At 64.1% G+C, this 57,671-nt stretch carries 44 protein-coding genes and 1 pseudogene (1 of these 45 running past the window's edge); 21 read left to right on the top strand and 24 right to left on the bottom strand.

Annotated features, from left to right (window positions below):
- From DFO50_RS10105 to DFO50_RS10080, 7 genes are all read right to left on the bottom strand, one after another.
- Window positions 1–796 carry the 5' portion of an HlyD family secretion protein gene (locus DFO50_RS10105; protein ID WP_107890070.1) on the bottom strand. It extends 134 nt beyond the left edge of the window, so only the first 796 of its 930 coding nucleotides appear in the window; its start codon is at window positions 794–796; its stop codon lies off the left edge, out of view.
- On the bottom strand, window positions 789–983 hold the full coding sequence (locus DFO50_RS10100) for a DUF1656 domain-containing protein (RefSeq protein ID WP_028498969.1): 195 nt from the start codon (window positions 981–983) through the stop codon (window positions 789–791). Before DFO50_RS10100 ends, DFO50_RS10105 begins: the two co-directional genes overlap by 8 nt.
- Entirely contained in the window at window positions 973–2,985 is a 2,013-nt protein-coding gene (locus DFO50_RS10095; protein WP_112692444.1) for an FUSC family protein, read from the bottom strand. The genes DFO50_RS10100 and DFO50_RS10095 overlap by 11 nt, the downstream gene beginning before the upstream one ends.
- Window positions 2,986–3,224: 239 nt before the next feature.
- Entirely contained in the window at window positions 3,225–4,163 is a 939-nt protein-coding gene (locus tag DFO50_RS10090) for a LysR family transcriptional regulator (RefSeq protein ID WP_112692443.1), read from the bottom strand.
- 16 nt (window positions 4,164–4,179) lie between these two features.
- Window positions 4,180–4,332 carry a hypothetical protein gene (locus tag DFO50_RS19160; protein WP_156952499.1) on the bottom strand — a complete coding sequence of 51 codons (153 nt, stop codon included), beginning with the start codon at window positions 4,330–4,332 and terminating at the stop codon, window positions 4,180–4,182.
- Between the two features lie 54 nt (window positions 4,333–4,386).
- Entirely contained in the window at window positions 4,387–4,743 is a 357-nt protein-coding gene (locus DFO50_RS10085; protein ID WP_233495234.1) for a YciI family protein, read from the bottom strand.
- 115 nt (window positions 4,744–4,858) lie between these two features.
- Entirely contained in the window at window positions 4,859–5,377 is a 519-nt protein-coding gene (locus tag DFO50_RS10080) for a DcrB-related protein (RefSeq protein WP_028498973.1), read from the bottom strand.
- Between the two features lie 193 nt (window positions 5,378–5,570).
- Here DFO50_RS10080 and DFO50_RS10075 point away from each other — a divergent pair, with 193 nt between their 5' ends.
- Window positions 5,571–6,620 (top strand): hypothetical protein, encoded by a 1,050-nt coding sequence (locus DFO50_RS10075; protein ID WP_146745045.1) that lies wholly within the window; start codon window positions 5,571–5,573, stop codon window positions 6,618–6,620.
- Window positions 6,621–6,693: 73 nt separating this feature from the next.
- Here the strand turns inward: DFO50_RS10075 and DFO50_RS10070 are convergent, their stop codons facing one another.
- The 5 genes from DFO50_RS10070 to DFO50_RS10050 all read right to left on the bottom strand — a co-directional run bounded on the left by DFO50_RS10070 (window position 6,694) and on the right by DFO50_RS10050 (window position 13,954).
- A complete protein-coding gene (locus DFO50_RS10070; protein WP_051528786.1) occupies window positions 6,694–8,307 on the bottom strand; it encodes a methyl-accepting chemotaxis protein in 1,614 nt (537 codons plus the stop codon).
- 217 nt (window positions 8,308–8,524) lie between these two features.
- Window positions 8,525–8,848: a hypothetical protein gene (locus DFO50_RS10065; protein ID WP_112692442.1), complete on the bottom strand. Its 324-nt coding sequence runs from the start codon at window positions 8,846–8,848 to the stop codon at window positions 8,525–8,527.
- A 234-nt stretch (window positions 8,849–9,082) separates the two neighbouring features.
- Complete coding sequence (locus DFO50_RS10060; RefSeq protein ID WP_051528787.1) at window positions 9,083–10,723, bottom strand: methyl-accepting chemotaxis protein; 1,641 nt, start codon at window positions 10,721–10,723, stop codon at window positions 9,083–9,085.
- Between the two features lie 29 nt (window positions 10,724–10,752).
- A complete protein-coding gene (locus tag DFO50_RS10055; protein ID WP_107890068.1) occupies window positions 10,753–11,628 on the bottom strand; it encodes a LysR family transcriptional regulator in 876 nt (291 codons plus the stop codon).
- Window positions 11,629–12,343: 715 nt separating this feature from the next.
- Window positions 12,344–13,954, bottom strand: coding sequence for a methyl-accepting chemotaxis protein (locus tag DFO50_RS10050; RefSeq protein ID WP_107890067.1), 1,611 nt, complete (start codon window positions 13,952–13,954; stop codon window positions 12,344–12,346).
- Window positions 13,955–14,186: 232 nt separating this feature from the next.
- Here DFO50_RS10050 and DFO50_RS10045 point away from each other — a divergent pair, with 232 nt between their 5' ends.
- The gene (locus DFO50_RS10045; RefSeq protein ID WP_084299981.1) at window positions 14,187–15,134 is read left to right on the top strand and encodes a GlxA family transcriptional regulator; all 948 of its coding nucleotides are present in this window, start codon (window positions 14,187–14,189) and stop codon (window positions 15,132–15,134) included.
- Window positions 15,135–15,225: 91 nt separating this feature from the next.
- On the opposite strand, the gene DFO50_RS10040 is transcribed toward DFO50_RS10045, so the two are convergent.
- Window positions 15,226–15,858, bottom strand: coding sequence for a TetR family transcriptional regulator (locus tag DFO50_RS10040; RefSeq protein WP_028498977.1), 633 nt, complete (start codon window positions 15,856–15,858; stop codon window positions 15,226–15,228).
- Between the two features lie 233 nt (window positions 15,859–16,091).
- Between DFO50_RS10040 and DFO50_RS10035 the strand changes: the two genes are divergently transcribed.
- Window positions 16,092–17,315, top strand: a complete 1,224-nt coding sequence (locus DFO50_RS10035; protein WP_051528788.1) for an arabinose transporter — start codon at window positions 16,092–16,094, stop codon at window positions 17,313–17,315.
- A gap of 62 nt (window positions 17,316–17,377) precedes the next feature.
- Here the strand turns inward: DFO50_RS10035 and DFO50_RS10030 are convergent, their stop codons facing one another.
- From DFO50_RS10030 to DFO50_RS10015, 4 genes are read right to left on the bottom strand one after another with little or no spacing between them, the layout of a single operon-like run.
- Window positions 17,378–18,799, bottom strand: a complete 1,422-nt coding sequence (locus tag DFO50_RS10030) for an isochorismate synthase (RefSeq protein ID WP_112692441.1) — start codon at window positions 18,797–18,799, stop codon at window positions 17,378–17,380.
- Window positions 18,796–19,101 (bottom strand): isochorismate lyase, encoded by a 306-nt coding sequence (locus tag DFO50_RS10025; RefSeq protein ID WP_107890063.1) that lies wholly within the window; start codon window positions 19,099–19,101, stop codon window positions 18,796–18,798. Before DFO50_RS10025 ends, DFO50_RS10030 begins: the two co-directional genes overlap by 4 nt.
- Window positions 19,101–19,865 carry a thioesterase II family protein gene (locus tag DFO50_RS10020; RefSeq protein WP_112692440.1) on the bottom strand — a complete coding sequence of 255 codons (765 nt, stop codon included), beginning with the start codon at window positions 19,863–19,865 and terminating at the stop codon, window positions 19,101–19,103. The genes DFO50_RS10025 and DFO50_RS10020 overlap by 1 nt, the downstream gene beginning before the upstream one ends.
- On the bottom strand, window positions 19,862–21,514 hold the full coding sequence (locus tag DFO50_RS10015) for a (2,3-dihydroxybenzoyl)adenylate synthase (RefSeq protein ID WP_112692439.1): 1,653 nt from the start codon (window positions 21,512–21,514) through the stop codon (window positions 19,862–19,864). The genes DFO50_RS10020 and DFO50_RS10015 overlap by 4 nt, the downstream gene beginning before the upstream one ends.
- 226 nt (window positions 21,515–21,740) lie before the next feature.
- Here DFO50_RS10015 and DFO50_RS10010 point away from each other — a divergent pair, with 226 nt between their 5' ends.
- The 12 genes from DFO50_RS10010 (at window position 21,741) to DFO50_RS09955 (ending at window position 45,141) form a co-directional block, all read left to right on the top strand.
- Window positions 21,741–22,628, top strand: a complete 888-nt coding sequence (locus DFO50_RS10010; protein ID WP_028498983.1) for an AraC family transcriptional regulator — start codon at window positions 21,741–21,743, stop codon at window positions 22,626–22,628.
- A 220-nt stretch (window positions 22,629–22,848) separates the two neighbouring features.
- Window positions 22,849–27,153: a non-ribosomal peptide synthetase gene (locus tag DFO50_RS10005; RefSeq protein ID WP_112692438.1), complete on the top strand. Its 4,305-nt coding sequence runs from the start codon at window positions 22,849–22,851 to the stop codon at window positions 27,151–27,153.
- Complete coding sequence (locus DFO50_RS10000) at window positions 27,150–32,594, top strand: non-ribosomal peptide synthetase (protein WP_112692437.1); 5,445 nt, start codon at window positions 27,150–27,152, stop codon at window positions 32,592–32,594. The genes DFO50_RS10005 and DFO50_RS10000 overlap by 4 nt, the downstream gene beginning before the upstream one ends.
- On the top strand, window positions 32,591–33,628 hold the full coding sequence (locus tag DFO50_RS09995; protein WP_112692436.1) for a Gfo/Idh/MocA family oxidoreductase: 1,038 nt from the start codon (window positions 32,591–32,593) through the stop codon (window positions 33,626–33,628). The genes DFO50_RS10000 and DFO50_RS09995 overlap by 4 nt, the downstream gene beginning before the upstream one ends.
- Window positions 33,625–35,337 carry an ABC transporter ATP-binding protein gene (locus DFO50_RS09990; RefSeq protein ID WP_028498987.1) on the top strand — a complete coding sequence of 571 codons (1,713 nt, stop codon included), beginning with the start codon at window positions 33,625–33,627 and terminating at the stop codon, window positions 35,335–35,337. The genes DFO50_RS09995 and DFO50_RS09990 overlap by 4 nt, the downstream gene beginning before the upstream one ends.
- A complete protein-coding gene (locus tag DFO50_RS09985) occupies window positions 35,334–37,073 on the top strand; it encodes an ABC transporter ATP-binding protein (protein WP_304598478.1) in 1,740 nt (579 codons plus the stop codon). The genes DFO50_RS09990 and DFO50_RS09985 overlap by 4 nt, the downstream gene beginning before the upstream one ends.
- A gap of 91 nt (window positions 37,074–37,164) precedes the next feature.
- Window positions 37,165–39,324: a TonB-dependent siderophore receptor gene (locus DFO50_RS09980; protein WP_276324989.1), complete on the top strand. Its 2,160-nt coding sequence runs from the start codon at window positions 37,165–37,167 to the stop codon at window positions 39,322–39,324.
- The gene (locus DFO50_RS09975; RefSeq protein WP_199489795.1) at window positions 39,324–39,590 is read left to right on the top strand and encodes a hypothetical protein; all 267 of its coding nucleotides are present in this window, start codon (window positions 39,324–39,326) and stop codon (window positions 39,588–39,590) included. Before DFO50_RS09980 ends, DFO50_RS09975 begins: the two co-directional genes overlap by 1 nt.
- Before the next feature lie 7 nt (window positions 39,591–39,597).
- Complete coding sequence (locus DFO50_RS09970; protein WP_112692478.1) at window positions 39,598–41,094, top strand: PepSY domain-containing protein; 1,497 nt, start codon at window positions 39,598–39,600, stop codon at window positions 41,092–41,094.
- Window positions 41,087–42,346 (top strand): RhtX/FptX family siderophore transporter, encoded by a 1,260-nt coding sequence (locus tag DFO50_RS09965; protein WP_036385756.1) that lies wholly within the window; start codon window positions 41,087–41,089, stop codon window positions 42,344–42,346. Before DFO50_RS09970 ends, DFO50_RS09965 begins: the two co-directional genes overlap by 8 nt.
- Window positions 42,339–43,004 (top strand): 4'-phosphopantetheinyl transferase superfamily protein, encoded by a 666-nt coding sequence (locus DFO50_RS09960; protein ID WP_051528790.1) that lies wholly within the window; start codon window positions 42,339–42,341, stop codon window positions 43,002–43,004. The genes DFO50_RS09965 and DFO50_RS09960 overlap by 8 nt, the downstream gene beginning before the upstream one ends.
- A 514-nt stretch (window positions 43,005–43,518) precedes the next feature.
- On the top strand, window positions 43,519–45,141 hold the full coding sequence (locus DFO50_RS09955) for a methyl-accepting chemotaxis protein (protein ID WP_028498992.1): 1,623 nt from the start codon (window positions 43,519–43,521) through the stop codon (window positions 45,139–45,141).
- Between the two features lie 93 nt (window positions 45,142–45,234).
- On the opposite strand, the gene DFO50_RS09950 is transcribed toward DFO50_RS09955, so the two are convergent.
- Window positions 45,235–45,801 (bottom strand): TetR/AcrR family transcriptional regulator, encoded by a 567-nt coding sequence (locus DFO50_RS09950; RefSeq protein WP_112692435.1) that lies wholly within the window; start codon window positions 45,799–45,801, stop codon window positions 45,235–45,237.
- Window positions 45,802–45,877: 76 nt separating this feature from the next.
- On the opposite strand from DFO50_RS09950, the gene DFO50_RS09945 reads away from it, so the two are divergent.
- Together DFO50_RS09945 and DFO50_RS09940 are read left to right on the top strand one after the other, a co-directional pair.
- Window positions 45,878–47,257, top strand: coding sequence for an MFS transporter (locus tag DFO50_RS09945; RefSeq protein ID WP_084299983.1), 1,380 nt, complete (start codon window positions 45,878–45,880; stop codon window positions 47,255–47,257).
- Between the two features lie 311 nt (window positions 47,258–47,568).
- On the top strand, window positions 47,569–47,841 hold the full coding sequence (locus DFO50_RS09940; RefSeq protein ID WP_028498994.1) for a phage minor head protein: 273 nt from the start codon (window positions 47,569–47,571) through the stop codon (window positions 47,839–47,841).
- Window positions 47,842–48,049: 208 nt separating this feature from the next.
- Here the strand turns inward: DFO50_RS09940 and DFO50_RS09935 are convergent.
- The 3 genes and pseudogenes from DFO50_RS09935 to DFO50_RS09925 all read right to left on the bottom strand — a co-directional run.
- Window positions 48,050–48,865 (bottom strand): annotated as a pseudogene (locus DFO50_RS09935) (autotransporter outer membrane beta-barrel domain-containing protein); the annotation flags it as partial.
- A 73-nt stretch (window positions 48,866–48,938) separates the two neighbouring features.
- On the bottom strand, window positions 48,939–49,412 hold the full coding sequence (locus DFO50_RS09930) for a hypothetical protein (RefSeq protein ID WP_146745044.1): 474 nt from the start codon (window positions 49,410–49,412) through the stop codon (window positions 48,939–48,941).
- 600 nt (window positions 49,413–50,012) lie between these two features.
- The gene (locus DFO50_RS09925; protein WP_107890054.1) at window positions 50,013–50,630 is read right to left on the bottom strand and encodes a helix-turn-helix domain-containing protein; all 618 of its coding nucleotides are present in this window, start codon (window positions 50,628–50,630) and stop codon (window positions 50,013–50,015) included.
- Window positions 50,631–50,673: 43 nt separating this feature from the next.
- On the opposite strand from DFO50_RS09925, the gene DFO50_RS09920 reads away from it, so the two are divergent.
- The 4 genes from DFO50_RS09920 (at window position 50,674) to DFO50_RS09910 (ending at window position 54,467) form a co-directional block, all read left to right on the top strand.
- A complete protein-coding gene (locus DFO50_RS09920) occupies window positions 50,674–51,369 on the top strand; it encodes a B3/4 domain-containing protein (protein WP_112692432.1) in 696 nt (231 codons plus the stop codon).
- A gap of 23 nt (window positions 51,370–51,392) precedes the next feature.
- Window positions 51,393–51,572 carry an FMN-binding negative transcriptional regulator gene (locus tag DFO50_RS19795; protein ID WP_255420210.1) on the top strand — a complete coding sequence of 60 codons (180 nt, stop codon included), beginning with the start codon at window positions 51,393–51,395 and terminating at the stop codon, window positions 51,570–51,572.
- The gene (locus DFO50_RS09915) at window positions 51,538–51,891 is read left to right on the top strand and encodes an FMN-binding negative transcriptional regulator (protein ID WP_255420209.1); all 354 of its coding nucleotides are present in this window, start codon (window positions 51,538–51,540) and stop codon (window positions 51,889–51,891) included. The genes DFO50_RS19795 and DFO50_RS09915 overlap by 35 nt, the downstream gene beginning before the upstream one ends.
- Before the next feature lie 392 nt (window positions 51,892–52,283).
- Entirely contained in the window at window positions 52,284–54,467 is a 2,184-nt protein-coding gene (locus tag DFO50_RS09910) for a methyl-accepting chemotaxis protein (RefSeq protein ID WP_107890053.1), read from the top strand.
- Between the two features lie 89 nt (window positions 54,468–54,556).
- On the opposite strand, the gene DFO50_RS09905 is transcribed toward DFO50_RS09910, so the two are convergent.
- The 3 genes from DFO50_RS09905 to DFO50_RS09895 form a co-directional block, all read right to left on the bottom strand.
- Window positions 54,557–55,192, bottom strand: coding sequence for a LysE family translocator (locus DFO50_RS09905; RefSeq protein WP_107890052.1), 636 nt, complete (start codon window positions 55,190–55,192; stop codon window positions 54,557–54,559).
- Window positions 55,193–55,350: 158 nt separating this feature from the next.
- The gene (locus DFO50_RS09900; protein ID WP_028499001.1) at window positions 55,351–56,406 is read right to left on the bottom strand and encodes an NAD(P)-dependent alcohol dehydrogenase; all 1,056 of its coding nucleotides are present in this window, start codon (window positions 56,404–56,406) and stop codon (window positions 55,351–55,353) included.
- 287 nt (window positions 56,407–56,693) lie between these two features.
- Window positions 56,694–57,671: methyl-accepting chemotaxis protein (locus DFO50_RS09895; protein WP_146745043.1), on the bottom strand; the 978-nt coding region annotated here is incomplete at its 5' end.

Raw genomic sequence — 57,671 nt, 5'->3', positions numbered from 1 at the left:
GTACAGGGATGCGTTGCGCCAGGCGGACCCAGCTGAAAACAGGTTCCACGCTCGGCAAGCCCTGGGCATCGGCCTGCTGGTTGGTGTCGGCGATGCCCCGTCCGATGCTGGCAACCCGGCCCGGAATGACCTGGTCAAACCCCATCAACCGGATCTGTGCAGCGGCACCGGGCTGGATGCCGCGCAATTTGGTTTCTTCGAAATAGCCCGTGATCCAGAAGCTGTTTGCATCCAGCAAGGCGATATTGGGTTGGCCGGTCACCGCATAGTCACCTTTGTTCAATCGCAGGCGCGTGACATATCCATCCACCGGGGCGTGTACAACGGTGCGCGCCAGGTCAAGTTTGGCCCGGTCCACCGCGACCTGCGCACTGCGCCGTTCCGCCCGGGCCATGACTGCCGCCTGGTTTGCGCGCTGGATTTCTTCGGCCGGCACGAGGCTCTCCATGCCTCGGCGTCGCCTGGCATCCCCGGTTTTCTGGTACAGCGAGGCTGTCGCCGCAGCCAATTGAGCTTCAGCCTGTGCCAATGCCAGCGCGAAGTTGGTCGATTCGATCCGGTACAGCACTTCGCCCCGCTTCACGTACTGATCGTCTGACACCGGGACTTCCGCTACCTTGCCGGACACCTCCGGTGCCATGCGCACGATCTGCGCACTGACGCGGCCATCGCGTGTCCAGGGGGCCAGGACATAGGCGTGCCAAAGCGCGCTTACAAGCCATCCTGCGGCGATAACGACAAATAATGTAAGTCCCGCCCGAATGAGCGGCTTTACCGGGAATGAAAGTTTAGACATAGAGTATCAACACCGAAACGAGGCAGAGGGAGATCGCGAATTCGAACAGGCCGGGGTGCCAGACCCACCGCAATACGCCGCTGCGCGCAAGCATGGAGCGAACCCCCAGATAGATCGGCAGCGCGATACACGCGTAGACGAAGAATGGCGGCAGGTAAATGCCGGCCAGCGAGAACTCACTGAGCATCGGTGTGGCCTCCAGACCTGTTTGAAAAGTAATCCGCGTGGTTTTCGAGCAGCGCGGCAATGTCGAGCAGCACGACAGTCAATCGCTGTGTTTCCGCCATCGCGGCACCGTCTGTGGCGGGTAACCGCGACAAGGATTTCGCTGCGCGACGCGCATGGCGCGCGGCCAGACGAGGCTCGGCCGCGCGGCGGCTCATGTTGCGAAAGGCCGCTGCGAGCACGCGATGCAACCCGGAGCCCTTGGGGGCCTGGCGCAACCCCTTGCGCACGCGCAGGACTTCTCGCCCCAGGTGAATGCTGGCCGAGGCGTCGGATATGGATCGGTCCATCAACTCCGGCTGCGTTTTAAGCAAAGCACCGAGTTGCGCCGTGCGATGCTGCTGGCGCCATTGCCATGCATTCGCCGCCGTTTGCCTGCCTCTCAGGGCGCCCAGTGCTTCGTCGCGGATGACCTGGCGCAGGCGTGCCACGTCACGTGGCAGATTGCGCGGCAGCACAATCCTGAATCCCAGCAGCGTAAAAATTGTCGCCAGTACCCAGGCCACGGAGCTGTTGAGGAACTGCGCAAAGTCGTAGTGCATCGGATTGCCTGGCGCCGCCAGCGTCGTGAAAGCCACGAGATAGGCAACGCCGGCCAATGCGTAACGCGGCATCGTGGTCGCATAAACAGCAGGCAACCAGAACAGGCCCAGAACCACCAGCAGCAGTGGCAGTCCAGAGACCTGGGGCAGAACGACGAAGGTGCAGAGGAAGGCCATCACGACGGCAACCACTGTGCCCTTGATGAATTCGACGGCGCCGAGTGCGGGGTTGGGCGCGGTGGACAGCAGTGCGCAAGCCGCCGCCAGCCCCGCCAGCATCATGGCTCCGTACGACCATCCTGTTGTTATCCAGAACGTGCCGCCCAGCACGACGGTCAACAGTGCCCGCAGTCCGTTCTGGATCGCTGCCGTGGTGTCGCGGTAGAACGGGACCTGGATTTGTGCCGCCGTGGGCCGCAGGTGATGGAAGCGCGCCATGCCCTTGAGGGCTTCAAGGTAATCGTCGAGCTGTTCGATCAGGCGGTCGCCTGCAATCATCAGCGCGGCATGTTCCAGTGCTTCATCCAGCGATGTCCTCGCGAGCATGTCTGTCAACTGCGCACGCATGTCAGCCAGTGTCCGGATTGCAATATCCAGCCCGACGGGGCCCTGTTCGTCGGTCAATGCCTGGCAGGCCTGCTGCCAGGCCTGTTCCCAGGCCGGTTGAAGCGATCGAAGGACATTCAGGCTGGCACTTCCCGCACGCATGGGCGGTGCGCCGCCTGTCAGCGCGGAAAACAAGGACACCATCGTTTGTCGAACCGTGCCGGCACGCTGGGCCAGGTCAGCGGACTCGGCTTTCCCTGACGCCAGCAGGTCGTCCACCCCGTACACGTCGGTAATGAGGTTGCGTCTGCCAGCACCCAGGGGTTTGCCGCCAGGTGTGCCATCACCGTGAATCGCCTGGTGATTCGTCGAGAGAATGCCTGCGGTCGCGGCTGCCAGCCGGTTGAGCTGCATCGCCAGGCGGCTGTGCACGCTGCGGGTGCTGAAGAGGGCCGACACTACCGCCAGGCACACTACGCCGATCAGCACGGACGCGCCGCGCCCCATGACTTGATCGAACGTGAGTTCCGGATGCTGCATGGCGCCATAGGCCGCCAAGCCCACGGTGTATCCCGCCAGGGTTGCGCCATAGGCCCGAAAATGACGCAGGAGCGTCATCCCCACCACGCAAACGCCCAGCCACAGGCCAAAGCCCAGCAGGAACAGCCAGGGCATCTGCCCGAATGCGCTCATCAGAACGAAGGCCGCCAGCATGCCCGCCAGGGTACCCAGTACCCGCCAGACCCCTTTGCCGATCACGGTGCCCTGTACCGGGCTGATGACAAGCAGCACGCTGGAGGCCGCCGAATACGGTGCGTGCAGATCCAGCAAGCAGGCGACCACGAGCGCCAGCCAGGCGGCCAGAATCGAACGCATTACGCAGGTTGCGCGCGGTGTCGTCAGGTCGAGGTACGGCAGCCCGTGAGCGAGCCAGTCCCGGAGCGGGAAAAGGTGGCGGGGACAAATGCCTGGAGATGCCGAAGGCACGTTTGCAGAACGCACGATAGCGCCCTTCTGCAGTGAGTAACGAGCATCACTGTAGAGATGGCCAATCATTCCAGAAAGTGAATTTATTGCACTTTAATGGATGCGTTGAACGCACTCATCAGGGCATGCTATCTCTCCGGTTGTGTCCGTCTGGCCGCCTCCGCCTCCTCCTTGTTGCAGAGGGCATGGATCGTATGTCGCAGCCACTGATGGGCAGGATCACTATCCAGACGAGGGTGCCACGCCTGCGTCAGCAGCACTGTCTCAAGGGGCGTCGGCAGTTCGAACAGGCGAATGCTGAGGCCTGCCGCAAGCGCGCTGCTGGCAAGATGCCTGGGCAACGGCAGCAGCAGATCCGAATCCTGCAGCGCAAACAACGCCGTATAAGGACTCTGTACGACCAGGGCGACATGCCGGCGCAGTCCTTGCGCTTCCAGAGCGGCATCTATCGGTCCGATGGCCTTTCCGCGCCGCGACACGTTAATGTGCTCCCAGTGCGTGAGGCGTTCCGGCGTGATTTCATCGTCAAAAACCGGATGATGCGCTCGGGCAACACCCACGAACGTCGTGGTGAACAGTGACTGCACACGAATCTCTGGTCCCAGCTTGCGCGAAGCACTGATAAACAAGTCAATGCGGCCACTGCGCAGCGCCTCCTCGTCCACGTCATCTTCTTCCGGCGAGAAACGCAGCATCGCGCGCGGCATCTCCGTGGCCATCGCCCCCAGCAGATGACCCAGGTGGATGCTCACGAACTCATCCGTGGCGCGGACGCTGAAACGCCTGTCCAGCGATTTCAGGTCGATGCCGGTGTCGGGTTCAAACACCTGCGTGGCCTGCTCGACCGCCAGGCGCACCTGCTCGCGCAATGCGAGCGCCCTGGGCGTGGGCATGAGCTTGCGGCCGACCTGGACGAAGACCGGATCCGCCAGCGCTTCCCGGATGCGGCTCAGGGTGCGGCTCATCGCAGGCGGACTCAAATTCATGCGACGTGCCGCACCGATGACGCTTCCTTCATCCAGCAACGCATCCAGCGCCAGGAGCAAGTTGAGATCGGGGCGCGCCATGATGCTCCTCAGGCCATTAACTAAAATGCAATCTTATTTCAGGTTGGATAACACAGAAAGCATTGATCGAAAAATGCGCCTTCATCATCTGCTCCGGCCGTTTCGGCGTGCCCGCGATGAGGCGCTGCAGAAGCTGCTGCAGGAAGCGGGTCCGGGTGATTCGTGTCATTGCCAGGAAGCTCATGCAGCGGCGGCAGGAGACCGCCCTGAACGTGAAAATTTTCTACAGCACGTCTTTCAGCACAGGAAGGCATTTCACTGGTGAAAATTCGGTAATGCGGTAGAGGGCCAGATCATGTTGCCGGAAGGGGTCCTTTGTGAGGATCTCCTCCAGCGCTTGCCGGTTGACACTGCTGCTGGCCAGGATAACGCCCCCATCCCGCGGGTTCTTCGGGCCTGATGCCAGGAAGATCCCTTTCTCATAATGAACGTCGAGAAAATGGCGATGCGCCTCCAGATGGGCCTCAATGTCGGCAAGGGGCTTTTGATAGGTGAGCTCTATTACATACATGGTTTGATTTCCGGTTTCATATGGATGTCCATCGGTACGGATTGCGCGAGTAATCAATAGCGCAATCATGGTACTCCTTGAAACTGGGCTTGCTCCATACCTCGTGAGTGTGCTCCGAACCTCCCCACGCTGAAGGCATTGCCTGCTGCCGGATTAAGGGTAATAGCGCCACCATCCGGAGCCGTTACTGCAGCGAAATCGTCTGCATGCTCTGCCGCAGCGCGGCCTCCAGTTTGCCAAACTCTTCCCGGGTCGAATTGAAATTGAAGATCAGCATCCGTCCACGAAATGAAGTAATCAGCAGGATGCTGTGAATTCTGGTATCGATGGCCTGTGATACCAGTTCCAGCTGGATCCACTGCCGGCCTTGCAGGCTGACCATTTTGCGCTGCTGCCATTGCAGGCCCGGCATCGCGCGTTCAAATGCGGCTTCCAGTGAGGACTTGACCTCCTGAAGCGATTCGGCCGGCAGCAGGGTTGTTTTCAGGTCATAGGCAATGGTCGTGGTCCGCTCCGCATTGCCTGCGGCAAATGCCGGCGGGCGCCCGGGAGGATATTTGAGGGCTATTTCCATGCTGGAAAGTTCAGTGAATCCGTCCGGCGCATCGAACGATACGCCAAGATCCGGGATGGAGAAGGTGGCAGCATGTACCCGGGTCACAAGACCAAGGACAAATAATCCCTTGAGAAGCAGCAATTTCATGGAGTGGTATCAGTCTGGCAATCAGGCACCGTCATGCCTGTTACTCGGTGGTGGGGCTGGTTGCCGGCATGGCTCCCGCTTGGGCTGGGCAGCGTCTTTTTGTCTGCCCGATTTCGTGTATCGTGGCCACATATAACGGGTAAACCCTCGCATGACAAGTCTCAAACCGGAGCAATGCTTTATGGAAATCGGCGTGCAGTCAATTCTGCTTTCATGGTTTTGCCACCCCAGCCTTCGGCGCTGGCTGCCCCTGCTGGCCGGGGGATTGCTGTGCGGGCTGGCGACCGTTTCACAAGCCGCCCAGCCGGCTCCGCGCTGTGGTGTCTACAGCAACAGCCAGCTGGGCGAGATCCATGTGCTCAGCCCCGATCTGATGCAGCGACGGGTGAAAGACAGCACGCCTGAACTGCTGCATTACCAGCGTGTCGACGGTCAGCTCAAGGTGTTCAATCTGGACCTGGGAATCGGTGATGCCTACACGCTGCTGGACGATGGCCGCGCCATCGACACCGGGATGGATTTTGTCTACACCCTGACCCGGCCCTTGTTCTGCCAGCCGCCGATGCCTGCCGCGACGAGCGTGGCCGGGCAGGCCTGCTGGCAGGATCTTGAGGCATGCGGCCAGAACAGCATTCAGGCCAGCGACAAGGATCTGCGGGACATGTGTGCAGACCGGCTGTGGTTTGCCTGCACCCGACTGTTCGCGGGCGAGCCGGCTGCCTGGCTGCAGTCTGCGCTTGCTGCCGGGCCGCTGCCCAAACCCCTGCCGGCCGACCGGCTGGAGGAGGCCGCGCAGATATGCCTGAAGGGCATGTCTGGCGCCGTATGCAAGGAAGCAGCGAACGTGAACTGGGATGCCGGTCGTTACCTTCAGGCCCGGGCGTTGCTGCGCCATGCCTGTGCCGCTCCGCTTGCCGACCCGACCGCCTGCCTGGCAGCCGAAGGCATGGCATCACTGACCGGGACCGCACTGGCTGCGCCTGCCCCGGCCGGGCTGCCCCGGGGCCGCTTCAGATCGGATACCGGACTTGCCAGAGACATCACTTTTGGTGACAGCGGGCAGGTGACCGGTTTTGCGGGCCTGGTGATGCAGGCCCGGCTGGAGCATGGACTCATCCACATGCGTCACAACCAGGGCGGGGATTTCATCCTGCGCCGGGTGGGCGAGGGCACGCTGATCGGTCTGGACATGTGGAACCGTCTGTCTGTTTACGAGGCACAGCCCGACAGCCCGGCGCACTAGTGCGCAGCCGGCAATGCCTGCCACCTTCACTGTCACGCGTGCTTCCGCGCATTCGGCATGAGCTGGCGCAGTGTCAGACCCTGAATTGCGCCAGCGTGTCCATCTGCTGCCTGACCAGCGTGTCCAGCAGTTCTGCACTGCTTGCGGTGTTTCGTGCTGCGGCACTCGACTCTTCAGACATCTGTGCCGTCTTTTCGACCTGCTGGGCAATGTTGTTGCTTGCCACGCCCTGCTGCTGGATGGCTGCAGAGATGCCGCTGATGCTGGTTGCGGCGTTGTCTGCATTTGCTCCGATCTCGCTTATTGCATGACTGGCTTTGTCTGCCCGGGCCACACCGCTTTCCACCAGCTGGTCGGCAGACTCCATGGCGGTGACGGTCTCCCTGGCCATGCCGAGCATGGCCTCGATCATCGAAGCGATTTCCTGCGTTGAATTTGCAGTCCGTTCGGCCAGCTTGCGTACCTCGTCGGCCACGACGGCAAAGCCGCGCCCCTGTTCGCCGGCACGCGCGGCTTCGATGGCCGCGTTCAGTGCCAGCAGGTTGGTCTGGTCGGCAATGTCCCGGATGACATTGACCACCGTCCCCACCTGAGCACTTCGTGCTTCCAGCTGCTGGATATGGACTACGGACGATTTGACGACCCGGGAGATTTCGTGAATGTCCGTAATGGTATTGCGGATGATTTCCGAACCGGACTCCACCAGTGCCCGCGCTTCCAGTGCGCCGCTGCGGGTGTCCAGTGCCTGCCCGGCAACGTGGTTGATACTGACCGTCATCTGTTCCACCGTTGCAGCCATGTCCGAGGCTGATTCACTCTGCACCGAGGAGGCGGCGGCCACCTGCCGGGCCGTCTCGCTCAGCGCCAGTGATGCCCCCTGAACCTCATGGGCGATATGGCGCAGTGCCTGGAAGCTGGTTTGCAATTTCTCCATCAACAGGTTGAGTGCCATGCTGGCATCGCCGATTTCGTCATGATGCAGAACGGTTGTGCGCCGGGTGAAATCCATGGTTTCGCTGACACTGGCAAGATCGCTGCGAATTTGAGTCAGTCCTGTCCGTATTGTGCGAAACAGGTGGAGGGACAGCCCGCCGGTCAGTGCCAGAGCCACGGCAATACAGGCAAGGGACAGGTTGCGTGTGTACTCATAGTCTGCGCGGCTGATTGCTACGTCCTGCATGGTGAGCGCCTTGTTGAGCGCGTAATGTTCATCGAGTGCTTTCTCGGCAGCACGGGACAGGGGCGAGGCCTGTTTGATCAGGACCATTCTCTGCGCAGGTTCGAGCTGGACAGACCGGGTGAGGGCAGGCTGAATGGCTGCCCAGTATTGCTTTACCGAATCCCGCACCGCATTCAATTTTTCCTGGTCCTGATCGTTGTAGATATTCTTTGCCTGGTAGTCGGCCACTGCCATGTCCAGATTCTGCTTTGCAGCCAGGATTTTGTTTCGCGCCACATTGCGTTGCGCATCATCATCTGCATGCAGAAAATCCCGTAGTCCAACACGAATATTTGACAGGCCGTGCTGCGCACGGTTGATGTCGTCCAGACTGGGGAAAATATTGTTCATCATGGCTTCGTGGCTGTCTTGTGCATGACCTTGCTGCCAGACACTGTAACCACCCACGGAAAGAAGGGCAAAAATGGCGACACTGAGCGTCAGGAAAAGCTTTCTGGAGATATTCATTTTTCCGGTTTCAATTATATAGATCGTCTTCAGTTGAAATATTCGTCTGAAAATCAATCTGATAAAAAGTTAAGCACGAGTTTCCCGGATTTTCGATGTCAGCTTGCAGATAGAATTTTGTGTGGCTAATGTTGTTTTTATATAAAGCAGCGTGTGCGGCTCTTGCCTGCTTTTTTGTAAGGCAGGGTAAATGTCAGGCAGGGAAAAATTAACCAGATCAGCTGTTCATTGATGGCCGGGATGGCCGGTCATGATGGAAGGGCTGGTCCTGCTCTTTTCTTAGAATCAATGTCAGCGCTCTTTCCATTGTTTCCGTCGTTTCTTCCATATCACTCAGGCAGGCTTCAACCAGCACCCAATACGGATGCGATTTCTCCTTGGTGATCGGAAGCATTTCTGTGGTCGTCTCTTTCAGGACACAGGTAAGCAAATTCAAGGATGCAGACATGCGATGAATGACCATCTGCAAGGCTTTTTCTCTGTCGAGAAAGGATTGCTGGTATCTCCTGATTTCTTCTTCCTGATTTGTTTTTTCTGTCATTGCAGGTTCCTTTTTAATGGCTTCATGTAGAAGGGGTGTTGGAAAAATTGTTGATAACAGGCGGGCGCAAGATATTTATGAGATTTGCCAGGCAGGTGACACGATAAGAAGTTGAATCGTCCTGTTGAGTGCATGATGAATTTCATGAAATTGGCATGCCGTTTCTTGAGAGAGGTGTCACCTGTGCAGGAAAATTGTCTGGCCGGTTTCCTTGGCTGGAAGCCGGCCAGTTGCTCAGATCCGGAACCGGCCGATAGTGCTTAACATCTGCTGCGCCTGCTCGTTAAGATCGGCTGCCGTTGCCGAATTGCTTTGAGAGCTGGAATGGCTTTCCTCCGCCATCTGTGCCACGCGCTCAATTTGTTGGGCAATATTGGTGCTTGCAGTCGATTGCTCTCGCATCGAGTTTGAAATCTCGGCAATCTGTTCAACCGTACCGTGGGTGCGCTCCAGTATGCGGTTAATTGCTTCCGTGGCCTGACTGGCTGTCTCCACGCCTGCCTCGACCTGGCTTACCACGGTTTGCATGGAGGCCACCGTCTGGTTGGCATCGCTTTGCATCGAGGCGACGGTGCCGGTGATTTCCTGGGTTGATGCCGCGGTGCGTTCCGCCAGTTTTCGCACCTCGTCGGCCACCACGGCAAAACCACGACCACTTTCACCGGCCCGGGCGGCTTCGATGGCGGCATTCAGTGCCAGAAGATTGGTTTGTTCCGCGATGTCCTTGATGACACTGACTACCGTGCCGATTGAGGTGGTTTTTTCTTCCAGTTGGGTAATTTGTAGTGCGGCAAGTTTGATGCTGTCCGAAATGCTGCGAATCATGTCGATGGTTTCATTGATGATGGTCGCTCCCCGCCCGGCTTCATTTCCCGCCTCATGCGCCCGTTGATCTGCCTGAGCGGAACGATCTGCAACATGGCTGATACTGACCGTCATCTGCTCGACGGCTGCCGACATGCTGGAAGTAGACTCGCTGACCTGCTCGACGGCTTGTGACATCTGAGCGGACGAACCTGCCACTTCGGTGGCATGACCCCCTACCGTGCTTCCGATCTGGCTGAGTTCGGCAAAGCTGGTCTGCAGCATCTGTAACAACTGATTGAAGCAAGTGGCAATGCGAGCAATTTCATCTTTGCCGTTGTCGCTGACACGCAGGGTCAAATCGCGGTCAGAAGTAATGGCTGTGATTTTTTCTTCAAGCTGATTAATAGAATGCTTGATGCTTGATGCTACCCACAGACTGGAGGAAAAAATGGCAGCCAGCAGAATAAAGCCAATCGTCATCAATACCCGTTTTGCTTCATTCTGGGTCTGTACGGCTTTATTTCCCAGCTGATAGGCCAGGTCTTTATTGAACTGAACAATTTTTTTCAGCAAGTTGGCTGTTTGTATGGCGGCAGGGGTAAAGGTGGTTGCAATATATTTCAGTTCGGCCTCGTCTTGCGCTGCCTTGTCGTGGGGGTTGGCCGCTTGTGCTCTTATTGCTGTAAATGCAGGAATAAGTGCCTCCCATTTTTTTACGGAGGCAATCGCTGCATCGATATTGGTGCGATCTTCCTCGTTGGTGACCATCGTGCTTTTGTATTGCTCCAGTTGCCCAAGCAGTGAAGTAATGTTTTCGCTTGCGGTCGTCAGCGCTTTTTTATTGCTCGTCTCGTCTATGGAGGCAACGGAAAGAAGTATCTGGCGTCTGGCCTCCTGAAATTCCCCACGGATATTCTCAGCCGCAACCAGCGATGGCAATGCGTCTTCATTTATCGCTACGACCCGGCTTTCAACTTCAGCCATTTGTGAGTGAAGTACCCACAACATGGCCGCGAGGCCTATGAAGCTGATCAGTGCTAATCCGTAAAGCTTCGTGGATATTTTCATTGTTACTTTCCTTGGCTGTTCTGGCTTGCTTACCCAATTGTGGTCATTCTTGCTATGGCATAATTAAATACCGCTTTTTCTCCGGCTGACAATTTTTTATTGTTTGAATATGCAGCATAAAGTTCTTCGTCACAGGTTTGATATTGTGAAAGAATCCGCGTTATTTTCCTGGACGCAAGATTGGCGCTTTGCTCGTTGATGATGGCAATGCCAAGACCTTGCTCTGCTGCGTCAATGATTCCAGAGGTGGAGTTGGTGGTGAAGCGGCTTTTTATTCTGACCGGAAGAGAAATGCCGCTATATGGCAAAAGCACGTTGATTGGCTTTTCGCCACCCCTGTAAATGCAGTGATGATTTGCCAGTTCTTCCGGTGTTGCTGGTGTGCCATGCTGCTCCAGATAAGCTTCGCTGGCATAAAAACCTGATGCAAGATTACAGACTTTATGGGTCGTGCAATTGTTCATTCCTGGCTTTTGGGTCGAGAGGAGGAGCTTGATTGGCGAATGATCAAAATCAGGCTCATCATCAGAAACATGGATGTCAAGTTCCAGCTCAGGGTAAAATTTCAGCAGTTCAAAGAAAAAGCTGTTTTGAAATATTTCAAAAAAATTTGTAGGAACCTGAATGTGAACTTTTTCGTTTTCGCCTTGCTTGCCTGAGCGGATAAAATTTACAGCCGTATCAAGGCTGTCGATATTGACGCCGCTCCATTTGTAAAGACGCTCGCCATCAGGTGTGCAAGATAATGACCGGGTTGAGCGGGAGAAAAGCAACGTGCCCAGCTTGTTTTCCAGTCCACTTAATCGCCGGCTTAGCGTGTTGGCGGGCATGCCAAGCTGTTTGCTGGCCTTGGAGAAGTTTCCAGCACGAACGATTTGAACAAAGAGCGAGATATCGTCAAACATGGCGCTTGTACCGAGTGGTCAATTTTGGTTAGGGATAGTTCGCGGCGAAAGAGGGTTCTTTGTTATGCTCAAATATCAGTTTGTCATGATGGTACCTCATCAAATTTTGGTTGAGAATTGTTGAAAATGGACGCCAGTTATCCATTGTCATGAGGAATTGTGAGAATGGCATTGAGCACCATGCCGGCGTCAGGGGTCTTTATTGAAAAAAGTCAATGGGCAAATGTTGAAATATTCGACATGAAATGTGACCTGGCAGATTCAGCATCCACTGAGCCGGGAAATCAGGCTGATTAAAATGCCGTCAGCCATGAATGCGGCAGGCCATCCCGCCCCTGTTATTCGTGTACTGGTGTCGGTACACTCATCCATTCATGGCACATGACAGCCGAAATCACCGGGCCCACAGGCATGAACAAGTGAAATATTTTCAGGCGGGGAAGGCTTCCGGGACTGCAAAAGCCGATGACACAGGACGTTATCCATGACTGCCGGATAACTGCCTTTCATGGATGAATTCACCTTCCCGTTTTGATATGAATCAAATCGGCTGGCCGGTACGGGGTTGGTTCATTCGCGTAATGGCGTGCGGTCGTGCTCCTGAAACGATGCCGAACGGATGCCTTGTGAATCGACGTGTCCCTTTGCCCGGGGCCCGTGCGCAGTCAGGCCTGTCACCAGGGGGGCTGCTGACCTGCGTGCTTGGGGCAGGGGGTCAGATCCTGAAGCGCGCCACCTCCTGCTGCAGGCCGAGCGCCAGCGATTCGAGCTGTCGCGCCGCCGTGCGGGAGAATTGCACTGTTGACTGGGTTTCCTCCACCACGCCCACCACCCGTTCGACATCTCCGGCCAGGTTGGTGCCGGCCTGGCTCTGCTCGGTCACGGCTTCGGCCACGTTGCGGAAACGCTCCAGCGTCCGTCCCATGCTGTCGTCAATATCGCCCAGCGATGCTGCCAGCCGGTTTACCTGGGCGACCCCGGCCTCGACCATCGGGTTCACGTGATCCATGACCCCGGAGACGGTTGCCGTTTCCTTGACCACGGTCTGGATAATGCTGGAGATCTCGCTGGTGGCCTGTGCGGTGCGCTCGGCCAGCTTGCGGACTTCGTCCGCCACCACGGCAAAACCTCGTCCCGCCTCGCCGGCGCGAGCGGCTTCGATCGCCGCATTCAGTGCCAGCAGATTGGTCTGGTCGGCAATGTCGCGGATGGTGTCGGCAATGCCGCTGATATTGCGCGTGCGTTCTGCCAGCGATACCACCTGGGTCGATGCGGTGCTGATTTCTCCGGCAATGGACAGAATGCTGGTGGATACCTCGTGCGCCGTGGACCGGCCCTGTTGCGCCAGTTTGGCCACACCACGCGAATCCACTTCGGTTTCGCGAGCGTTCGCGGACACGTGGTCGATGCTGACCGACAGTTGTTCGATTGCGGCGGCGGCCGACGAAGTCGACTCGTTGGCCACGGTGGAAGCCTGCTCCAGCCGCTCCATCTGTTCGGTCATGCCGTGTGCGGTGTGTGCCAGCTGTCCGGCCGACTGCGAGATCTGTTCGATCATGGCCCGCAGGCTGATCTGCATGCTGCGCATGACCACCAGCAGGCTGTGGGGCTTGCCGCTGCTGTGAATTTCATCGGCCAGATTGCCGGCGGCAATGGCTTCGACCACCTGTACGGCGTAGGCCGGTTCGCCACCCAGGGCCCCGATGATCTGCCGCGACATGGTCATGGCCAGTCCGGCGACGACGACCAGTACGGTGAAACCGATACCCAGCAGCACCCAGGCGTTGTTCCAGAATGTCCTGTCGATGCTGTCTGTGAAAATACCCGTGCCCACCACCCAGCCCCAGGGTTCGAAGCGGTAAACGCCGTTGAGTTTCGGCAGTTCTTCCGTGCTGCCCTTGCGTGAGGTCATGATGACGGTCAGGCCATAGATGCCGGTTTTCAATGCATCGTTATAGGCGTCGACCGTAGTCCGTCCATCGGGCAGCTTGCTGCCGGTGTCGACCTTGCCCACTCGGTCAGATTTGGTATGAGCAACAAGGATATTGTCCTTTGTCCGGGCGAAGTAATAAAAATCGTCATGCTTCATCATGGTCAGCGTCAGGGCCGCCCTGGCCTGGGCCTCTGCCATGGTGAGTTTTCCCTGTTTCTCCTGACCCTGGTAGTACTTGAGAATGCTTTCCGCTGCTTTCAACTGGCTGACAATAAAGGCCTCTTTCTCCTTGTTCAGCGACGTGCGGATGCTGTAGAGCGAAAAGCCTGCCAGCAGCAGCAGACCAAAGAAACTGGTAAAAATGATGATTGCAAGCCGGGTGGAAACACGCATGATATGCCCTGATTATGGTTGTATATACAATAAAATTTCAAGAAATCATGGAGTAATGGCACTAATTAAAAATCTGGACGAATGTGAGTGGAAAATTGATTGCAGAGACGCAAACAGGGCTGTGGCAGCGCATGGCGAGTATGGAAAAGGCTAATGAAATTCTTTCTTGACGCTGGCAAGGATATGTCAGCATCCTGCCGCCTGGAAGGACGTTTACCCCTCAAAAACAGACATGATTCGTGAAATTGGCTTCTTTATTTATCCAGGGCACCAGATGCTGGATCTGGCCGGCCCGCTTTGTGCCTTTGAAATTGCCAATCACTTGCACACAAGTGACACCTATCGCTTCCATCTGTTGTCAACAGGAGGGGGGGCGGTACTCAATAGTCTGGGATTGCCGCAGGCCACGGTGCCATCGGCAGCCATTCAGCCACAGCGGCTGGACACGCTGATCGTGGTGGGGGCACCCAGCCCGTTCTCTCCAGCCGATCTGGATACAGAGGTATTCCGTTCGCTGGTGACGGCCTCGCGTCGCGTCGCCAGTGTGTGTACGGGCGTGTTTCTGCTGGCGGCACTTGGCGTGCTTGATCGGCGCAAGGTAACGACCCACTGGCGTTACGTGGATCGTTTGCGACAGGACTATCCATCAGTGCGAGTGGATGGCGAGCAGGTATTTGTTCAGGATGGCGATATCTGGACTTCTGCCGGCATAACGGCAGGCATTGATCTGGCCATTGCACTGATCGAGGTTGACCATGGCATCGATCTGGCTCGTGCTGTCGCACGTGAAATGGTGGTTTATCACCGCCGGGCGGGCGGTCAATCGCAATTTTCCACACTCGGCGATCTGGCCCCGGCATCAGACCGGATTCGCAATGTACTGGCCTATGTTCGTGAAAATGTCATGCGACCTATCCGTGTCGATGACATGGCCAGAGTGGCCTGCATCAGTTCCCGACAATTTGCCCGTGTCTTCAAGCGGGAAACCGGGGAATCTCCAGCCAGGGCCATTGAACGGATCAGAGTGGAAATTGCGCGTGACCGGATTGAAAGCGGATCTGAATCACTGGAAAAAATCGCCGGACTTTCAGGATTTGTCGATCCGGAACGGATGCGCAGGGCATTTATACGCATAATAGGGCGCCCTCCGTGTGCCATTCGTCAGGCCGGGCGAAATTGATTTCCTTCCAGTCTGGCATGTGTCCGCCGTTCGCCAGGTGCGGCGCACCGACTGAATCGGGATCTGGCGAAATGAATACAGGGTGCAAACCTCAATCCTGCTGAATCGATCGAACATAGGCACAGAACATATCGGCCAAGGCATCGGAGTAGGCAACCATTTCCGCTTTTGTCCGCCGGGTGCGGGAAAAACTGCTGCCGACGGTGCCAAGCGTGGTGGAGATCATGTCGCTGGCCAGCTCGCGAGAGGCGGGGGCCGCATCGGGTAGCAGCTGTTCCATGAATGCGCCGAACATCCGGTCGCTCTCCGCCCGTATGGCTTTTGCCTCCGGGCTGTCCCGGTAGAACGGTGCCGCGTCATTGAGCGCTCCGCGAACCTCTGCTTCCTCGCACTCGGAACGGATGAATGCGTGAACCAGCGTGCGCAGCCGCGTCAGCGGCGGTGTCGCCGTGTCATCGAGGATGCGGCGCAGCATGTCCAGCGTTTGCTGCCATTCGTCGCTTTGCAGCCTGAACAGGATTGCGGCCTTGTTGGGGAAGTACTGGTACAGGGAGCCAATGCTGATTCCGGCCTTCTCGGCCACGCGTGCGGTAGTGAACCGGGTGGCGCCTTCCCGGGCCAGAACCTGAGTCGCTGCCTGCAGCACTGCACTCACCAGCTCGTTCGAACGCGCCTGCTGTGGCTGCTTTCGTGAGGAAACATCGGGGTTTTTGCTCTTCGGCATGGTGTGGTTCCGGCAAGTCGGCAAATGCGAATAGAGAATGCGACTGATTGATCGCATAATTTGAACGCGATGAATTATTCGCATTGTTCCACGGAACCTGAACGCCCTCAACAACGGCACACCCATGTCCGCCTTCTCCTGTTCTGGTCGACCTTGTTCCGTCGGGCCACTCACAACCTGACACCAGGCCGGCCGTTCTGAATGCTGGCCGGTCACTGCACGAAATATTCAACATGGAAAAAAACACTTCGCACCATGCGGCGGCGGCGCTGACCCCGCCGGCCCCCCGCGTTCTGATGAAACTGCTGCCGCTCACGATGACCGTGTTCATCGCTTTCCTCACCCTCGGCATGCAGCTCCCGGTGCTGCCGCTGTACCTTCATGATTCACTCGGGATGGGCACGCTGGTGGTCGGTCTGGTTATCGGTTCGGAATTTGCTGCAGCTTTGCTTACCCGTGCCTGGGCGGGCAATTTCGCCGATATGCGCGGTCCGAAGAAGGCGGTCGTGGCGGGAACCGTTGCGGCTGCCTCATCGGGGCTGGCCTACCTGGTGTCGCTGGCATTTGCTGATGCGCCAGAAGTGGCCGTCTGGATCCTGCTGGCCGGGCGCATCCTGCTGGCCTTCGGGCAAAGCCTGATCGTGACCGGTTCCATGGGCTGGGGTATCGGCCTGGTCGGGCCGCAGAACGCCGGCAAAGTCATGGCCTGGAATGGTATCGCCATCTATGCCGCGTATGCGTTCGGTGCGCCGCTGGGGGTGGCCGTGAGCGCGCAGTGGGGTTTTCACGGCATCGCCGTCTCCGCCGTATTCATCCCGCTGCTGGCGCTTGGCATTGTCGCCGGCGTCAAAGGCGTCGCGCCTGCCGCACAGCGCCGTACGCCGTTCTACAAGGTGCTCGGCGCGGTGTGGGTGCCGGGGACAGGGCTGGCCCTGTCGAGCGTTGGTTTTGGCCTCATCACCGCTTTTATCGCCTTGCTGTTCGCAGCCCGGGGCTGGGACAACGCATCGGCAGCCTTTACCGCTTTCGGGGTGGCTTTCATCGCCGCACGATTGCTGTTCGGGCATCTGCCCGACCGGGTCGGCGGGGCGAAGGTGGCGCTCGTCAGCGTGATCATCGAGGCCGTCGGTCAGTTGCTGATCTGGGGAAGCGATGCCGCCGCCGGCGCATGGCTCGGTGCCGCGCTGACCGGCTTCGGCTATTCGCTGGCTTTCCCGGGCTTTGGCGTGGAAGCACTGCGCCGCGCACCGCCGCAGACCCGCAGCCTGGCGATGGGGGCTTATGCGGCGTTCCTTGACCTGGCTCTTGGTCTCACCAGTCCGCTGGCCGGTGCGCTGGCCGGCGCCTGGGGCATCGGCTCGGTCTATCTTGCCGGGGCGGTGACCGTGGGGTTGTCGGTGTTCGTCGCCTGGCGGTTGCTGGTGACAGAACCGGCCAGGACAGCCGTGCATGCCTGATTTCCTGAAGCTCAGGCATTGACGCGCCGTTCCCCGCCGGCGGGTGGCGGGGAACGGCGCATTCAGGCAATAGCAGTGTCCTGGCTTGCCGTGGCAAGCAGGGCTTCCTGCATGGCGGCGAGTTTCAGGCAGGTTTCCCGGTATTCGAGCTGCGGGTCCGAGTCCCCCACCAGCCCGCAGCCGGCGAACAGGACGCCGCCTTGCCCGGGAGAGAGCAGGGCGGAGCGCAGCGCGACCAGAAAGTCGCCGTTGCCCTCGCCATCCACCCAGCCCAGAGGGGCGGCATACCAGCCGCGGTCCATGCCCTCGTGCCGGCGGATATAGTCCAGTGCCGCCGCGCGCGGGTAGCCGCCCACCGCCGGTGTCGGGTGCAGCGCCTGGACCAGTCGCAGGATGCCCGCGCCATGGGCCAGCCGGGCCCGGATGGGGGTGTTCAGGTGCTGCACACTGGCCAGTTGCTTCAGTACCGGCGTTCCGGGTATCTCCAGGGTTTCGCTGCAGGGTGCCAGCGCGGCGCGGATCGCGTCGACCACCAGCTGGTGCTCGTGGCGGTCCTTGGCACTGTCCAGCAATGCCTTGCCGAGGCGGGCGTCTTCCCTGGCGTTGGTGCTGCGGGCGGCGGTTCCGGCGAGCGCGTGGGTCTGCGCTTCCCCCCCGCGTACCTGCACCAGACGCTCCGGCGAGGCGCCAAGGAAGCAGCTGTCGCCGCGTCTGCAGGCGAACAGCTGGGTGTTGCCGTGCTGCCGGCGCAGGTATTCGATGACGTGCCAGGCTTCGATCCCGCCCAGCGGCTGGTTCTGCGAGCGCGCCAGAACAACCTTGCCAAGCTGCCCCTGACGGATGTTGCGGACGGCTTCGGCCACCTTGCTTTCCCAGTCCCTGCGTTCCTGTGCCGAAGCCCCGGTGTGCGGACTGCCCGCCGCGGGCTGTCCTCGCCTCCGGGCCGGCTGGCGCAGTCGCCGCAGTATCGAGTCGTGGCGGATGGCCAGGGTCAGGGCATCGTTCCCGGCCTCCGCCAGTTGCTGGCAGAGCACCCGGCAGGTGTCGCCCTCGCGCAGCACGGTCAGACGGGCGAGATCCAGGCTGGCGTCGCCGAATGCCTGCCAGTGTTTCTGGCGGGGACCGGCCGGGTCGAAACGGAAGCCGCCGCACAGGCGTGGCGCCAGCGGGCCCTCGACGACGGCATGCCGGCACAGGGCCTGCCAGTTTTCCTCGATCCGGACAAAACGCCGCTCACCATGACCATCGAGTTCCAGGGCGCGGTCCCAGGCAAAGAATGCGAGGTCGGGCTGCCGGCCCTCCCAGTAGAAAAATGGCGTCTGACCGTCATCCATGGTGCCGAACACCTGCAGCGGGTCGAGTGGATCGATCCCGAACGAGACCGCTGCCAGCACCGGATGACCAAGTGCCTCGGCCCGGCGGATGGCGCGCTCGAAAGTGTGATGCAGGAGCGGCAGATGCTGGCTTGCGACCGGGGAACTCATGCGATCCCCCGGGTCTGCCGCCAGTACTTGACCTGCTCGTCGATGTACCAGTGGATGAGCTGCGAGAACAGGGTCTCGGCAAAGGCCGGATCGAGGCCGTTCTCCTCCGCCCAGCGGGCGCGTGCCGGGAGCATCGCGGCCACGCGCTCCGGCGCCGGTATGGCGGCCTCGGAGGCCTTGAAGCGCGATGCGGCCCTGACGTATTCCATGCGTCGGCCAAGGGCCTGGATGATCTCATGGTCGATCCGGTCGATTGCGTCGCGGACCTCGAGCAGGCTGCTGCAGTTTTCAGGCGTTGTCATCAGGCAATTTCCCGGAAAAGGGTTTCGGCGTGGCCGAGGCGGCACAGCAGGTGTTCGATCACGGCGGCGCGTTGTCCGACCAGATAGAAATGGCCGCCGGGAAAACGCTTCAGCGTTGCCCGCTGCCGGCCGGCAAGGTCCCAGCCCTGCGCTTCGTCGCTGCTGGCTTCTTCGTCGCGATCGCCGAGCAGGACATCGACGGGGCAGGCCAGGGCGACCGGCCGGGCGCGGCGATAGGTCTCGATCACCTGGTAATCGGCACGCAGGATGGGCAGAAACAGGGCGCGCAGGTCCGCATCCTCCAGCAGTTCGCTGGCGCCTCCCTGGCGGCGGATGTCGTCCAGCAGCGCGGCCTCGTCACCGCGGTGCAGCTCGCCACCACGCTGCAGGTGCGGTGCCGGCAGGGCGGAGACGAACAGGTGGTGCGGCGGCAGGCCGGCGTGTTCCAGCTGCAGGGCCGTTTCGTAAGCCAGCGCTGCGCCGAGGCTGTGGCCGAACAGCACCAGCGGCGCGTCGGCGAACTCCCGCAGGGCCAGGGCGGCGCCTTCGGCGAGGGGGGCCATGCCGGTCGACGGCGTCTCGTTGAAACGGTCCTCCCGGCCCGGATACTGCATCGCCAGCAGGTCGATGTCGGCGGGCAGCCGTTCCTTCCAGGCGGCAAAGAAACTGGCGCTGCCGCCGGCGTGGGGGAAGCAGACCAGACGCAGGCGCGGCATGGGCGTCAGGCGGAAGGGGCGAACCCAGGTTTCGGCGGGATGGCTCATGCGCGCGCCTCCAGTTCCTGGCGCAGGCATTCGCGCAGCGTCTTCTTGCTGATTTTGCCGATGCCGGTCTGCGGAAAGGCCGCCACCAGCTCGATGCGGTCCGGCACCTTGAATGCGGCCAGGCCCTGGCTGTGCAGGTATTGCCTGAGTTTCAGTGCCGAGGGGGCAGGCTGACGCGGAATGACAAAAGCGCAGGTACGCTCTCCGAGCAGGCTGTCCGGCATGGCTACCACCGCAGCGTCGTGGACCTGGGGATGGGCGATCAGCAGGTTTTCCACTTCCTCGGCCGCGATTTTTTCGCCGCCGCGGTTGATCTGGTCCTTGTCGCGCCCCTCGACTACCAGATAGCCGTCGGCCCGCCGGCGCACGCGGTCGCCGGTATGGTAGAAACCGTTTTCATCGAAGGCCCGGGCGTTGTGTCCGGGCAGCCGGTAGTAGCCCCGGATGGTATACGGGCCGCGAACCCGCAGTTCGCCCACTTCCCCATCGGCGACATCATGGCCTTCCGCGTCGACCACCCGTATTTCGTCGGCCGGTGACAGGGGACGGCCCTGGGTTTCAATGAGGCGCTCGGGCGGATCATCCAGCCGGGTGTAGCAGACCAGCCCTTCTGCCATGCCCAGGACCTGCTGCAGCTGGCAGCCGAGGACTGGGGCAATGCGCCGTGCCGCATGGCTGCCCAGCTTCGAACCGCCAACCTGGAGCAGGCGCAGGCTGGAGAGATCAGCCTGGCGGCTGGCCTGGGCATCGAGCCACAGCATCGCCAGCGGCGGGACCAGGGCAACATGGGTGACCCGCTCGCGGGCGACAAGCGGAAAGCAGTGCTCGGGGTCGGCGCGCTGGCTGACCACCACGCGTCCGCCGGCCAGCAGGGTGCCGATCACACCGGGGCAGCAGAGCGTGAAATTGTGTGCCATCGGCAGACCGGTCAGGTACACCGTGCTTTCGTCGAAGCCGCAGAGTGCGGCGCTGGCGCGCACGTTGTAGAGGTATTCACGATGGCGCCGGGGGATCAGCTTCGGTGTGCCGGTGGTGCCGCCGGAGAGCTGGAAGCAGGCGATATCTTCCGCACGGGCCGCGCATTCTTCCCGCGGAGAAGCCTGATACAGCGGTGCCATCGACTGCAGCGGCGCATCGGCCATGCCGTGGATCAGCGCCATGGAGCAGGCGCCTTCGTCCAGCAGCGCACGGGCCATGGGGCGCGGGTCGAAGCCGTCTGCCTGCCCGGCTCCGATATAGGCTGCCGCCCGGGCGAAACGGCAGAAGCCGGCGATTTCATGCTGGCGATGGGCCGGGAGGGCGAGCACCGGGCGCACGCCGAGCTGGAACAGGGCGAAGCAGGTCTCGACAAAGGCGATGCTGTTGGGCAGGTGCAGCACCACATTGTCTCCCGCCTTCAGCCCGGCCTGATGCAACCCGGCCGCCAGGCGACGGCAACGTTCGAGCAGTGCGGCATAAGTGATGTGGTGACCGTCGGCACTCAGTGCGATCCGCTGCGGATGGCGTTCTGCGCTGATGGCCAGCGCGCCGGCGAAATCCTGTGTCTGCCAGTAGCCGGCCTCGATATAGCGCCGGATGAACGGCTCGGGCCAGTCGGGGGCGTCAGCCGGGGGCTCGATGGCAGAAGCGGGGAGGCGCGAGGAAGTCATGAAATCTCCGGTGAATACCTGATTGATATTTTTTGTAAATGATATTTGTTATCATTAAGCAACAAACAGGGACCGTGCAAGCCCGCTCCTTTCGACTGCCGGGCTTTTTCATTCGATTCATGGGCGAAGTGACCGAAGCGCCATCCGCTTGCGCCAGAAGTCCCTCCGCATTCACCTATCCCGAAGGGGCTGCCGTGCCGGCGGTCTCCGGGGAACAGGAAACCCGATGACCATCACCATCATTTCTCCCCGTTCCGATGACGCCGCCTGCGTGCCCGGCAACCGGCCCGGTGTCGCGCACATCGATCCGGACATCAAACTGGTAACCGGCACCTTGTGCTCGGCCAGCGAAGACTGGTTCGAGGAACCGCTGGAACGCGGGCTGCGGCTGATCCTCGTGCAGAGCGGGCAACTGCGCTGCCGGATTCCCGGGCAGCCCGAGCACCTGATCAAAGGGCCCAGCCTGTGCACCATCGCCAGCGACGGCGATTTCACGTCGACACAGATTTACGGCACCGAAAAGCCCCTGCGCTACACCATCGTCCAGCTCGGTGTCGAAGCCCTGAACGACCGGGCCGGCTGGTTGCCCGAGCCTCTGGTGCGGCGCCCGGGAGGGGACCCGAGGATCATGAGCTGCCCGGCACCACGCGCCATGCAGGCGCTGGCGTCGCAGATCGCAACCTGCCAGATGTTCGGTCCGACCCGTGACCTTTACCTCGGCGGCAAGGCCATGGAACTGGCCGCGCTCAGCGCCCAGTTTCTTTCCGGCGAGGCGGGCGCGACCGAGGCGCCGCGCATCGCCTGCCCGGAGGTCGAGCGCATTCACGCCGCGCGCGACCTGCTGGTGGAATCCCTGCAGGAACCGCCGACGCTCGACGCACTGGCGACCCGGGTCGGCATGAACCCGCGCAAGCTGACCGTCGGCTTCCGCAAGGTGTTCGGTGCCAGCGTGTTTGGCTACCTGCAGGAATACCGCCTGCGCGAAGCGCACCGCATGCTGTGCGACGAGGAAGTCAACGTCTCGACCGTGGCGTACCGGGTCGGTTACAGCCCCGCGCATTTCTCCATCGCTTTCCGCAAGCGATACGGTATTTCCCCCAGCGAGATCTGCTGAGGCGGTGCCCCGGGGGCGGGGAAGGGCGCCGGCGTCACGGTGACGTCGGCGCCCTTCCCCGCCCCCGGGGCATTCATGAGCTGCTCCCGATCTAACGAAACAGTCCGGCCATCTAAAGCATTGCCGCCCGGACACCCGGAGCAGGTGGAACAATGTCATATTTGAGAATGGTTGTTATTTACTGGCAACTGACATTGACCCTTGCCCTCTGGGAGCCTTCATGGATCTGCCCCTCGATTCCCGTCCCGGCCTGCGCGACTGGCTGGTCACGCAGCTCGCCGAGCTGCTCGGTGAACCGCCCGATGACGTCCGCCTGCTGGCGGACGACGATGACTTGCTGGGTTGCGGCCTCGACTCGATCCGCCTGATGTACCTGCAGGAACGCCTGCGTGCGGGAGGGGTGGCCGTGGAATTCGCGCAACTGGCCCGACGCCCCTGCCTGGAGGCCTGGCTCGAACTGCTGCCTGCCGCGCCACGCGTGGCGGCGCCTGCCCGGACGGCAGAGCCGGCAGTCAGGCACGATCAGCCTTTCGACTTGTCCTCCGTGCAGCAGGCATACTGGCTCGGGCGTGGCCCGGACGAGATCCTGGGCAACATCAGCTGCCACGCCTTTCTCGAATTCCGTGCCCGTGAAGTCGATGCGCAGCGCCTGGCGGCGGCGGCCGCTCTCGTGCGGCAGCGCCATCCGATGCTGCGCGCACGTTTCATTGACGGGCGGCAGCAAGTGATCGAGGCACCGGCGCTGCCGTGCTTCGATCTGCAGGACTGGCGCCAGCATGGCATGGAACAGGCCGAGGCAGCCTGGCAGGCGCTGTGGCAGCAGCGCTCGCACGAATGCCTGAAGGTCGAGCAGGGGCAAGTCTTCCTGTTGGGTCTGGTGCAGATGCCGGGGGGCGAGGATCGTCTCTGGCTGAGCCTCGACCTGCTGGCCGCGGATGTGGAGAGCCTGCGTCTGCTGCTTGCCGAGCTGGGTACCGCCTATGCCGCACCGCAGGCGCTGCGCGAGGCGCCACCGCTGCATTTCGCCGACTACCTGGCGCGACGCGCGCAGCAGCGCGCCGGGGCGGTGGCCACGGCACGCGAGTACTGGTTGCAGCGCCTGCCGCAGTTGCCGGACGCGCCGGGCCTGCCGCTGGCCTGCGCCCCCGAGAGCATTCGCCAGCCGCGCACGCGGCGTCTGTCGTACCGGATGCCGGCCGGCGAAAGCCGGCGCCTGGCGTCCCTGGCCGCACAGCACGGGGTGACGCTGTCGAGCGTGTTTGGCTGCGCCTTTGCCGCCGTCCTGGCACGCTGGAGCGAGAGCCCCGGCTTTCTGCTGAATGTGCCGCTGTTCGACCGGCATGCCGATGATGCCCGCCTCGGTGAGGTCATCGCCGACTTCACCACCTTGTTGCTGCTCGAATGCCGGGTCGACGCAACAGCCTCTTTTGCCGACGCGGTCAGGGCCTTCCAGCGCAGCCTGCACGACGCCATCGATCATGCGGCGTTCCCGGCGCTGGAAGTGCTGCGCGAAGCGCGCCGGCAGGGGCAGCCGCGCTCCGCACCAGTGGTGTTTTCCAGCAACCTGGGTGAGGACGGCTTTGTGCCGGCCGCGTTCCGCGACGTCTTCGGCGATCTCCACGACATGCTTTCGCAGACGCCCCAGGTATGGCTCGACCACCAGCTTTACCGCGTCGACGGCGGCATCCTGCTGGCCTGGGACGCGATCGTCGGGCTGTTCCCCGACGGGCTTCTGGAAACCCTGTTCGAGGCCTATGTGACCTTGCTCCGGCAATGCTGCGACGGTGGCTGGGATCACCCGCCGGCCCTGCCGCTGCCCTGGGCGCAACAGGCTTGCCGGGCCCGTCTCAATGCCTGCCCGGCACCGGGCGTGGCGCGCCCCCTGCATCATGATTTCTTCGCCCGGGCCACCCGCGACCCGTCCGCCGTCGCGCTTCGTTACGATGAGCGCTGCATGACCCGCGGAGAACTGGCCGGGCAGGCACTGCGCATTGCCGCCGGCCTGAGAGCCGCCGGCATCGAGACCGGCGATGCGGTGGAAATCAGTCTGCCGCGCGGCCCGCAACAGGTCGCGGCCGTTTTTGGCGTGCTCGCCGCCGGCGCCTGCTATGTCCCGCTGGATATCGATCAGCCGCCGGCTCGCCGCCGGCTGATCGAAGACGCTGCCGGCATCCGCCTGGTGATCACCGAATGCGAGGAGCCCCGGGCGACGCCGCCGCGGCTCGCCGCCGAACGGCTGGCGCGCACGCAGGCACTTGCCGCGCCGACGCCGCTGACACCCGGCGCGAGCGCCTATGTCATCTACACCTCGGGCTCGACCGGCGTCCCCAAAGGGGTGGAAGTCAGTCACGCGGCGGCGATGAATACCATCGACGCGCTGCTCGGCCTGCTGCGCGTCGGCGCCGACGATCGCCTGCTGGCCGTCTCGGCACTGGACTTCGACCTTTCCGTCTTCGACCTGTTCGGCGGCCTGGGCGCCGGTGCCAGTCTGGTCCTGCCGTCCCAGGCGCAGGCCCGGGATGCGGCCGCCTGGGCCGACGCCATCCGCCGCCACGGCGTGACCCTGTGGAACTCCGCGCCGGCGCTGCTGGAAATGGCCCTCAGCCTGCCGGGCACGCAGGCCGACTACCGCAGCCTGCGCGCGGTGCTGCTGTCAGGCGACTGGGTGGCGCTGGATCTGCCGGCGCGGCTGCGCTCGCGCTGCGCGGCCGACTGCCGTCTCCATGTGCTTGGCGGTGCGACCGAAGCCGGGATCTGGTCGAACCTGCAGTCCGTTGGCGTCGTACCGTCGCACTGGCGTTCCATTCCCTATGGCCGCCCGCTGCCCGGCCAGGCCTACCGGGTGGTCGACGCGTACGGGCGCGATGTGCCGGATCAGGTGGTCGGGGAGCTGTGGATCGGGGGAGGCAGCCTGGCCCGCGGCTATCGCAACGATCCGCAGCTGACCGCACAGCGCTTTGTCCACGACGGGCAGGGGCGCTGGTATCGCACCGGCGACCGCGGCCGCTACTGGGCCGATGGCACGCTGGAGTTCCTTGGCCGGGTCGACCAGCAGGTCAAGCTCCGCGGTCAGCGCATCGAACTGGGCGAGGTCGAGGCGGCGCTGTGCGCCCAGCCCGGTGTCGAAGCGGCTTGCGCCGCGGTGACCGGCAGCGGTACGCCCGGCCTGGGGGCGGTGCTGGTGCCACGGCTGCCGGCTGCGGGCGGACCGCCGCCGGCATGCCCCGAGACACAGTGCTTCGCCGGTCTGGGCGAGGCCGAGACGGTGGTCACCCGGCATCTGCTCGGGACGCTGCTGGAGGCGCCCCCGGAAATTCCCGATGCGCTGTGCAAGCGCTGGCTGGACTGGCTGGCGCAGTCGGCCACGGGCGAACTGCCGGCGCTCGACGAAGCCTTGCGCAGGCTTGGCTGGCAGGCCTCGGTGCTGGCGGCCATGAGTCAGGCACTGCGTGCGCTGTTTGAAGGCGGGCAGCCGCCGGCCACGCTGCTGCTCGACCCCTGGCTGGCACCGCAGGCGGTGGCGGCCCGGTTGCCGGACGGCCGCGAGGCGCTGACCCGGCTGATGCAGGCCCTGCCGGCGCCGGTTGCCGGCGAACGACTGCGGGTGGCGGTGCTGGATACCCGCGCCGGGCTCTGGCTCGACCGGAGCCTGCTGCGTCCCGATCTTGACCTGACCCTGTTCGAGCGCAGCCGTGGCCTGCTCGATGCCGCCGCCTCCCGCCTGCCATCGCGGGTCGCGATTCAGGCGCTCGACGACGGGCTGCTGCCGTCCGGACATCTCGGGCGCTATGACCGGGTAATCAGTTTTGCCGCGCTGCATGGCTACGAGACCCGCCGCGAAGGGCTGGCGCTGGCCGCCGCACTGCTGCGTCCGCAAGGCCGGTTGCTGCTGGTCGACCTGCTGCGGGCATCGCCGCTGGCCCTGCTCGGCGCGGCGCTGCTCGATGACCGGCCCTTGCGTCTGCCGGACCTGCCGGCGCTTCAGTCCGACATTGCCGACGCCGGTCTGGCACCGCGCTGCCTCTGGCGCAGTGAGCGGATCGCACTGGTCGAGGCGGTCTCCCCGGGCACCGGTCTCGACCCGGCGCGACTGCAGGCCGGCCTGGAGGCGCGCCTGCCGCAGGCCATGCGGCCCGAGCGACTTTGGTGCCTGCCGGCCTTGCCGCTGAACGCCAACGGCAAGATCGATCGCCGGCGTCTGGCCGCAATCATGACCCGCGCACTGACGCAGGTCGGCGGAGACGACACGGCCGGCGAAGCGCTGGCGCCGCATGAACAGCGCCTTGCCGCCTGCTGGGAAACGGTGCTCAGGCGGCCGGTGAAGCAGCGTGACGCGAGCTTCTTCAGCCTTGGCGGCGACAGCCTGCTGGCGACGCGCCTGCTGGCCCTGGTCCGCGAGCGCTTCGGCGTGCGTCTGGGCATGGCCGACTTTTACCGTCAGCCGACCCTGGCCGGCCTTGCCCGGCACCTGGAAGGGGCCGACGCCGGCGTCACGAAAAGCCAACTGGAAGAGGGCGTGCTATGAGTGTGGGCGAACTGCTGGAAACTTGCCGCAACCGGCAGATCGAGTTGTGGGGTGAAGCAGGGCAGCTGCGCTACCGCGCCCCGCAGGGGGCCCTCGACGACGGTCTGGCCGAGCGATTGCGGGCGGCGCGCGACGCGCTGCTCGAACACCTGGACGCAGGGCCGGTCTGGCGTGCCGAACCGGCACGCGCCCATGAACGATTTCCGCTGACCCCGGTGCAGGCCGCCTATGTTCTCGGGCGTCAGGCCGCCTTCGACTATGGCGGCAATGCCTGCCATCTGTATGTCGAGTACGACTGGCCGGCCGACACCGATCCCCGGCGCCTCGAGGCCGCCTGGAACGCGCTGCTCGTGCGCCATCCGATGCTGCGTGCGGTGATCGAGGACAACGCCTGGCAGCGGGTCCTGCCCGACGTGCCCTGGCAGTCCCTCGTCGTGCACGACGGCACGACACTGGACCCCGACGCCTTCGGGGCGCATCTGGCGCAGGTGCGCGAGCGTCTCGATCACCGCTGCGCACCACTCGACCAGTGGCCGGTCCTGTGTCCCGAACTGAGCATCGGCCGGCAGGGCTGCGTGCTGCACATGTCAGTGGATTTCACCCTGATTGACTATGCCAGCCTGCAGTTGCTGCTCGATGAGTGGCGGCGGCGCTATCGCGACCCGCAAGTGACGCCACCGCCGGAAGCGACCTTCCGCGACTACGTGCAAGTCGAGCAGCAGCGCCGCTGCTCGGTGGCCTGGCAGCGCGACCGCGACTGGTGGCTGGCGCGCCTGGACGACCTGCCGGGACGACCGGACCTGCCGCTGCGGACACAGCCGGATACCCGCTCGACCCGTTTTTGCCATCTCCATGCGCGCCTCGACGACGACGCCTGGCGCCAGCTCTGCACCCAGGCTGGCGCGCGCGGACTCAGCGCGGCGGGTGTGGCGCTGGCCGCCTTTGCCGAGACAGTTGGCCGCTGGAGCCAGACGCCGGCGTTCTGCCTCAACCTGACGGTACTCAACCGGCCAGCGCTGCACCCCCAACTGCCGCTGGTGCTTGGCGACTTCACCGCGCTGAGCCTGCTGGCGGTGGACAGCCGCCACGGCGACAGTTTTGCCGCGCGGGCGCGGCGTATCGGCGAGCAAATGTTCGAGGACCTTGATCATCCGGTTTTCAGTGGCGTCGACCTGCTGCGCGAACTGGCCCGCCGTCGCGGACGTGGCGCCGATCTGATGCCGGTGGTCTTCACCAGCGGTATCGGCAGCGTGCAGCGTCTGCTCGGAGACGCCGAGGCATTGAGTGCGCCGCGATACATGGTCAGCCAGACGCCGCAGGTCTGGCTGGACTGCCAGGTCACCGACCAGTTCGGCGGTCTGGAAATCGGCTGGGACGTACGCCAGGGCCTGTTCCCCGAAGGACAGGCAGAGGCCATGTTCGAGGCTTTCGTCGACCTGCTGCGGCAGCTTGCGGACAGCCCGCAGGCGTGGAACGCCAGCGATGCCGGGCTGTACGCCGGGCCGGTCGCGGCGCCTCCGGTGGCGTTGCCCGGCACGGAGCGGAGCATTGCCGCCGGGTTTGCCGAGCGTGCGCAGCTCAGTCCCGATGCCCCCGTGATTCACGATGCGGCCGGCAGTTACAGCTACCGCCAGATTGCCCAGCATGCCACGGCGCTGCGTCGTGCACTGGAAGCGAACGGCGTGGGGCCCGGTCAGCGGGTCGCGGTGCTGCTGCCCAGGAGCGCCTCGCAACTGGTTGCCGTCCTCGGCGTGATTCAGGCCGGTGCGGCCTATGTGCCGGTCGACATTCGCCAGCCGGCGCTGCGACAGCGGGCAATCCTCGACAGCGCCGGCGTGGCGGCCCTGGTCTGCCTGGCGCAGGACGTGCCGGCACAGATCGCCTGCCCGTGCCTGGCCATCGACCGCCTGCCGGCCGATGCGGACTGGCCGCCGCCTGCCGCCGCCGAGGTGGCGCCGGACGATCTTGCCTATGTGATCTACACCTCGGGCTCCACCGGCACCCCCAAGGGCGTGATGCTCAGCCATGCGGCGGCAAGCAATACGCTGCAGGACATCAACGAGCGTTACGCAGTGAGCGAGCGGGACCGTCTGCTCGGCCTGGCCGAACTGAGTTTCGACCTGTCGGTCTACGACTTCTTTGGTGCCACTGCCGCGGGTGCCCAGATCGTGCTGCCGGACCCGGCGCGTGGCAGCGACCCCTCGCACTGGGCCGAGCTGATGGAACGGCACGGGATCACCCTGTGGAACTCGGTGCCGGCCCAGGGACAGATGCTGGTCGACTACCTCGAAAGCGAGCCCGGACGCAGGGTACCTGGTCCGCGCTGCGTACTGTGGTCCGGTGACTGGATTCCGGTCAGCCTGCCGGTGCGCTGGTGGAAGCGCTGGCCCGACAGCGCGCTGTTCAGTCTCGGCGGGGCCACTGAAGCGGCCATCTGGTCGATCGAACAACCGATCCGTCCGGCGCATGCCGAGCTGGCGAGCATCCCCTATGGATGCGCGCTGCGCGGGCAGAGCGTGGAGGTGCTGGATGCCCGTGGCCGGCGCTGCCCGCCGGGCGTGCGCGGCGAGATCCATATCGGCGGGGTCGGCCTGGCGCTTGGCTATGCCGGTGATCCGCAGCGCACTGCTGAGCGCTTCATTCGTCACGCTGACGGACGTCGCCTGTACCGTACCGGCGATCTCGGTCGCTACCTGCCCGATGGCAGCATCGAATTTCTGGGGCGAGAGGACGACCAGGTCAAGATCCGGGGCCACCGCATCGAGCTGGCCGAACTGGACGCGGCCCTGTGCGCACATCCGCAAGTGAACCTGGCAGCGACCGTGGTGCTGGGCAGCGCACACGAGCGCAGCCTGGCCAGCTTTGTCACCCTTCATCCGCAGGCGGGCGAAGCCGGTGACGACGCCCGCGACGGGCTAGACGCGGTGTGTGAACGGGCGCGGCAGGCACTGCAGCACGACTGGGGCGAGCTGCCGGCGATCGCGGACGCGGTGGCGGCACTCGACCGTGCCTGCCTCGCCTCCCTGGCCGCCTGGCTGGCCGGCAGTGGCATTTTTGCCAGCGCCGCCGGTCTGGACTTCTCCACCCTGTGCCAGCGGCTGGGCATTGGCGATGTGCGTGAGCGCCTGCTGCACCACTGGCTGCGGCAGCTGGAAGAGGGCGGCTATCTGCGGCGTGAAGGATCGGTCTGGACCGGCTGCGACACACGGCCGGCGGTCGACCCGGCGACGGCCTGGCGCGATTTCGCCGCCAGCGCGCCGTCGCATTTGTGGCCGGCCGGACTGGTTGCCTATCTGCGCGACAGCGCCGGGTCCCTGGCAGAACAACTGGCCGGACGGATCAGCCCGGCGGCGCTGATGTTCCCGCAGGGCTCGGCGCATATCGCCGAGGCCATGTACAGCGAAGGCCTGCACGCCCGCGCACTGCACGCGGCGATGGCCGAGGCGATCGCCGCCATCGTCGAGCGCCAGCCGGCACGCCGCTGGCGGCTGCTCGAACTCGGCGCCGGCACCGCTGCGGCCAGCCGCGCGGTCATTGCCCGCCTGGCGCCGCTGGCGGACCGCGGCGTGGAAGTGGATTACCTGTTCACCGACGTGTCCAGCTACTTTCTCGCCGCGGCGCGCAAGCGCTTCGCCGGACAGCCCTGGGTGCGCTTCAGCCGTTTCGACATGAACGACACGCTGAGCGGGCAGGGCGTGGCACCACACTCGGTGGACATCCTGCTGAGCTCCGGCGCGCTGAACAATGCGCTGGATACCCCGGCGCTGCTGGCCGGCCTGCGTGAACTGCTGGACGCCGACGCCTGGCTGGTGATCCAGGAACTGACGCGAGAACACAACGAAATCAGCATCAGCCAGAGCCTGATGATGGAAAACCCGCGCGACGGCCGGGCCGGGCAGCATCATCTGTTCGTTCATGCCGGGCAATGGCTGGAGTGGCTTGGGCAGGTGCCCGGCGACGTGGCGGCCAGCGTGGTGCCGTCCGGCCATGCCCTTGACCTGCTCGGTTACGACATCCTGCTGGCCCGCTGCAAGACCGGGCAGGCGCGGCTGGCACCGGCCGAACTGCTGGCGTTTGTCGAGTCACGCCTGCCGCGCTACATGCTCCCGGCACAGCTGCACGTGCTCGAACGGTTGCCGGTCACCGGGAACGGCAAGATCGACCGCAAGGCCCTTGCCGATGTCGCCCGCCAGCCTCGCTCCGTGCCACCGCGTGATGCGGCCGGGGAACCGGCGGATGCACTGGAACGTGCCTTGCTGGAACACTGGCGGGAGGTGCTGGACAACCCCGATCTGGGGGGCGATCAGGACTTCTTTACCGCGGGTGGCGACTCCCTGCTGATCGCCCAGCTGATCGCGCGCCTGCGCGACAGCCAGGAAGAGGCCCGCCGGCATCCGTTCGACCGGCTGCTGCGCTGGGCGCTGAGCCAGCCGACCGCGCGCGGCATGGCCCGGCGCCTGCGCGAAGCGCGCGAGGACACCGGCGCAGACTGCACACCATCGGTGCCATCGGCGGCGCCAGTCCGCAGCACTGATGCTGCCCCCGGCATGCCGCGCGCGCCCCTTGGCGATGGTGCGGCCCTGGCCGATCCGCTGGTGCGCCTGGCGGAAGGGGAGGGGGTGCCGCGGGTGCTGATCCATGAAGGGCTGGGCACCTTGCTGCCCTATCGTCCGCTGATTCAGGCACTGGGCTGCGAGCGGCCGCTGCTGGGCCTGGCGGTGCATGACAGCGAAGCCTATCTGGCGATTCCCGCCACGCACCTGAATGCCTGCCTCGGCCGGCGCTATGCCGCTGCACTGCACGCCGCCGGCCTGCGCGAGGTGGATCTGCTCGGTTATTGCTCCGGCGGCCTGCTCGCCCTGGAGACTGCCCGGTCCCTGGTTCAGCGTGGCGTGCGCGTGCGGCAACTGGACATCGTCTCCAGTTACCGGATTCCTTACCGGATCGATGACGAGCGCCTGCTGCTGTTCAGCTTCGCCGCCACCCTCGGCCTGGATACCGCCGCGCTGGGCTTCCCCGGGGCTGCCGGGCTGGCCAGCCGGATTCATGCCGCGCTGGCCGGGACGCGTGGTCATCTGCCGGCGCAGACGCTGGCAACGCTGCCTGCCCTGGCCGACCTCGATGCCCTGCGCCGGCGTGTCCTGCAGGCCGCCAGCGGCAGCGCCGGGGCCGCCGGTTCCGGACGCGAGACGCTGTACCGGCTGTTCTGCCATTCGGTGCGGGCCAGCCAGGCCGAGCTGCCGGTGCCTTACGTCGGCGCCCTGCGCCTGTTCGTGCCGGGCGCCGGCCATCCACTGGTACCGGACTACGCCGGGGCGCTGGCGCGTGACTGGCAGGCGGCGGCGATCGGTGCCTGCCACCTCCATGAGGTGCCCGGCGGGCACTTCGATTGTCTGGGCCAGACACTGGCCGATTTTCTGCTGAAGGAGGTACGCCCATGAACGCGGTGCGTTCCGTCGTGGTCGCCGGTTCCCGGTTTGGCCAGTTTTATGCCGCCGGTGTCGCTGCCGATCCGCGCTTTGCCCTGCGCGGCATCCTCGGCCAGGGCAGCCGGCGTTCACAGGCACTGGCCGCGCGACATGGCGTCGACCTCTGGCGCGAGCCCGGCGCGGTGCCGGACGATGTCCGGCTGGCCTGCGTCGCGGTCGGCGGCGCCGCGCGTGGCGAGCAGGGACCCGCGCTGGCCGAAGCGCTGATGGCGCGCGGCATCGATGTGCTGATCGAGCATCCGCTGCTGCCCGGCGAATGGCAGGGCCTGCTGCGCACGGCCGCGCGCCTCGGCCGGCGCTGCCTGCTGAACACCTTCTATCCGCAGTTGCCGGCGGTGGCGCGCTTTATCGAACTGGGCCGGCAATTGCACCACCGCCGGGGCATTCGCCACCTGGAGGCAAGCTGCGGGGTCCAGGTGGGCTTCGCCACCCTGGACATTCTGGCGGCGCTGCTGGAAGGGGTTGGTCCCTGGTCGCTGGAGGACGCGGGCTGCGATCTGTCGGCGATGCGCGGGCTGTCCCTGGTGCTGGCCGGCGTGCCGCTGAATCTGCAGGTGCTCAATGAACTGGCTGCCGACAACGATGGCCGGATGACCGTGCTGCAGCGCCTCAGCCTGACGACCGATCGCGGCACCCTCAGCCTGGCCGGACCGCACGGGCCGCTGCTGTGGACCCCGGCGGTCGCGGTGCCGGCCGTGGATGCCGACGGGCTGTTTGCGCCGTCCGGCGAGTCGCTGCCCACGGTGCAGCTCTGGCATGCCGAACCCTGCTCCTGGGCGCAGGTGCACCGCCACCTGTGGCCGGCAGCCGCCGCCGATGCCCTGGCCCTGCTCGATGATGAAGACGCCGTGCACCAGCGCAACCAGCGCAGCCTTGAGGTCGCCGCCGTCTGGCAGCGGATCGGCAAGCGGCTGGGCTTTCCCACGGCACCGCCGCCGGGGCTGGCGCCGGCGAGCCTGGAGCAGGCGCTGGAGCGGGCCTCATGACCCCGGTGCTGTGGCGTCTGCTGCGTCCCTGCCGCTGGCGGCTGGGACTGGCCATGGGACTGCAGGCCCTGGCCGGCATCAGCTCCCTGCTGCCCTGGATACTGCTTGCCGGGCTGGCCGACTCGCTGGTGAAGGGGGCGGCAAACCCGGTGCTGCTTGCCCTGGTGCCGCTGGCCATCCTGGTCTGGCTGGTCTGCCAGGCGCTGGCCACGCATCTGGCCCACGAGGTGGATGCCGATGTCTGCAACGATCTGCGTCTGCGGCTGCTGGCGCATCTGCAGCGCCTGCCGCTCGACTGGTTCAGCCGCCAGGGCCAGGACGGTGTGGCGCGGCTGGTCGGGCAGGATGTGCGGGCCCTGCACCAGCTGATTGCGCATGCCCCCAACGATGTCAGCAAGCTGCTGGTGGTGCCGCTTGCCGCGATGCTGTGGCTGGCCTGGCTGCAACCCTGGCTGCTGCTGTTCTGCCTGCTGCCGCTGGGGTTTGCCGCCGCCGGTTTCGGTCTGCTGCGCTCGGCGCGCTACCGCGACGAGGTCATGCGTCGCAACACCGCCCTCGAACACCTGTCGGCCGACTATGGCGAGTTCGCTCACAATCTGCTGCTGGCCCGGCAATATCCGGGCGCCGGCATACAGCAGGGAGTCGAAACCTCGGCGGCGGCATTTGGCCTGGCGTTCTCGTCCTGGGTGGCGCGCGTCGGGCATCTGGCCGCGCTGGTCCATGTCCAGCTTGGTGCGCCCTGGCTGCTGGCCTGGTCACTGCTCGGTGCGCTGGTGCTGGACGCGCTCGGCGTGCCACTGGCCCCCGGCCCGGTCTGCGCCGTACTGCTGCTGGTGAGAGCGATGGCGGCGCCGGTCGAGGCGCTGGGTCATGGCAGCGATGCCCTGCTGGCCGCGCAGGCTGCGGCCGCGCGCCTGCAGCAGGTGTTTGACCAGGCCCCGCTGGCGGAAGGCCGGTCATCGCGCCTGCCCGCCGACGGTTCGCTGGTGGCCCGCGGGCTCAGCTACGCCTGTGAGGGCAGGGCGGTGCTGGAGGATATCGACCTGAACGTGGAGGACGGCAGCCTGGTTGCCCTCGTCGGTCCTTCCGGGGCCGGCAAGAGCACGCTGCTGTCCCTGCTGGCGCGCTGCATGGACCCCGACCGCGGCGAGCTGCATACCGGCGGCGTGGCATTGCGCGATCTGCCGTCGGCCGTCCGCCACCGGCATATCGTGCTGGCCGGCCAGCAGGCCGCGGCGCTGGAAGTCTCGCTGGCCGACAATATCGCGCTGTTCCGCCCGGGGGCGACCCTCGACGAGATCCGTGCGGCCGCCCGCGACGCCTGCCTCGACGACCGCATCATGGCCCTGCCGCGCGGTTACGACAGCGTGCCGGGACGTGATCTGCAACTGTCGGGCGGCGAGCTGCAACGGCTGTCGCTGGCCCGCGCGCTGCTGTCGCCGGCCCGGCTGCTGCTGCTCGACGAGCCGACCTCCGCACTCGATCCGCACACCGCCCGCACGCTGCTGCGCTGCCTGCGCGAGCGCGGTGCCGGCCGTACCCGTCTGATCGTCACCCACCAGCTGGAAGGGGTCCGCGACGCCGACCTGATTCTGGTGATGCAGGATGGCCGCCTCGTCGAGCGGGGGCGACATCCGGCGCTGCTGGCGGCGGGCGGGACCTATGCGCGCCTGTGGCACGAACAGCACGAACGGGAGGTGCACGCATGATGACGGTTCTTTCCCGCCTGCGCCTGCTGCCCGGCGGCTGCCGCCGCGCGCTGCACGAGGCGGCGGTCTGGGCGTCCCTGGCCGCCTTGCTGGATGCCGCCTGCGGGGTGCTGCTGGTGCCCTTGATCGAAGCCTGGTTCGCTTCGGGCGTCTTGCCCTGGCGCTGGGTCATCGCACTGCTGGGGCTGACGCTGGTGCAGTCGCTGGTGCAGTACCTGGCGCTGCGCCGCGGGTTCTTTGCCGGCGGCGCGCTGGCTGCCGGCCTGGTGCGCAGCCTGGTCGCACGCTTGCCGCATCTGGCGCCACCGGCCCTGCGCCGGATTGCGCCGGCGGAAGGTCTGTTGCGTGGTCCGGTGATGCAGAGCATGGGAATCCCTGCCCATCTGCTGGGACCGCTGATCGCCGCGGTGCTGACTCCGCTCGGGGTGGTGCTCGGCCTCGGTCTGATCGCCCCGGTCATCGCCCTTGGCCTGCTGCTGGCCGGAGGGCTGCTGTTTGTGCTGCTGCGCTGGAGCGGCCGGCACACCCTGACGGCGGAAAGCGCGCGGCAGGCAGCCGAACGCGATGCCGCCCGCGAACTGCAGACTTTCGCGGAACGCCAGCCGCTGCTGCGGGCGGCGGAACGTGAAAGCGTCGCGCTTCAGGACCAGGAAGCGGCGTTGAGGCGATTGCACGAAACGACCCGGACACTGCTGCGGCGGAGCCTGCCTGCTGGGCTGGGTTTCGCGCTGGCGGTGCAGGCGGTATTCGCGCTGGGCTTGCTGGGAGGGGCGTGGGCGGTCGGGCGGCAGTGGCTGGATGGAGCGTCCGTCGTGGCGATTCTGGTGCTGCTGGTGCGCTTTATCGAACCGCTGGCCCAGCTCACCCATCTTGACCAGGCCCTGCGCGGCGCCTGGCAGTCCCTCGACACGCTGATGCGGGTGTTCGCGCTGCCGCCGCTGGACTGCCCCGAGCCGGGCGAGCGCCCGCTGGATGCGGGGCTGGTGGCCGAGGGGCTGGGCATCCGCCTGGACGACGGCCGCACGCTGCTGGAAGACATCGCGCTGACACTGGCGCCCGGCTCGCTGACCGTCATCGCCGGTCCGTCCGGCGCTGGCAAAAGCAGCCTGCTGGCGCTGCTCGGCCGGGTTCACGATCCCGATACCGGGCGGGTTCTGCTCGGGCGGGCGGATATCCGCCAGCTGAGTGCATCGACCCTGGCCGCCAGCCGCAACCTGGTGTTCCAGGCGTGTGGCCTGTTCCACGGCAGTGTCGCCTGGAACCTGCGCATGGCCCGGCCCGATGCCGACCTGTCGGCGCTGCGCGAGGCGGCGGAGGCAGCCGGCCTGCTGGAAGAGATCGAGCGCTGGCCGCAGGGCTGGGAGACCGCAGTGGGGCCGGGCGGCGGTCTGCTGTCCGGCGGTCAGCGCCAGCGTCTGTGCCTGGCCCGCGGATTCCTCTCGCCAGCGCCCTTGCTGCTGCTTGATGAACCCACTGCCAGCCTCGACGGCGCCAGCGAGGCTCAGGTGCTGCGCAGCCTGCTCGCCTTGCGCGGGCGACGCACGCTGGTGGTGGTCACCCACCGGCCGGCCCTGGCCCGCCTGGCCGATCAGGTGCTGGTGCTGGAGGCCGGGCGGCTGCGGTTGAACGGCCGGCACGACGAGCTGTCTGCCCGCGACCGCTGGTATGCCGGTTTCGCTGCCGGTGCCGGACCACGACAGGAGGAAAAAAGTTCCGCAATGACTGCGGATCGATAGAGAAAGATCGGCAATCGAAACAGTGCCAGTGATTATTTATTTAAAATGATAAGCATTATCATGTAAGCACTGAAGGTTTGACGGGATGAAAATGGAGACAAAGCGAAGCCGCTGGCCCGGGACGATCGCCCGCTGCAGGCCAACCCCGCTGCATATGGGCCTGTTGCTGGCGTTCAGCCCGCTGGCCGTCATGGCCGATGCGCGGCAGAACGGCGAGACGGATGTGCCGGAATTGCCCGCCGTGGTGATCAGCACCGAAGGCGCGTCGCCCGCCCGTGCGGCGGGCACAAGCAGTCTGGCGAAAATGCCGCTCAAGCCGCGGGAGATCCCGCAGTCGGCCAGCGTCGTTTCGCGCGAGCGCATCGAGCAGCAGAACCTGTACAGTCTCGACGAGGTGATGCAGCAGGCCACCGGGGTCACGGTGCAGCCGTTCCAGCTGCTGACCACTGCCTACTATGTGCGCGGCTTCAAGGTCGATTCATTCGAACTCGACGGCGTGCCGGCGCTGCTCGGCAATACTGCGAGCCCGCCGCAGGACATGGCGGTCTACGAGCGGGTGGAAATCCTTCGCGGTTCCAACGGCCTGCTCCACGGCACCGGCAACCCCGCCGCGACGGTGAACATGGTCCGCAAGCGGCCGCAGCATGAATTCGCCGCCAGCACCACCCTGAGTGCCGGCAGCTGGAACCGCTACCGCACGGAGGTCGATGTCGGCGGGCCGCTGACCGAAAGCGGCAATGTGCGCGGCCGTGCGGTGGCCGCTTACGAGAACCGCGACTTCTTCTACGACGTGTCCGACCAGAGCACCTTCCTGCTGTACGGCGTGACCGAGCTCGACCTGACGCCGGATACGCTGCTCACGGTGGGCGCGCAGTACCAGCACATCAACGCCGTCACCAATATGGCCGGGGTGCCGATGGCCAGGGACGGCTCCAGCCTCGGCCTGTCCCGCGACACCTATCTCGACGTCGACTGGGACCGCTTCGAGTGGGACGTCTACCGCGCGTTCGGTTCGCTGGAACAGCAACTGGCCAGCGGCTGGAAAGCCAAATTCAGCGCCGAGTACCAGAGTACCGACTCGCGCTTGCGCTACGCCGGCTCGTACGGTGCCATCGATCCGCAGACCGGCGACGGGGGCAGCCTGATGGGGGCCGCCTACAAGTTCAAGAGCATCCAGCGCAGCTTCGATGCCCACGTGACCGGTCCGGTGCAACTGTTCGGCCTCAAGCATGAACTGCTTGGCGGCGTTTCCTACGCCCGGAGCGAGACCCGGCAGGAAACCGCCCAGTTCCTGAACTGGGCGAACACGCCGGTCAACGTCTACCGCTGGGACCCGCACAGCGTGCCGAGTCCGCAGATCGGCGCCTACCGCTCGCCGGGCGACACCACGACCACCCAGAAGGGCCTGTACGGTCTGGCCCGGATCAAGCTGGCCGAACCGCTGACCGCCGTGCTGGGCGGCCGCGAAAGCTGGTGGACCCAGGACACGCCGACCGCGCACTTCAAGCCCGGCAGCAAATTCACGCCTTACGGCGGGCTGATCTGGGACTTTGCCGACAAGTGGTCGTGGTATGCGAGTTATGCCGAGGTTTACCAGCCGCAGGACCGTCGTACCTGGAGCGGCGATCCGCTCAGCCCGGTGGAAGGCAAGACCTACGAGACCGGGATCAAGAGCGAGCTCGCGGATGGCCGCCTGAACCTGTCGCTGGCGGCATTCCGCATCGATCTGGAGAACAACCCGCAGGAAGACCCCGACCACCCCGGCACCCCGAACAACGCCTATTACATCAGCGGCGGCAAGGTACGCAGCCAGGGCTTCGAACTGGAGGGGACCGGCCACCTGACGCCGCACTGGAGCCTGTCGGCGGGCTACACCTATACCGACACCGAGTATCTCAAGGACAGCAAGGTGTCCTCGGGCACCCGTTATTCGACCTTTACCCCGCAGCACATGCTGCGTCTGTGGAGCAACTATGACCTGCCGTGGCAGGGCCGTCGCTGGAGCATCGGTGGCGGGGTGCAGGCGCAGAGCGACTACAGCGTGGACTACCGCAACGTGACCCTGCGCCAGGGCGGTTACGCGCTGGCCAACCTGCGGGTCGGCTACCGGATCGATCCGCACTGGACGGCGGCGCTGAACATCAACAACCTGTTCGACCGCACCTACTACCAGAGCCTGTCCAACCCCAACTGGAACAACCGCTACGGCGAGCCGCGCAGCTTCAACCTCACCTTGCGGGGGACGTTCTGATGCCCATGCCGGTTGCCGGCTGGGGAGGGCGGATTGCGTTCGCCCTGGCTGGCAGTCTGTCGGCCGCCGCGGCGAGTGGCTATCTGCTGGCGCGCAGCCTGCCGCTGTCCGATCCGCTGGAACGGCTCTATGCCGCGCTGTTCAGCGCGCTGGCGCTGGGCCTGTTGCTGCTGTGCGGCGGATTGCTGATCCGTGACCTGCGCGTCCTCGCCGGCGGGCTGGCGGCCTGCCTGCTTATGCTGGCGCTGGCTGTGGCGGGGCACTGAGATGGCCATGCCCGCACGTGCTGTCCTGCATGCCCTGCACGGCGGCGCCGGCGCACTGTCTGGCGTGCTGCTGTTCGTGGTGCTGTTCAGCGGCGCCTGGAGCCTCGGCCACGATGACCTGCGCGACTGGTTGCGGCCACCGGTGGTCACCGGGGCTGGCGCCCTGCCGGTAGAGCGCCTGCTGGCGCGTGCCGCGGAAGAGGGAAGCGATACTGCTTCTGCGAGCGTGCTGCTGCCGGGGCCGGGCCGCGATGTCTTCAGTGTCTGCGATGTGCGCCAGCCTTGCCGGCTGCATCTCGACCCGGCCAGCGGCCGGGTGCTGGCCGGGGTCCCGGCGCTGGATATCCTGCTGAACCTGCACAAGCACTTTTTTGCCGGTTTCCCCGGCCGGGTGCTGGTCAGCCTGTTCGGCATTGTGCTGTTTCTCCTGTGCCTGACCGGCCTGCTTCTGCACAGCCGTCGCTGGCGCGATCTGTTCCGCCTGCGCCGCGACCGCAGCCTGCGCGTGGCGCTGTTCGACCTCCACGGACTGATCGGGCTCTGGGGACTGCCCTGGCTGCTGTTGTTCAGCCTGACCGGGGCGCTCAGCGGGCTCGGGGCACTCGGCACCCTGCTGCTGGCGCCGGTGGTGTATCCGGCGCAGCCGCAGCGGGTGTTCGCCGAACTGATGGGGGCGCCACCGCCTGCGGCGTCGGGCCAGCCGCTGGCGACGCGGGTCGACCTCGACCGTCTGCTGGCCCGGGACGCGGCACGCGTGCCGGGCTTCATCGCCCAGCGTCTGACGCTCGTGCATGCCGGCGATCGCCAGGGCAGCGTGGAGATCGCCGGGGTCAGCCGTGGCGTACCCAGCACGGCGAATTTCGAGCGGCACCTGTACCGGCTTGCCGACGGTGCCTGGCTGGGCGACCGCAGCGCCACCGACCGCGGGTTCTGGCTGCGCGCCTTCATTGCCGTGCAGCCGCTGCACTTTGCGCAATACCAGTGGCTGGGCCCGGGCTGGTCGTCCGTGCTGCGCGGCCTGCAACTGGCGATGGGGCTGGGGGCCTGCCTGCTGTGCGCCAGCGGTCTGTACCTGTGGCTGCAGCGGCGCGCCCGCACGGCGGATCGTCGCGTGCCGCTGCTGTGGCGGCTGGGTCAGGGGGTTTGCGGTGGTCTGGTGCTCGCGGCAGCCGCGCTGCTGCTGGCGCTGCAGGTCGCACCGCCAGCCGTGCGTGCGGGGGCATGGCCGGGCCTGTTGTTTGCCGGGCTGTGGATCACCGCCGGCCTGGTGGCGCTGGCCGGGCCGCGTGACTGGCCGCTGGCCCGCGTGCTGTCGGGGCTGGCCGGCTTTGCCTGTCTCGCTGCGGCTGGCGCACACCTGATTTCCTGCTTTGCCCGTGGTCACTGGCCTGCCGCGCCCGTTGACCTGTGGCTGCTGTTATGCGGCGTGCTGCTCTGCCGGCACGCCTGGATGCTGACGCCTGCGTCCGCCCACCCCCGTCTTACCGGAGACCTTCATGCTTGAGTTGTACCGTCACCGCCGCCTGGTCATGACCCTGGCGCTGCTCTACCTGTCCCAGGGCATTCCCATCGGCCTTGCCATGGATGCACTGCCCACCCTGCTGCGCCGCGACGGCGCACCGTTGCAGGCACTGGCCTTCCTGCCGCTGGTGGGATTGCCCTGGGTGGTCAAATTCCTCTGGGCCCCCTGGGTCGACAACCACTGGTCGCGCCGGCTGGGCCGGCGGCGCAGCTGGATCCTGCCGATGCAGTGCGTGGTTCTGGCCTGCCTGCTGGGGCTCGCCCTGACCGGCCTTGGCGTGGAAACCGCCGGCTGGGCTGTCGGTCTGCTGGCGCTGGCCTCACTGGCCAGTGCGACCCAGGATATCGCTACCGATGGCATGGCGGCCGAGCACTTCAGCGGCAGGCTGCTGGCCAAGGTCAATGCGGTGCAGATCGCGGGGGTCATGATCGGCTTCTTCGGCGGCGGCGCCGGCAGCCTGATGCTCACCGGCCTCTTCGGCCAGCGCACGGCATTTCTGGCGATCGCCTGCGTGCCGCTGCTGAGCCTGTGCCTGGCCTGCGCACTGGGCCGCGGCGATCCCCGCGAGCAGCCGCCTGTGCCGCCCAGCCGGGCCAGCCTGCTGCGCTTCCTGCGCCGCCCGATGGCACCTGCGCTGCTGCTGCTGGCGCTGCTCTCGGCCATGACTGCGGTGTCCGGCTTTGGCCTGTCCAAGCTGTACCTGAACGATGCCGGCTGGGCGCTGGAGGATATCGGCCGACTCGGCATGAGCGGCGGTCTGGTCACGGTATTTCTCGGTTGCGGCGGTGGCGCCTGGCTGGTGAAGCGGGTCGGTCTCTGGCATGGCTTCGCCCTCGGTGTGGTGCTCGCCGGCTGCTCGGCGCTGCTCTGGTACCTGCAGGCCGGTCACTGGCTGCCACTGGGCGCGGGGCTGGCCTGGACATGCGTGCTTGTCGGCTCGCTGGCCACCGGCATTACCTCGGTGGCGATGCTGACCGCGGCGATGCGTTTTGCCGGTCAGGGCGATCAGGCCGGTACCGACGTCACCGCGGTACAAAGCACCCGCGACCTGGGGGAAATGCTGGCGTCCTCCTTTCTGGTCACGCTTACCGCTCAGATCGGCTATGCCGGTGGTTTTCTCTGCGGTGCCGCCCTGGCGCTGGTCGCACTGGTGACCGCCCTGCACCTGCACGGGCGCGAGGCGCGGGGAGGGGGCGCGGCGGGACTGGCGGATACGGGCGCCGGGCGTGCCTGAGTGCGATATCCATGTCTGGCTGCTTCACCTCGACCAGGCATGGGCCTCCCCGGATCAGCTGAGTCCGGACGAGCAGGCACGGGCGCGCCGCTACCAATGCCGGCATGCGCGCCACAGCTTCGTGCAGACCCGCGCCGCCCTGCGCCAGGTGCTGGGCCACTGCCTTGGCCTGCCACCGCTGGCCATCGGCCTGGAGGAAGGCCATCACGGCAAGCCCCGTCTGGCCGCTTCTCTCCCTCGTCTGGAGTTCAATGTCAGCCACAGTGGCCAACTGGCGCTGATCGCGCTGGGCAGGACGCCGCTGGGTGTCGATCTGGAGCATCTGGATCGCCCGCTGGACTGGCGCGAACTGGCGCCGGCCTGCTGCCATCCGGACGAGTTGCCGGTATTGCGCCGGATGCCGGACCCCGACGGTCACCGCCAGTTCCTGCGCCTGTGGACGCTCAGGGAAGCCTATGTGAAGGGCACGGGTGAAGGTCTGAGCCAGTCACCCGCAGACATCCGCCTCGAATACGGTGACGCCGCATGGCGCGTCGCCGGGGATGCCGGCTGGCATCTGCATGCCCTGACGCTGCCCGGCGGCTATGTGGGCAGTCTCGCCGCTACCATGAAAAACCCGGTCGTCAGGCTGAAAGCGCTGACTGCGACGCCATGGTGACGCGGTACCACGGGCGCTGATGCGCGTTTATTGCCTTGCTGGTCACGACAATCGGCGCAGCCGGATACATATGGCGTCCTATCGCTCCGGGAAGCAATCGGGGTGGTCTGGAATTTGTCGGCGCCTTTCGTTTCGGTCGCGCTGAATCAGCGGGCGTTTCCGTATTTGCACGATGGCAGAATGAATATTGAAACCTGATGGGTACGGATGAGGCCCCGGGATAATAATCATTCCCGACCTGCCGCCATTGCTGATTGATAACCGGATACCAGAACGGGGAAGATTTGCTATTGCGCGGCGCAGCCTGTCGTTTCATTATCCCGAATGAGCCAGCACGGCCTGTATCGCCGATGTGCTTGAACTGACGGACATCGGGAAGACCAGTGATGATTCCAGAAATCTGGCCCGCTGCCTGCCGCTCACGGGAAAGCCGGTCAGCCTGTTTTCTGTACTGTCGTTTACCTGTTTATTCAGGGAATGACTTGAATTTATTCGAAAATTACTGGAAATACAGATGTTTGCGAGCATGAGCCTCAAAAAGAGAATGATCGGGATCGGGCTGGTCGCCCTGGCTGGATTACTGGTGCTGGGCGTGTGGTCCGCTCTTCATGAGCGCTCCAAAACCTATGATGAGCGGATGGTCATGCTCAAGTCATTAGTTGAATCGGCTCGTAGCCAGGTTGGGTATTACCAGGGACTGGAAAAGAAAGGGAAGCTTTCAGCTCAGCAGGCCAGGGATCAGGCTCGCGAAGCTTTGCGTGCCACCAAATTCCAGGGTGACAATTATTTCTTCATTTACACCTACGATGGCATCACGGTATTGCTTCCGCCTTCTCCGGAAAAAGAAGGTCAGTCAAGAATTGACGTAAAAGATGCCAAGGGTGTGCCTCTGATTCGCAATATTGTTGCGGCAGGGCGTGCAGGTGGAGATTTTACCGCCTACGACTATCCGCGCGCCGGTCAGACCGAAGCGTCGCCGAAAATGGCCTATGCCACCAATATCGATGGATGGAACTGGGTTATCGGTGCCGGCTTGTATGTTGACGATATCGATGCCGCATTTCGCCACAGCCTGCTCATGTTTGGCGTGGTGATCCTTGTTCTTGCCGTGGCGGTATTCGGGGTCATCCTGTTCATTTCGCAATCCGTCCTTCGCCAGCTGGGGGGCGAGCCGGTACACGCCATGCAGGTAATGAAGCAGGTGGCGGGCGGGGACCTCACTGTCGAATTGAAGACCGCCCGCAATGACAGTCTGCTGGCCGAACTCAATGGCCTGATTCAGGCATTGCGCAGCCTGATTGCCGAGATCCACTCCGGTGCCGAGCATATCTCCACGGCCTCCCGGCATATTCGCGCATCCAGCAGCACCGTTGCCGAGGCGGCCACCAGCCAGGTAGCCTCCACCCAGGGCATGGCTGCGGCCATGGAAGAACTGACCGTCAGCATTTCCCACATTTCGGACAATGCTTCCGAGACCGAGCAGTTCGCCAATACCACGGTCAACGCGGCGGCACTGGGTGAAAAGCAGGTCAATGCGGCGGTCGCCAGCATGGGGATGCTCAGTGCGGCGATTCACGAAGCGGTAGAGCGCATCAATGGTCTCGACCATCGCGCCCGGGAGGTCGGCTCCATTGCTGCCACCATCAAGGACATTGCCGATCAGACCAATCTGCTGGCCCTGAATGCGGCGATCGAAGCCGCACGAGCGGGCGAGACCGGCCGTGGCTTCGCCGTTGTCGCGGACGAAGTGCGCAAGCTGGCCGAACGCACGTCGTCAGCCACGAGCGAGATCGAGCGCACCCTGTCTGCCATCCAGACCGAAACGGAAGGCGCCGTCGGCGCCATGCATCATGCGGCGACCCAGGCCGATCACAGCGTTGGTGAGGTGAGTCAGTCCGCCGATGTGCTCAAGAAAATTGCCGATGGCGCCGCCCAGGCCAGTCAGCTGGTTGCCGATGTGGCCAGCGCAGCGCGGGAACAGCGCTCGGCAAGCAACTCGCTGGCCCAGCAGGTCGAGAATATCGCCCAGGCGGCAGAGGAGACCAGCGGCAGCATGACCGCTACGGCGACGTCGGCCAGCGAGCTGGAACAAGTCGCCACCACCTTGCACCGCGCCGTACGCCGTTTCCAGTGTTGACGAACCGGCAGGCTGCCCGCAACGGGCAGCCTGCCGGCCGTCAGGGAATCCGGGCCGGACAGGGGAGCGAATCAGGCACGCCACCGCCAGGATTCAAGTCCGCCTTGCCGTCAGGAGGGCGGTCAGCCCTTCGACTGCCTGTTCGTACGGGACCGTCGAGCTGGCCGCGCGGGCTAGCACATACCCGCCCTGGCGCACCGCAAGCACGGTAGCCGCCAGCAGCCGCGGATCAAGTCCCTGCTGCAGCTGACCGCCAGCCTGCGCCTCCTGAAGCAAGCCGGTCAGGCGTGTGCTGATCCAGGCGAAAGTGTCCTCCAGCGGTTTGCGCAGGCTGTGGTCGGCCACCACTTCAGGGTCGGCCGCCAGCCGGCCGATGCGACAGCCCTTGAGAATATCCCGCTCCAGACGGAGGTAGGCCAGCACCCGGTCAAGCGGATCTCCGGGACCATCGAGCAACTGCCGGACTTCCTCAATCAACTCGGCTGCGGAGCGTTCCTCGGCAGCCTGTGCAAGCGCCGCTTTGGATCGAAAATGGTGATACATGCTGCCCTGACCGACGCCCGCCTGTTCCTGAATGGCGCGCGGACTGGTGCCTGCATAGCCGCGCTCCCACAGCAGTACCTGGGTTGTCTCGATCAGTCTGTCCAGTGATGTGCTCATGGCGTGATTGTACCTACTGGTATGTTTCTGTGCTACATTGCTTCGTACATACCAGTAGGTACAGACAGGGGCGCGCATGGAAATTTCAACTCACTCACCACGACTGGCACAGGCGGGCCGTGCGGGAAACAGGGCATGGGGACTGGTGGCCATCTGTGCCGGCATGTTCATGGTCACGTTCGACGGCGTTGCACTGAATCTGGCACTGCCCACGATCCGGCACGAGTTCAATGGCTCCGTGTCGCAACTGGAGTGGCTCGTGACAGCCTATACCTTGCCGCTGGCCAGCCTTTTGCTGACGACAGGCGTGCTGGGGGACCGCTGGGGCGCGCGGCGGCTGTTTATCGGTTCGCTGCTGGCGTTTGCCCTGACTTCCCTGCTGTGCGCCCTGAGTTTGTCGCTGCCGCAACTGATCGCCTCCCGCATGCTGCAGGGCATGGCCGCGGCAGGCCTGCTGCCGATGGTGCTGTCGCTGGTTGCCAAGAGCTGGCAGAACCCGGCCGAACGCGCCCGTGCCGTGAACACCCTGGCAATCGCAGGCAGCGTCGCCATCGTCGTTGGCCCCTTTGGTGGGGGCCTGATGACACAAGTCCTCGGCTGGCCCTCGATCTTTCTGATCAATCTGCCCATTGGCCTGCTGGGGGCCTGGCTGGCATACCGCCATCTGGAACAGACGCCGCGGCGGCGTACACCGCTGGATTTGCCTGGTGCTGCCGTCGGTACGCTGGCGCTGACAGCCCTGATGGCCGGCCTGATCGAAAGCAACACGCTGGGACGCACGCATCCACTGGTTCTTGGTCTGGTTGCCGGGGGCATTGCGGGCATCCTGGCATTCATCCGCATCGAGAAGCGTGTTCGGCATCCGGTGTTGCCACTGGCCCTGTTCCACAACCGGGCATTTGGCGCTGCCGTGGCAGGAGGATTTGCTTTCCAGTTCAGCTGCTATGGGCTGCTGTTCATGCTGGCGATTTTTGTCCAGCAGGCGTGGCAGGTCACGCCCCTGCAGGCCGGCTTGCTGCTGCTGCCATTCGCTATCGCCTTGATCCTGACCACACTGATGCTCAATCCCTGGCTGCTGAAGCGCGGAGCACGCTGGATGTTGTGGGTTGGCAGCGCCTGGGCCTCGGCGGGCGGCATCATCATGCTGGGAATGTCGACGCCCGGGACCTGGCCGGTGCTGGTGCTGGGCACGGTGGTGATTGCCATTGGCACCGGCATCTACTCGCCCACGTTGAATGTGGTGGCGACCACGACAGTTGATCCGGCCTGTGCAGGCCTGGCCTCCGGGGTCTACAACACGTCCCGCCAGATCGGCATGGCCATGGGGATCGCCATCCTGGGGTCCCTGGTGGGCGGTACCGTACCTGCGCTGGCCGGGCTGCGGGCCGGACTTCTGCTGGTCATCGCCTGCCTGCTCAGCATTGTGGTACTGACACGACGCTATATCCGGGAGTGAGGCGGACTGACCGTATGACTTGTGGCTTTCCGGCGAACCCGCACGTTTCTGATCCTCGATGTTGAAGATCATCATTGCGGTAGCTGGCTACGATCGTGGGCCGCACTGCATTGCCCGCGGCAAATGCCGATGGGCGCCCGGGAGGGGCTTTGCCTGCAGCCTGAACGGGTCCTTGCCCTGCCGGCTGTTGATGCCTGCCGTGACGAACAGGGTCGGGCCATCGTCGCTGCAATGGCCAACCGGATAAAAAATAATGGCTTCCTAATTTCTGTCGGATAGGATGTGAAAATTCTCAAAATGGTAGGTGCTTGATGGTGCAGAAAAAGGATGACATTTTTCTGACGGTGGACGGGCGCAGGGCCGCTGCCGAAGAAGAAAAAGCAAGGCAGCTTGCGCTGGGAATCACCAGCTACCGGTGGTCGAGCAGTAACGACGAGGGTGTGTGCGAACGCTGCATGGTCAACTACGGCAAGGTCTTTCGCTGGGATGATCCCCCGCCGACCGGCCACCCCGGTGAAGGGAAATTCTGCTCGCGCAAAGAAGGCTGTCGTTGCATCGCGATTCCGGTTTTCAGCCAGGGCTGATGCCGCAGGGCTGATTTCGGCCGGGCCGGTGTCTTTCCGGATTGACCGGCTCATGGCTGACGTTTCCGTCTGCGCATGAGTGTGGCCGGGTCATATCACGAACGGATAATGAAAACGCCAGCGTCATGATCCCTGTGCTGCGCCGACAATCAGGCCAGGGCGCCGGCTGACGTCCCTGACCCGATGTCGTGATGGCCATGGCGCCGGATCAGAACATCCAGCGTGCCTTGACCGAGGCGGTCAGGTTGGTGAAGCCCTCACGGAACTTGATGTCGTAGCGCGCCGACAGCTCCAGCGAGTCATTGACCTTGTTCACCAGCCCCAGCCCGCCGCGACCCAGCCACTTGCTCGGTTCGATGCCCTTGGTGGTGAATGCGGCCGATGGCGTGCCGGCAAAGGCGGAGACGATGCTCGACTGCTTGCCGAGAAGGTCGTAGCCGGCGCCGAGGTTCGCCACCAGCGTCGTGCGTTCGTTCAGCGTCTGCGACAGTTTGCCGTCCACACCGACAATCAGTTCCTCGGCCCGGTTGCTGTCCACGTTCAGGTTCAGCGCGCCGGCGCCGGTTTCGGTGTAGCCCTTGTCGCGGATCACCGTGTAGTCGGCACGCAGCGACGGAGTGAACGAGGTGCGTTCGCTCAGTGCAAGGGTGTGGGCCAGTCCGGCGCCGATGTGCGCACTCCAGCTGTTGTAATCCGATTTCGCCGTGCGGCTCAGCCCGCCGAAGGCGATCTGGCGCTCGCCACTGGTACGGTGCGCGCCGACATCGGCCTGGACGTTCAGGTCGGTGGCTTCGCTGAGGCTGTGGCTGTCGTAAACGACCAGCTGGTAGGTGTCGACGTCCGCCCGCTGCTGCGCCGCGCTGTCCTTGCCGTCGACCTTGCTGCTGGCGTAGGCCACCGCCACGCCGAGGCGACTGGCGGCGTTCAGTTCGGTGTCGGCCCCGACCACCATGCCGTAGGTTTTGGCCGTGTAGCCGCTGGCGCCGTCCTTGTCGGCCTGATCGGCCCAGCTGCCGAACGGTCGGGCCCAGCCCCGGCGGTCGGTAAAGAACTCGTCGCCGGACGAGCGGCCGTGCTGGCCTGGGCCGCACCGGCGGTCAGCAGCGGCAGGGTCTGGCTGACGGCACGGGACACGTCGTGCTCGCTGCCGAGCTGGCCCAGGGCGGTAATGACGGCGGTCGCGCCGAGCGCCGGATTGTTGTCATGGTTTCTGGCACGAAATTCAGTGTGTCGGAGTGGATGCCATAGGCCTTGGCGGTTTTTCCGCCCTTGTTGTTGCTTGCCGTGACGGTGCCGTTGTTGGTCAGTGTCTTGCCGGTACCCACATTCCCGTTGGCGCCGGCGAGTGCCGAGTAGGTGATCGCGGCCCCGTTGGTCTGGTTGACGCTGGCGCCGTCCGAAACCGTGCAGTCGTAGGTATCGGTGCCAAGATTGCTGTCGCTCGCGATGGCGCCACATGAGGCTGGCGTGGCCAGCGCCGTCGGCACGTACATGAGGCTGGCAATGGCAAGCAGCACGGCGGCGTGGCTGGCCTTCGGTTTCCAGCGGGGGAGGGCGTGGAGAGACGGCATGAACGGGTAGTCCTTGTTGATTGCAATGCATTGGATACGGACGGCAGGCAGGCAGTGCGAAGCGGGATGACGGTCGGATTTCCGGGAGGGGAACTGGCGTTGCGCCATCCTGAAACGTGCCGGTTCCGGATAAAACCGTCGATACCGGCCCTGCCATGTCATACGGCCACGCCATCCGGCTCGTGGCCGTCCGGTGCATTGATGCATCTTCATGATTTTCATGAAGAGTATAAGGACGTGCGGAAGGCTGAAACTGAGCAAATCTGAGAAGTTTCATCACATTTGCATGGATGCTGCCAATGCCAGCCGGTGCCCGTTCATGCCGGTAAATCCGGCTTGTATAATAAAATGCTTATTAAGTTTTTATAATGATAATTAATAACGTTTAATTTGTCTTATCTTGAGACCGCCGGCACAGTGCAGTTGCCAAGGGATGTCCTTGCCAACTGCAAATGGAGCCATGTCAAAAATGAAAAATCTCAATGGTCTGGTTTATGAACTGTGCCGGCTTTGCCATATCGCCGGGCGTTCCCGGGTGAAACCGAAAACCCCGCAATCCGTCAGGGCAATGCGCTGATCCGTGACCGGTCGTCGTCCCGCTCAGCGTATCGTTGCCTGCGGATGCAGTTCGGCCACGCTCATGGTGAATATCAGCCCGGCGTCGCCTTCATTCGCATAGTGATGGGGCACGTCGGTTCTGGCGACGGCGGAACAGCCAGCGGGAACGATCAGCTCGGTCTTGCCCACTCTGACCGTCAGCTGTCCCTGCTCGACATGGAACAGCTCGAAAGTCCCTTGCGGATGCCCGGGCGATTCAAACCGTTCGCCCGGCGGCATTGCCCAGCGCCACAGCTCGATCATGTTCGGCCCGCTGGTCCCGGCCAGCAGACGCGCGGTGCCTCCGCCGGGACCGGTCCACAGCGTCGGGATGTGTTCTGCTTCGATCAGGTGCACGGGAGGGGCACTGGCCACGTTCACGATATCCGCGACCGACATGCCAAGCGCCGCAGCAATCTTGCACAGGATGGCGATGCTGGGGTTGGCGGCGGATTTTTCGATCTCGACCAGCATGCCCTTGCTGACGCCGGCGCGGCGCGAAAGTTCGTCCAGGGAAAGCTTCTGCTGCTTCCTGTGTGCCTTGAGCCTGGCGGAGACTGCCTCGCTGACCGTCTGGACATCGGCGCCGGAATCGGTCGATATATTGACTTTTTTGGTCATTGGTCGTTAGCATGGAATAAATTAGTCACTAAAGGATTCTCCGATGCGCTCCGTCATGCCGTCAATCGATCCGGATATCGCCAGCCTCGCCCCCGGCTTCCGGGCTCTCAGCATCAGTGTCGAGGCGACACCCATCGTCAATCCCGGCGTTGCTGCCGATGCGCTGCGCCGGGCCTGCCAGTCGCTGACCGCCGGCGGTGCTGCCTGGGCAGAAGCCCACCTGCAGGCCTGGGCGGAGGTGTTCCGGCAGTTCGGCGCCAAGCCGCAGCGGACCCCGTGCTCCGCCGAAGCCTTGCGCAAGCGGGTGCTGCGGGATGGCAGCATGCCAAGTATTGACCCCATTGTTGATCTGTATAACGCCATCAGCATTGAGTATGCGATTCCTGTCGGCGGCGAGAATTTTGCCGCCTATGCCGGTGCCCCCCGGCTGGCCATTGCGGATGGCACGGAGCTGTTCGACACCATGAAGGACGGGGCTCCGGCACATGAAACCCCCGAGGTCGGGGAAGTCGTGTGGCGGGACGACATCGGGGTGACCTGCCGGCGCTGGAACTGGCGGCAGGGGGTCAGGACCCGACTGGGGGCCGACGCCACGCAGATGTGGTTCATTCTGGAAAGCCTGCCGGCCATGCCACTGGCCGCGCTGCATGAAGCCGGCGACCAGCTGACCCGGGGCCTGCTGGAGATGATGCCTGGTGCGGTGATTGAATCCACGCTGATCGGCTTCGACCCGCGGTAACACCGCCGGAGCCCTCCGCCCCGATGACGGTTCGTCGGGGCGGTCACGCCTTGTGTCTTCCATCCCGTCCGGTGCTGGTGGTTTCTCAGGCTGGCGACGCGCATGTCTCGCCAGGCTGCTATCCGACCAAGCACGAGTCGCACCGACAAGTCCCGACCTGGAATTATCGTGGTCCATGCGCATGGACGCATCCGTTTGCATGATGACGAGAAATTTGTCAGGGGCGTGGTGGCCAGGCTGACCCGGGCACACGAAGCCTCGCAGCCCAGCCAGTGGAAGATGGGCGATGGTCCGAAAGACTATATCGATGCGCTGCTGAGACGGATCGTCGGGCTGCAGATCGACATTACCCGCCTGGTGGGCAAAAGCAAACTTGGGCAGGACGAGGTGGCGCGGGATATCTGCGGTGCCGGCCATGCGCTCAGGGCTTGCGGACAGCATGAAATCGGCGATGCCGTGCTGGCCAGGGCAGGAGACAGGGCCGCGCCGCTTCCTTCCCCCCGGCCGGCCCCCCTTCCGTGACGGCCCGGTGATCCGGACTCCTGCCGTCATCCGGTCATTCTCACGCCCGTACATCGCTTTTTATCCCCCGACCTTTCCGGGCTGGGGGATTGGGCTATAAATGCTTGTGCTGCACAAATCCGCAAGCATCGGACAGCGGCATGGATTATGTCGTGTTGCTACTTAAGCGCTAATTCATTTCCGGTATACCGATTGAGGGAAACATGAAAAACCCCAGCAGACAGTCGAACCGGACTCCCTGAACCGGAATTCAGGTTTTGCCACCCGCGGGGGGAGCATCTCCGGTTTCGTCGACCGGGACCGGGAAGAACGACGACCGGCAACAGGCAGGGCATGCCGGCATGGTGGCCGGCTGCTGCAGCGCGCACTAATCCAAGAGAGTGAAGGCCACGATGAGCTGGTTGAAGGAAAAAGTCGGAAAGGTCAGCCTGCAGTCCGTGCAGGGACGCATTGCCCTCGCTGCGGGCGGGGCACTGGTCATCAGCTCGGCCACGCTGCTTGCCGTCAATATCGGGTCGGCAATGATGACGCAAACCATGGTCAGCAACCGCACCAACGAGTTGATGCGCAGTGAAGCGGAAGCCAAATTGCGCAATCTGGCCTCGGCCCAGGCCGGTGCGATCCAGGCGCGTTTTGATCTGGCACTCGATGCGGCACGTACCATGGCCCATACCTTTTCCCTGGCCAGGAGCAGTGTGCCGATGGGGCGCGTGCAGTTGAATGCCATTTTGCACAATGTGCTGGTCAACAATCCGGAATTCAACGGAACCTATTCCTGCTGGGAACCCAACGCCGTCGATGGCAACGATGCCCAGCACACCGGCAGCGGCAATGGCAATAACGCCCAGACCGGGCGATTCACTCCGTACTTTACCCGCAATGGCAGCGGCACTATTGCCGTACAGCCATTGGTTGAATATGACTCCGATGCAGCCCACGTAAATGGCGTGCCCAAGGGCGGCTGGTATACCGGCCCCAGAACGACCGGTCAGGAAAGCGTGCTTGGTCCCTTGCCGTATGTAGTGCAGGGGAAAAGCGTGTTTCTGGCCACCATGTCGGTACCGATCATGGTGAACGGGAAATTCGCCGGGGTGGCGGGGGCCGACTACAACCTCGACTTCGTGCAGAAAATCAGCCAGGAGACCAACAAGTCCCTGTATGAAGGCAAGGGCCGGCTGCTGATCCTCAGTGATCGCGGGCTGGTGGTGGCGGACAGTGCCAGCCCGGAACGCATCGGCAAGCCGTTCACGTCCGGTGCCGGGGAACAGCAAGCGTCTGCGCTGCTTGATGACATCAAGGCCGGCAACGCGAAAACCTGGGTGGACGATGCCTCGCAGTCCATCAATGCCATGGCGCCGATTCCGCTTGGCAAGACGGGCAAGCCGTGGGCGGTCCTGATCCAGGTGCCGAAGGATGTGGCGCTGGCCGAAGTCAACAGCCTGAACAGCGAAGTGAAGGCACGTTCCATTTTTGCCACCCTGCTGCAGATTGGCGCCGGCGTCGGCATCATCCTGCTTGCCAGCCTGTTCCTGTGGCGGATGTCTGCCAGGATTGCCCGTCCGATCCGGAAAGCGGCTGATATGGCGAAAAGCATCGAATATGGCGTCTTTGATACCCGGCTCGCCGTTGAATCGAATGATGAGGTCGGCAAGCTGGCCTCGGCATTGAATAGCATGAGCGACAGCCTGCAGGAGAAGGTCAACCTTGCCGAGCAGATCAGCGAGGGCAATCTGAACTGCCAGGTGAACCTGACTTCGCCCTCCGACCAGCTCGGCATCTCGCTGAAAAAGATGGTCGACAACCTGAACCGGATGGTCGGCAATCTGCAAACGGAAGCCAAGGCCATCGACAACAATGCGAAGGACATGTCGGTGCTGAGTCAGGAACTGTCCGAAGGGGCAGGCAGCTCGGCCGCCTCGATCGAACAGGTCAGTACGGCCATGGCGCAGATCAGCTCGCAGACCAAGAGCAATGCCGACAATGCCAACCGGGCGAAAACCATTTCCCAGACCTCCCGCACTGCGGCGGTCACTGGTGCGCGCGACATGGACGAGATGCTGACGGCCATGCAGGAGATCAAATCGTCCGGAGACAATATCGCCGCCATCATCCAGACCATCAACGACATTACCGCGCAGACCAACCTGCTGGCCCTCAATGCCGCCATCGAGGCGGCACGGGCAGGCGAGACCGGTCGCGGCTTTGCCGTGGTGGCCGACGAAGTGCGTTCGCTGGCGACGCGCAGTGCCAACGCGGCGCAGAAAGTCACCGAGCTGGTCAAGTCTTCCAGCGTGAAAACGGCAGTCGGCGTCGAGACGGCAAACAAGACTGCGGACTCGCTCAAGCAGATTGTGACCAGCGCGGAAGAGCTGTCCTTGCTGGTCGACGGGATCTCGCTGGCCTCGCAGGAGCAGGTGGTGGGGATCGACGAGATTACCCAGGGGATGAACCAGATCGACAACGATACGCAGGCGGTCAGCCAGCATGCCGAGCAGTGTGCGGCGACGGCCGTTCAGCTGACTTCGCAGGCAAAGCTCGTGCATGACCTGATCAAGCACTATCGCGTCAAGGCATAAGGGTCTGAAACGACCGTTGTCGATGGCCATGAAGAAGAGATCCTGCACTGGCAGGATCTCTTTCTTTTTTGCAACCCGTCGGCAGTTTGCTAGCGACGTCCTTCCATGGCCATGCGCACGGCCAGACCGGCCAGCACCGTGCCCATCAGCCAGCGCTGTACCGTCTGCCACAGCGGCCGGCCGGCGAGAAACCCGGCGATGGAGCCCGCCATGAGCGCAATCAGGGCATTGACGCTGACGCTGATGACGATCTGGGTGAAGCCCAGCGCAAGGGATTGCTGCAGCACGCTGCCATGTCCTTCGGGGCTGATGAACTGCGGCAGCAGCGACAGGTACATCACGGCAATCTTGGGATTCAGCAGATTGGTGACAAAGCCCATCATGAACAGCTTGCGCGGGCTGTCCGCCGGCAGATCGCGGACCTGGAACGGCGAGCGGCCGCCAGGTCTGACCGCCTGCCAGGCCAGATAGAGCAGATACAGCGCCCCGCCGAGGCGCAATGCGTCATACGCATACGGGACGGCCAGCACGAGCGCGGTAATGCCCAGTGCGGCACACAGCATGTAGACCACGAAGCCCAGCGCGACACCCCCGAGGGAAATCAGCCCGGCCATGCGCCCCTGGCAGATCGAGCGCGAGATCAGATAGATCATGTTCGGCCCGGGCGTGAGCACCATGCCGAGCGAGACAAGACCGAAGGCAAGCAGACTGGAGAATTCCGGCATCGGGGCGCAGTCCTGTTGAAATGAGGGGACAGAGAGCGGGCAACACCGGAGCAGTATATTTCAGCCGCGGCCGCCATGGCATCCGCAGGGGGCAACGCGTGGAGATGCCCGCGCCCGGAGACCGCCACCGCCGGCATGGCGATGGCGTGGCCTGCATGTCAGGCCTGTCCGTCGGACAACGTGGCCATGTCGATCACGAAGCGATAGCGCACGTCGGCTTTTTCCATGCGCTCAAAGGCATCGTTGATCTGGTCCATGCGGATCATTTCGCAGTCCGGCAGGATGTTCTTCTTCGCGCAGAAGTCGAGCAGTTCCTGGGTTTCACGGATGCCGCCGATCGGGGAGCCCGCAACACGGCGGCGACCGAGCAGCAGCGGAACGGTATTGGTTTCCGCCATCGGGCCCACCTGGCCGACGATGACCAGGGTACCGTCCACGTCGAGCAGCGGCAGGTAGGGGTCCAGGCTGTGCTTGACCGGCACGGTATCGACGATCAGGTCGAAGCCGTTGGCCGCCTTGTTCATGGCCCCGGCATCGGTGGACACCAGCAGACGATCGGCGCCCAGCGCCAGCGCATCGGCTTCCTTGCCGTTGCTGCGGCTCAGTACGGTCACGTCGGCGCCAAGGCCGACCGCCAGCTTGACCGCCATGTGGCCGAGCCCGCCCAGCCCGATCACGCCAACCCGGCTGCCCGGGCCCACATTCCAGGTGCGCAGCGGCGAATAGGTCGTGATGCCCGCACACAGCAGCGGTGCGGTTCTGGCCAGATCAAGGCCGTCGGGCACGCGCAGGCAGAAGGCTTCCCGTACCACCAGATGCTTGGCATAGCCGCCCTGGGTCGGTTCGCCGGTATGGCGGTCGTGGCCGCAGTAGGTGCCGGTATGACCTTCGCGGCACAGTTGTTCCTCACCGTTGTGACACTGGTCGCATTCCTGGCAACTGTCGACCATGCAGCCGACGGCCACGTGGTCGCCGATCTGGTAGCGCGTCACCTGTGAGCCGGTGGCGGTCACCCGGCCGACAATCTCGTGACCGGGCACGATCGGGTAATAGCTCCAGCCCCAGTCGTTGTGCGCGGTGTGCAGGTCGGAGTGACACACGCCGCAGTAGAGGATTTCCATGGCGACGTCATCCGGTCGCAATGCCCGGCGCTCGAACGTCAGGGGTGCCAGCGGAGAATCCGGGCTGTAAGCAGCATAACCAATGGTTTTCATGACAAAACTCCGGTGAAACAGGGGGGCAGTATACGGGGCGGCGGCCGGAGAACCGGCTGCCGACGGGCAGGGAGGGGAACTTGACTGACGGCCATCATAGGGGACCATCAGGTTTTGATTAAGCCCGCGAGAGCGCATGCATTAGTGAATGAAATTCATGAATTGCGGGGCGGCGGGCCGGCAAGCATACCCGCAAAAAAAAACCCCGGTCGATGACCGGGGTGAGTGGCGCGGCAGTGACAGGGAGATCACCGCCTGCTACCAGGAGATCATGGCCTGTCGGGCATTTACAGGCGGAACTGCCCGACCAGTGCCTTCAACTGCTTGCCGTGCTCGGCCAGCTGACGGATGGTGTCGACCACCGTTTCCACCTGGCAACTGGTCTGCTGGGCGGCGACATTGATGTGCTCGGCACTGCGCGCCATGTCACTGGTCGCCGTGCTCTGCTCCTTGGTCGATGCCGAGATTTCCTTGACCCGCGCCACGACGGCTTCGGTGCTGAGGCGGATCTGCTCGATCTTGCCGGCGGCTTCCTGCGACGAACCGACGCTGGACTCGACCCGGCTGTGCGTGGCCTGTGCGAAGTCGATCGCCTGCTGGGTCTGCTCCGCCATCTTGTCGATCATGCGCGAGATCTCGACCGTGGCATTGGCCGAGTGCTCGGCCAGCTTGCGCACTTCGTCGGCCACCACGGCGAAGCCGCGACCGTGCTCGCCGGCCCGTGCCGCTTCGATCGCCGCGTTCAGCGCCAGCAGATTGGTCTGGTCGGCGATGCTGCGGATCACGTTGACGATGCCGCGAACTTCTTCGGACTGGCTGGCCAGCCCGCGCATCTCGTTCTGCAGCTTGCCGACCGTTTCCACCACCATGCCGATTTCCTGCGCCACGCTGTTCATCAGTTCGTGCGATTCGACCGAGTGCTGGTTCGACTGCAGCACCAGGACGTCGGTTTCTTCCGCGCTGTCGGCAATATGGTTGATGCTGACGGTGATTTCCTCGATCGTCGCGGCCGTCGACGAAATTTCCTCGGTCTGGTTGCGCGAATCGCTGGCGATCCGGTCAGCTGCACCGTGCAGCTGCTGGACATCGGTCGCCATGTCTTCGGCATGGCTGCGCACGGTCACGAACATGTCGTGCAGTGTTCCCATGAACTCGTTGAACGCGGTCGCAATCTGGCCGACCTCATCCTGGCTCCTGACCGGCAGCTTGACCGTCAGGTCGCCCTGACCGGACGCCACGCTGCGCATGGTGTCGCGCAGCACGCC

Source organism: Microvirgula sp. AG722 (assembly GCF_003269145.1).
GTDB classification, from domain to species: domain Bacteria; phylum Pseudomonadota; class Gammaproteobacteria; order Burkholderiales; family Aquaspirillaceae; genus Microvirgula; species Microvirgula aerodenitrificans.
This window is presented reverse-complemented; position numbering and strand designations above follow the sequence as displayed.

Coding starts and splice junctions, on each gene's coding strand:
- DFO50_RS10100 (WP_028498969.1), bottom strand. CDS start 983: ATGCTCAGTGAGTTCTCGCTGGCCGGCATTTACCTGCCGCCATTCTTC.
- DFO50_RS10095 (WP_112692444.1), bottom strand. CDS start 2,985: ATGCGTTCGATTCTGGCCGCCTGGCTGGCGCTCGTGGTCGCCTGCTTG.
- DFO50_RS10090 (WP_112692443.1), bottom strand. CDS start 4,163: ATGGCGCGCCCCGATCTCAACTTGCTCCTGGCGCTGGATGCGTTGCTG.
- DFO50_RS19160 (WP_156952499.1), bottom strand. CDS start 4,332: ATGACACGAATCACCCGGACCCGCTTCCTGCAGCAGCTTCTGCAGCGC.
- DFO50_RS10085 (WP_233495234.1), bottom strand. CDS start 4,743: ATGATTGCGCTATTGATTACTCGCGCAATCCGTACCGATGGACATCCA.
- DFO50_RS10080 (WP_028498973.1), bottom strand. CDS start 5,377: ATGAAATTGCTGCTTCTCAAGGGATTATTTGTCCTTGGTCTTGTGACC.
- DFO50_RS10070 (WP_051528786.1), bottom strand. CDS start 8,307: ATGAATATCTCCAGAAAGCTTTTCCTGACGCTCAGTGTCGCCATTTTT.
- DFO50_RS10065 (WP_112692442.1), bottom strand. CDS start 8,848: ATGACAGAAAAAACAAATCAGGAAGAAGAAATCAGGAGATACCAGCAA.
- DFO50_RS10060 (WP_051528787.1), bottom strand. CDS start 10,723: ATGAAAATATCCACGAAGCTTTACGGATTAGCACTGATCAGCTTCATA.
- DFO50_RS10055 (WP_107890068.1), bottom strand. CDS start 11,628: ATGTTTGACGATATCTCGCTCTTTGTTCAAATCGTTCGTGCTGGAAAC.
- DFO50_RS10050 (WP_107890067.1), bottom strand. CDS start 13,954: ATGCGTGTTTCCACCCGGCTTGCAATCATCATTTTTACCAGTTTCTTT.
- DFO50_RS10045 (WP_084299981.1), top strand. CDS start 14,187: ATGATTCGTGAAATTGGCTTCTTTATTTATCCAGGGCACCAGATGCTG.
- DFO50_RS10040 (WP_028498977.1), bottom strand. CDS start 15,858: ATGCCGAAGAGCAAAAACCCCGATGTTTCCTCACGAAAGCAGCCACAG.
- DFO50_RS10035 (WP_051528788.1), top strand. CDS start 16,092: ATGGAAAAAAACACTTCGCACCATGCGGCGGCGGCGCTGACCCCGCCG.
- DFO50_RS10030 (WP_112692441.1), bottom strand. CDS start 18,799: ATGAGTTCCCCGGTCGCAAGCCAGCATCTGCCGCTCCTGCATCACACT.
- DFO50_RS10025 (WP_107890063.1), bottom strand. CDS start 19,101: ATGACAACGCCTGAAAACTGCAGCAGCCTGCTCGAGGTCCGCGACGCA.
- DFO50_RS10020 (WP_112692440.1), bottom strand. CDS start 19,865: ATGAGCCATCCCGCCGAAACCTGGGTTCGCCCCTTCCGCCTGACGCCC.
- DFO50_RS10015 (WP_112692439.1), bottom strand. CDS start 21,514: ATGACTTCCTCGCGCCTCCCCGCTTCTGCCATCGAGCCCCCGGCTGAC.
- DFO50_RS10010 (WP_028498983.1), top strand. CDS start 21,741: ATGACCATCACCATCATTTCTCCCCGTTCCGATGACGCCGCCTGCGTG.
- DFO50_RS10005 (WP_112692438.1), top strand. CDS start 22,849: ATGGATCTGCCCCTCGATTCCCGTCCCGGCCTGCGCGACTGGCTGGTC.
- DFO50_RS10000 (WP_112692437.1), top strand. CDS start 27,150: ATGAGTGTGGGCGAACTGCTGGAAACTTGCCGCAACCGGCAGATCGAG.
- DFO50_RS09995 (WP_112692436.1), top strand. CDS start 32,591: ATGAACGCGGTGCGTTCCGTCGTGGTCGCCGGTTCCCGGTTTGGCCAG.
- DFO50_RS09990 (WP_028498987.1), top strand. CDS start 33,625: ATGACCCCGGTGCTGTGGCGTCTGCTGCGTCCCTGCCGCTGGCGGCTG.
- DFO50_RS09985 (WP_304598478.1), top strand. CDS start 35,334: ATGATGACGGTTCTTTCCCGCCTGCGCCTGCTGCCCGGCGGCTGCCGC.
- DFO50_RS09980 (WP_276324989.1), top strand. CDS start 37,165: ATGGAGACAAAGCGAAGCCGCTGGCCCGGGACGATCGCCCGCTGCAGG.
- DFO50_RS09975 (WP_199489795.1), top strand. CDS start 39,324: ATGCCCATGCCGGTTGCCGGCTGGGGAGGGCGGATTGCGTTCGCCCTG.
- DFO50_RS09970 (WP_112692478.1), top strand. CDS start 39,598: ATGCCCGCACGTGCTGTCCTGCATGCCCTGCACGGCGGCGCCGGCGCA.
- DFO50_RS09965 (WP_036385756.1), top strand. CDS start 41,087: ATGCTTGAGTTGTACCGTCACCGCCGCCTGGTCATGACCCTGGCGCTG.
- DFO50_RS09955 (WP_028498992.1), top strand. CDS start 43,519: ATGTTTGCGAGCATGAGCCTCAAAAAGAGAATGATCGGGATCGGGCTG.
- DFO50_RS09950 (WP_112692435.1), bottom strand. CDS start 45,801: ATGAGCACATCACTGGACAGACTGATCGAGACAACCCAGGTACTGCTG.
- DFO50_RS09945 (WP_084299983.1), top strand. CDS start 45,878: ATGGAAATTTCAACTCACTCACCACGACTGGCACAGGCGGGCCGTGCG.
- DFO50_RS09940 (WP_028498994.1), top strand. CDS start 47,569: ATGGTGCAGAAAAAGGATGACATTTTTCTGACGGTGGACGGGCGCAGG.
- DFO50_RS09930 (WP_146745044.1), bottom strand. CDS start 49,412: ATGCCGTCTCTCCACGCCCTCCCCCGCTGGAAACCGAAGGCCAGCCAC.
- DFO50_RS09925 (WP_107890054.1), bottom strand. CDS start 50,630: ATGACCAAAAAAGTCAATATATCGACCGATTCCGGCGCCGATGTCCAG.
- DFO50_RS09920 (WP_112692432.1), top strand. CDS start 50,674: ATGCGCTCCGTCATGCCGTCAATCGATCCGGATATCGCCAGCCTCGCC.
- DFO50_RS19795 (WP_255420210.1), top strand. CDS start 51,393: ATGACGGTTCGTCGGGGCGGTCACGCCTTGTGTCTTCCATCCCGTCCG.
- DFO50_RS09910 (WP_107890053.1), top strand. CDS start 52,284: ATGAGCTGGTTGAAGGAAAAAGTCGGAAAGGTCAGCCTGCAGTCCGTG.
- DFO50_RS09905 (WP_107890052.1), bottom strand. CDS start 55,192: ATGCCGGAATTCTCCAGTCTGCTTGCCTTCGGTCTTGTCTCGCTCGGC.
- DFO50_RS09900 (WP_028499001.1), bottom strand. CDS start 56,406: ATGAAAACCATTGGTTATGCTGCTTACAGCCCGGATTCTCCGCTGGCA.